The organism is Actinoplanes sp. NPDC049802, from assembly GCF_040656595.1.
GTDB lineage: Bacteria > Actinomycetota > Actinomycetes > Mycobacteriales > Micromonosporaceae > Actinoplanes.
Window position 1 is genome coordinate 112801 of record NZ_JBFAMR010000008.1, and the last position, 55644, is coordinate 168444.

At 69.6% G+C, this 55644-nt stretch carries 60 protein-coding genes (2 of these 60 cut by a window edge); 39 read left to right on the plus strand and 21 right to left on the minus strand.

Annotated features, from left to right (window positions below; all coding sequences use genetic code 11):
• The 24 genes from AB0I88_RS08415 to AB0I88_RS08530 form a co-directional block, all read left to right on the plus strand.
• Positions 1-568 carry the end of a chemotaxis protein CheA gene (locus tag AB0I88_RS08415; protein ID WP_361020154.1) on the plus strand. 1817 nt of this gene lie to the left of the window's left edge, so only the last 568 of its 2385 coding nucleotides appear in the window; its start codon lies off the left edge, out of view; the stop codon is at positions 566-568.
• A 1-nt stretch (position 569) separates the two neighbouring features.
• Positions 570-1007, plus strand: coding sequence for a chemotaxis protein CheW (locus tag AB0I88_RS08420; RefSeq protein WP_093619555.1), 438 nt, complete (start codon positions 570-572; stop codon positions 1005-1007).
• Positions 1007-1879, plus strand: coding sequence for a hypothetical protein (locus tag AB0I88_RS08425; protein ID WP_361020156.1), 873 nt, complete (start codon positions 1007-1009; stop codon positions 1877-1879). The genes AB0I88_RS08420 and AB0I88_RS08425 overlap by 1 nt, the downstream gene beginning before the upstream one ends.
• A gap of 13 nt (positions 1880-1892) precedes the next feature.
• A complete protein-coding gene (locus tag AB0I88_RS08430) occupies positions 1893-3050 on the plus strand; it encodes a chemotaxis response regulator protein-glutamate methylesterase (RefSeq protein ID WP_361020158.1) in 1158 nt (385 codons plus the stop codon).
• Positions 3047-3892 (plus strand): CheR family methyltransferase, encoded by an 846-nt coding sequence (locus AB0I88_RS08435; RefSeq protein WP_361020160.1) that lies wholly within the window; start codon positions 3047-3049, stop codon positions 3890-3892. Before AB0I88_RS08430 ends, AB0I88_RS08435 begins: the two co-directional genes overlap by 4 nt.
• 5 nt (positions 3893-3897) lie before the next feature.
• Positions 3898-4284 carry a response regulator gene (locus tag AB0I88_RS08440; RefSeq protein ID WP_173476755.1) on the plus strand — a complete coding sequence of 129 codons (387 nt, stop codon included), beginning with the start codon at positions 3898-3900 and terminating at the stop codon, positions 4282-4284.
• A complete protein-coding gene (locus AB0I88_RS08445; protein ID WP_361020162.1) occupies positions 4281-4766 on the plus strand; it encodes a chemotaxis protein CheX in 486 nt (161 codons plus the stop codon). The genes AB0I88_RS08440 and AB0I88_RS08445 overlap by 4 nt, the downstream gene beginning before the upstream one ends.
• Positions 4763-5125 carry a response regulator gene (locus tag AB0I88_RS08450; RefSeq protein WP_361020164.1) on the plus strand — a complete coding sequence of 121 codons (363 nt, stop codon included), beginning with the start codon at positions 4763-4765 and terminating at the stop codon, positions 5123-5125. Before AB0I88_RS08445 ends, AB0I88_RS08450 begins: the two co-directional genes overlap by 4 nt.
• 7 nt (positions 5126-5132) lie before the next feature.
• Positions 5133-5621 carry a hypothetical protein gene (locus AB0I88_RS08455; RefSeq protein ID WP_361020166.1) on the plus strand — a complete coding sequence of 163 codons (489 nt, stop codon included), beginning with the start codon at positions 5133-5135 and terminating at the stop codon, positions 5619-5621.
• A gap of 144 nt (positions 5622-5765) precedes the next feature.
• Positions 5766-6236 carry a flagellar hook capping FlgD N-terminal domain-containing protein gene (locus tag AB0I88_RS08460; RefSeq protein WP_361020168.1) on the plus strand — a complete coding sequence of 157 codons (471 nt, stop codon included), beginning with the start codon at positions 5766-5768 and terminating at the stop codon, positions 6234-6236.
• Between the two features lie 30 nt (positions 6237-6266).
• Positions 6267-7574 carry a flagellar hook protein FlgE gene (locus tag AB0I88_RS08465; protein ID WP_361020170.1) on the plus strand — a complete coding sequence of 436 codons (1308 nt, stop codon included), beginning with the start codon at positions 6267-6269 and terminating at the stop codon, positions 7572-7574.
• A 190-nt stretch (positions 7575-7764) separates the two neighbouring features.
• Positions 7765-8052: a flagellar FlbD family protein gene (locus AB0I88_RS08470; RefSeq protein WP_361020172.1), complete on the plus strand. Its 288-nt coding sequence runs from the start codon at positions 7765-7767 to the stop codon at positions 8050-8052.
• On the plus strand, positions 8052-8843 hold the full coding sequence (locus tag AB0I88_RS08475) for a flagellar motor protein (protein WP_361020174.1): 792 nt from the start codon (positions 8052-8054) through the stop codon (positions 8841-8843). Before AB0I88_RS08470 ends, AB0I88_RS08475 begins: the two co-directional genes overlap by 1 nt.
• A gap of 5 nt (positions 8844-8848) precedes the next feature.
• Entirely contained in the window at positions 8849-9925 is a 1077-nt protein-coding gene (locus tag AB0I88_RS08480) for a flagellar motor protein MotB (protein WP_361020176.1), read from the plus strand.
• A gap of 16 nt (positions 9926-9941) precedes the next feature.
• Positions 9942-10394: a flagellar basal body-associated FliL family protein gene (locus AB0I88_RS08485; protein WP_361020178.1), complete on the plus strand. Its 453-nt coding sequence runs from the start codon at positions 9942-9944 to the stop codon at positions 10392-10394.
• A gap of 108 nt (positions 10395-10502) precedes the next feature.
• Positions 10503-11453: a flagellar motor switch protein FliM gene (locus AB0I88_RS08490; protein WP_361020180.1), complete on the plus strand. Its 951-nt coding sequence runs from the start codon at positions 10503-10505 to the stop codon at positions 11451-11453.
• Positions 11450-12211 (plus strand): flagellar motor switch protein FliN, encoded by a 762-nt coding sequence (gene fliN, locus AB0I88_RS08495; protein WP_361020182.1) that lies wholly within the window; start codon positions 11450-11452, stop codon positions 12209-12211. Before AB0I88_RS08490 ends, fliN begins: the two co-directional genes overlap by 4 nt.
• 11 nt (positions 12212-12222) lie before the next feature.
• Positions 12223-12645, plus strand: a complete 423-nt coding sequence (locus AB0I88_RS08500; protein ID WP_361020184.1) for a flagellar biosynthetic protein FliO — start codon at positions 12223-12225, stop codon at positions 12643-12645.
• Positions 12642-13403 carry a flagellar type III secretion system pore protein FliP gene (gene fliP / locus AB0I88_RS08505; RefSeq protein WP_361020186.1) on the plus strand — a complete coding sequence of 254 codons (762 nt, stop codon included), beginning with the start codon at positions 12642-12644 and terminating at the stop codon, positions 13401-13403. Before AB0I88_RS08500 ends, fliP begins: the two co-directional genes overlap by 4 nt.
• A gap of 4 nt (positions 13404-13407) precedes the next feature.
• Positions 13408-14172: a flagellar biosynthetic protein FliR gene (locus AB0I88_RS08510; RefSeq protein ID WP_361020188.1), complete on the plus strand. Its 765-nt coding sequence runs from the start codon at positions 13408-13410 to the stop codon at positions 14170-14172.
• A 33-nt stretch (positions 14173-14205) separates the two neighbouring features.
• Positions 14206-15297 (plus strand): EscU/YscU/HrcU family type III secretion system export apparatus switch protein, encoded by a 1092-nt coding sequence (locus AB0I88_RS08515; protein WP_361020190.1) that lies wholly within the window; start codon positions 14206-14208, stop codon positions 15295-15297.
• A gap of 169 nt (positions 15298-15466) precedes the next feature.
• Positions 15467-17512 (plus strand): flagellar biosynthesis protein FlhA, encoded by a 2046-nt coding sequence (locus AB0I88_RS08520; protein ID WP_361020192.1) that lies wholly within the window; start codon positions 15467-15469, stop codon positions 17510-17512.
• Positions 17502-18989: a hypothetical protein gene (locus AB0I88_RS08525; protein ID WP_361020194.1), complete on the plus strand. Its 1488-nt coding sequence runs from the start codon at positions 17502-17504 to the stop codon at positions 18987-18989. Before AB0I88_RS08520 ends, AB0I88_RS08525 begins: the two co-directional genes overlap by 11 nt.
• Positions 18990-19001: 12 nt before the next feature.
• Positions 19002-19226 (plus strand): hypothetical protein, encoded by a 225-nt coding sequence (locus AB0I88_RS08530; protein ID WP_361020196.1) that lies wholly within the window; start codon positions 19002-19004, stop codon positions 19224-19226.
• Positions 19227-19268: 42 nt separating this feature from the next.
• On the opposite strand, the gene AB0I88_RS08535 is transcribed toward AB0I88_RS08530, so the two are convergent.
• From AB0I88_RS08535 to AB0I88_RS08600, 14 genes are all read right to left on the minus strand, one after another.
• Positions 19269-21047, minus strand: a complete 1779-nt coding sequence (locus tag AB0I88_RS08535) for a flagellar hook-length control protein FliK (RefSeq protein ID WP_361020198.1) — start codon at positions 21045-21047, stop codon at positions 19269-19271.
• 532 nt (positions 21048-21579) lie between these two features.
• Positions 21580-22563: a transglycosylase SLT domain-containing protein gene (locus AB0I88_RS08540; RefSeq protein ID WP_361020200.1), complete on the minus strand. Its 984-nt coding sequence runs from the start codon at positions 22561-22563 to the stop codon at positions 21580-21582.
• Positions 22560-23018: a cell envelope biogenesis protein TolA gene (locus AB0I88_RS08545; RefSeq protein ID WP_361020202.1), complete on the minus strand. Its 459-nt coding sequence runs from the start codon at positions 23016-23018 to the stop codon at positions 22560-22562. Before AB0I88_RS08545 ends, AB0I88_RS08540 begins: the two co-directional genes overlap by 4 nt.
• A 2434-nt stretch (positions 23019-25452) precedes the next feature.
• Positions 25453-26760 carry a FliI/YscN family ATPase gene (locus AB0I88_RS08550; protein ID WP_361020204.1) on the minus strand — a complete coding sequence of 436 codons (1308 nt, stop codon included), beginning with the start codon at positions 26758-26760 and terminating at the stop codon, positions 25453-25455.
• A 30-nt stretch (positions 26761-26790) separates the two neighbouring features.
• On the minus strand, positions 26791-27462 hold the full coding sequence (locus AB0I88_RS08555) for a FliH/SctL family protein (RefSeq protein WP_361020206.1): 672 nt from the start codon (positions 27460-27462) through the stop codon (positions 26791-26793).
• Entirely contained in the window at positions 27446-28471 is a 1026-nt protein-coding gene (gene fliG / locus AB0I88_RS08560; protein WP_361020208.1) for a flagellar motor switch protein FliG, read from the minus strand. Before fliG ends, AB0I88_RS08555 begins: the two co-directional genes overlap by 17 nt.
• A 16-nt stretch (positions 28472-28487) precedes the next feature.
• Positions 28488-30098 (minus strand): flagellar basal-body MS-ring/collar protein FliF, encoded by a 1611-nt coding sequence (gene fliF / locus AB0I88_RS08565; RefSeq protein WP_361020210.1) that lies wholly within the window; start codon positions 30096-30098, stop codon positions 28488-28490.
• Between the two features lies 1 nt (position 30099).
• Entirely contained in the window at positions 30100-30444 is a 345-nt protein-coding gene (fliE, locus tag AB0I88_RS08570) for a flagellar hook-basal body complex protein FliE (protein ID WP_361020212.1), read from the minus strand.
• A gap of 6 nt (positions 30445-30450) precedes the next feature.
• Positions 30451-30843: a flagellar basal body rod C-terminal domain-containing protein gene (locus AB0I88_RS08575; protein ID WP_361020214.1), complete on the minus strand. Its 393-nt coding sequence runs from the start codon at positions 30841-30843 to the stop codon at positions 30451-30453.
• A 2-nt stretch (positions 30844-30845) separates the two neighbouring features.
• On the minus strand, positions 30846-31193 hold the full coding sequence (locus AB0I88_RS08580) for a flagellar basal body protein (RefSeq protein ID WP_361020216.1): 348 nt from the start codon (positions 31191-31193) through the stop codon (positions 30846-30848).
• Positions 31194-31376: 183 nt separating this feature from the next.
• Complete coding sequence (locus tag AB0I88_RS08585; RefSeq protein ID WP_361020218.1) at positions 31377-31709, minus strand: hypothetical protein; 333 nt, start codon at positions 31707-31709, stop codon at positions 31377-31379.
• Positions 31706-32080 carry a flagellar export chaperone FliS gene (gene fliS / locus AB0I88_RS08590; RefSeq protein WP_361020220.1) on the minus strand — a complete coding sequence of 125 codons (375 nt, stop codon included), beginning with the start codon at positions 32078-32080 and terminating at the stop codon, positions 31706-31708. Before fliS ends, AB0I88_RS08585 begins: the two co-directional genes overlap by 4 nt.
• Before the next feature lie 47 nt (positions 32081-32127).
• On the minus strand, positions 32128-33561 hold the full coding sequence (fliD, locus tag AB0I88_RS08595; protein WP_361020222.1) for a flagellar filament capping protein FliD: 1434 nt from the start codon (positions 33559-33561) through the stop codon (positions 32128-32130).
• A 140-nt stretch (positions 33562-33701) separates the two neighbouring features.
• Positions 33702-34904, minus strand: a complete 1203-nt coding sequence (locus AB0I88_RS08600; RefSeq protein ID WP_361020224.1) for a flagellin — start codon at positions 34902-34904, stop codon at positions 33702-33704.
• Positions 34905-35150: 246 nt separating this feature from the next.
• Between AB0I88_RS08600 and AB0I88_RS08605 the strand changes: the two genes are divergently transcribed.
• The 7 genes from AB0I88_RS08605 to AB0I88_RS08635 all read left to right on the plus strand — a co-directional run bounded on the left by AB0I88_RS08605 (position 35151) and on the right by AB0I88_RS08635 (position 40586).
• Entirely contained in the window at positions 35151-35636 is a 486-nt protein-coding gene (locus tag AB0I88_RS08605) for a flagellar protein FlgN (protein ID WP_361020226.1), read from the plus strand.
• On the plus strand, positions 35636-37096 hold the full coding sequence (gene flgK / locus AB0I88_RS08610) for a flagellar hook-associated protein FlgK (protein ID WP_361020228.1): 1461 nt from the start codon (positions 35636-35638) through the stop codon (positions 37094-37096). The genes AB0I88_RS08605 and flgK overlap by 1 nt, the downstream gene beginning before the upstream one ends.
• Positions 37097-37116: 20 nt before the next feature.
• Positions 37117-38049, plus strand: coding sequence for a flagellin (locus AB0I88_RS08615; protein ID WP_361020230.1), 933 nt, complete (start codon positions 37117-37119; stop codon positions 38047-38049).
• A gap of 41 nt (positions 38050-38090) precedes the next feature.
• A complete protein-coding gene (locus AB0I88_RS08620) occupies positions 38091-38489 on the plus strand; it encodes a flagellar assembly protein FliW (protein ID WP_361020232.1) in 399 nt (132 codons plus the stop codon).
• An 84-nt stretch (positions 38490-38573) separates the two neighbouring features.
• On the plus strand, positions 38574-38807 hold the full coding sequence (gene csrA / locus AB0I88_RS08625) for a carbon storage regulator CsrA (RefSeq protein WP_361020234.1): 234 nt from the start codon (positions 38574-38576) through the stop codon (positions 38805-38807).
• Between the two features lie 143 nt (positions 38808-38950).
• Entirely contained in the window at positions 38951-39700 is a 750-nt protein-coding gene (locus AB0I88_RS08630; protein WP_361020236.1) for a hydrolase, read from the plus strand.
• A gap of 82 nt (positions 39701-39782) precedes the next feature.
• The gene (locus tag AB0I88_RS08635; protein ID WP_361020238.1) at positions 39783-40586 is read left to right on the plus strand and encodes an SRPBCC family protein; all 804 of its coding nucleotides are present in this window, start codon (positions 39783-39785) and stop codon (positions 40584-40586) included.
• 66 nt (positions 40587-40652) lie between these two features.
• Here the strand turns inward: AB0I88_RS08635 and AB0I88_RS08640 are convergent, their stop codons facing one another.
• Both AB0I88_RS08640 and AB0I88_RS08645 read right to left on the minus strand, forming a co-directional pair.
• Positions 40653-42464, minus strand: a complete 1812-nt coding sequence (locus AB0I88_RS08640) for a PAS domain-containing sensor histidine kinase (protein ID WP_361020240.1) — start codon at positions 42462-42464, stop codon at positions 40653-40655.
• A 43-nt stretch (positions 42465-42507) separates the two neighbouring features.
• Positions 42508-42720 carry a hypothetical protein gene (locus tag AB0I88_RS08645; protein WP_361020242.1) on the minus strand — a complete coding sequence of 71 codons (213 nt, stop codon included), beginning with the start codon at positions 42718-42720 and terminating at the stop codon, positions 42508-42510.
• Between the two features lie 268 nt (positions 42721-42988).
• Here AB0I88_RS08645 and AB0I88_RS08650 point away from each other — a divergent pair, with 268 nt between their 5' ends.
• Positions 42989-44230 carry a S8 family peptidase gene (locus AB0I88_RS08650; protein WP_361020244.1) on the plus strand — a complete coding sequence of 414 codons (1242 nt, stop codon included), beginning with the start codon at positions 42989-42991 and terminating at the stop codon, positions 44228-44230.
• A gap of 122 nt (positions 44231-44352) precedes the next feature.
• A complete protein-coding gene (locus AB0I88_RS08655; RefSeq protein ID WP_361020246.1) occupies positions 44353-44745 on the plus strand; it encodes a response regulator in 393 nt (130 codons plus the stop codon).
• A 232-nt stretch (positions 44746-44977) separates the two neighbouring features.
• Here AB0I88_RS08655 and AB0I88_RS08660 read toward each other — a convergent pair whose 3' ends face one another.
• Together AB0I88_RS08660 and AB0I88_RS08665 are read right to left on the minus strand one after the other, a co-directional pair.
• Positions 44978-45733: a class I SAM-dependent methyltransferase gene (locus tag AB0I88_RS08660; RefSeq protein ID WP_361020248.1), complete on the minus strand. Its 756-nt coding sequence runs from the start codon at positions 45731-45733 to the stop codon at positions 44978-44980.
• Positions 45733-46488 (minus strand): SDR family oxidoreductase, encoded by a 756-nt coding sequence (locus AB0I88_RS08665; protein WP_361020321.1) that lies wholly within the window; start codon positions 46486-46488, stop codon positions 45733-45735. Before AB0I88_RS08665 ends, AB0I88_RS08660 begins: the two co-directional genes overlap by 1 nt.
• A gap of 151 nt (positions 46489-46639) precedes the next feature.
• On the opposite strand from AB0I88_RS08665, the gene mshA reads away from it, so the two are divergent.
• Entirely contained in the window at positions 46640-47941 is a 1302-nt protein-coding gene (gene mshA / locus AB0I88_RS08670) for a D-inositol-3-phosphate glycosyltransferase (RefSeq protein WP_361020250.1), read from the plus strand.
• Positions 47935-48417, plus strand: coding sequence for a YbjN domain-containing protein (locus AB0I88_RS08675; RefSeq protein ID WP_361020252.1), 483 nt, complete (start codon positions 47935-47937; stop codon positions 48415-48417). The genes mshA and AB0I88_RS08675 overlap by 7 nt, the downstream gene beginning before the upstream one ends.
• A gap of 530 nt (positions 48418-48947) precedes the next feature.
• Here the strand turns inward: AB0I88_RS08675 and AB0I88_RS08680 are convergent.
• Positions 48948-50186, minus strand: coding sequence for an MFS transporter (locus tag AB0I88_RS08680; protein ID WP_361020254.1), 1239 nt, complete (start codon positions 50184-50186; stop codon positions 48948-48950).
• Positions 50187-50322: 136 nt separating this feature from the next.
• On the opposite strand from AB0I88_RS08680, the gene AB0I88_RS08685 reads away from it, so the two are divergent.
• The gene (locus AB0I88_RS08685) at positions 50323-51072 is read left to right on the plus strand and encodes a phosphoglyceromutase (protein WP_361020256.1); all 750 of its coding nucleotides are present in this window, start codon (positions 50323-50325) and stop codon (positions 51070-51072) included.
• A gap of 293 nt (positions 51073-51365) precedes the next feature.
• Here the strand turns inward: AB0I88_RS08685 and phoU are convergent, their stop codons facing one another.
• Positions 51366-52004 (minus strand): phosphate signaling complex protein PhoU, encoded by a 639-nt coding sequence (gene phoU, locus AB0I88_RS08690; protein ID WP_361020258.1) that lies wholly within the window; start codon positions 52002-52004, stop codon positions 51366-51368.
• Between the two features lie 183 nt (positions 52005-52187).
• On the opposite strand from phoU, the gene AB0I88_RS08695 reads away from it, so the two are divergent.
• Positions 52188-53468, plus strand: a complete 1281-nt coding sequence (locus AB0I88_RS08695) for an ATP-binding protein (protein WP_361020260.1) — start codon at positions 52188-52190, stop codon at positions 53466-53468.
• Between the two features lie 74 nt (positions 53469-53542).
• Positions 53543-54226, plus strand: coding sequence for a response regulator transcription factor (locus tag AB0I88_RS08700; RefSeq protein ID WP_361020262.1), 684 nt, complete (start codon positions 53543-53545; stop codon positions 54224-54226).
• A 58-nt stretch (positions 54227-54284) separates the two neighbouring features.
• On the opposite strand, the gene AB0I88_RS08705 is transcribed toward AB0I88_RS08700, so the two are convergent.
• On the minus strand, positions 54285-55148 hold the full coding sequence (locus tag AB0I88_RS08705; protein ID WP_361020264.1) for a hypothetical protein: 864 nt from the start codon (positions 55146-55148) through the stop codon (positions 54285-54287).
• Positions 55149-55233: 85 nt separating this feature from the next.
• Between AB0I88_RS08705 and AB0I88_RS08710 the strand changes: the two genes are divergently transcribed.
• Positions 55234-55644: the 5' portion of a sugar phosphate isomerase/epimerase gene (locus AB0I88_RS08710; RefSeq protein WP_361020266.1), read on the plus strand. It continues 402 nt past the right edge of the window; the window shows 411 of its 813 coding nt (coding positions 1-411); it begins with the start codon at positions 55234-55236; its stop codon lies off the right edge, out of view.

The window sequence follows — 55644 nt, forward strand, 5'->3', positions numbered from 1 at the left end:
GACCATCCTGGGCGACGGCAAGGTGGGCCTCATCCTGGACGTCTCGTCGCTGGCCCGGCGCTCGCACCTGGCCGTGGACCAGGAGCGGGAGAGCGTCGCGGAGAAGCGCGGTCAGGGCGGCGGCGGCACCGAGCGCCTGCTGGTCACCGCGGTCGGCGAACGTCGCGTGGCGATCCCGCTGGACACCGTCACCCGGCTCGAGGAGTTCCCCCGGGACCGGATCGAGCACGCCGGGTCGCGGGAGGTGGTGCAGTACCGCGGGCAGATCCTGCCGCTGGTGCGCCTGTCCCACCTGCTCGGCGCGTACGGCGAGGAGCTGGAGGGCGACACCGTGTCGGTGGTCGTCTACAGCGAGGGCGGAAAGAGCGTGGCACTGGTCGTGGACCGCATCGTGGACATCGCCGAGAACTCGACCACCGCACGCCGCGACGCGGAGGAGGACGGCCTGGTCGGCACCGCGGTGATCCAGCAGCGGGTCACCGAGCTGCTCGACGTGCGCCGGGCCATCCTCGCCGCGGATCCGAACTTCTACAGCGATTCCATGGACGACATGATGGTGGAGGTCTGACATGGCGAGTCGTCAGTTCGCGACCTTCGAGGTGGACGGCCAGCTCTTCGGGGTCGAGGTGCACACCGTGCAGGAGGTGCTCTCGTACAACGAGTACACCCCGGTGCCGCTCGCCCCGCCGGCCGTCGGTGGACTCTTCAACCTGCGCGGCCAGGTGATCGCCGCGGTGGACCTGCGGGTACAGCTCGGGCTGGCCCGCCAGGCCCTGCAGGGCCCGGTCATGAACGTCATCCTGCGCGGTGACGGCGAACCGGTGTCCCTGCTGGTGGACAAGATCGGCGAGGTGGTGGATCTCGACGACGAGACGTTCGAGCCGCCACCGGACACGCTGAGCGGTCCCACCCGGGAGCTCGTGGTCGGCACATTCAAGCTGGACGGGCGGTTGATGCTGGCTCTCGACGTCAATCAGGCCGTCGACACATACCGCGCCACCAACTGATGTACAGCCTGGTCAGCGCCCCCGTCCTGGGCTTCGACCTGACCCGCCTGGAAGGCGGGGCGGCCGCGGCCGAGGTTCTGCTGCGCGCCCTGCGGCTGCAGGCCGGAGACCTCCCCGTGCTCGCCGGACGGCTGCCCGACGAGAACATCCGGGGCCCGCTCTGGGTGGAGGTGGAGAGTGCCGCCCGTCGCATGCCGTCGCTCAAGGCGATGTCGAAGGACGACCCGGCCGGGAACCTCGCACTGGTCGAGCGCGCGCCGATCGGTACGGTCGACGCCCTGCTGACCTGCCTGCGCTACGACGTGATGTCGTGGACCTGGGAGGGCACCGGCCGGGCGGCCCGGCAGAGCGAGGACGCGGCCGCCGCGACCGCGCTGCTGTGCGACGCCGCGGTCGCCAGTTACCTCCGTGAGGTGCTGGACGACGGCACCCGCCGTGGGCTCGGCGCCGGGTGGGTGTCCGCCGTCAGGAAGCTGCCGGCCGGCCCACCGATCGACTTGGGCCCGCACCACTACACGGTGTCCGCCCTGCTGGACCGTTTGCACACCCTGCGGCCCGAGGACCGGCAACGGGTCTCGACCTCGGCCGACGACGCCCGGCGCAACACCGCCGGATGGTCGCCCGCCGTGCATTCGGCGTCGTGGGCGGCGTACCTCTCGGATCGGGTCCGGACCGCGGCCGCGGCGCAGATGCTGCTGGTGCAGGCGGTGGACACGGCCGGGATTCCGCTGGCCGAACGGGCCGGTGGGGTCTGGAACATGCTCAGCGGCGCCGTTCAGGCGCTCGTGGTCCGCGATCTGCTGGACACCGCAACGGCACACCGGCTGCTCGCACCGGTGGTGGCGGCGCTCGGTCCGGCCTGGCTCGGTTGAAGGGAGTGGCCGAATGATCTCGGTTCTCGTCGTCGACGATTCCGTGGTGGTCCGTCGGCTGATCGTCGACGCTCTCGGCGAAGCACCGGGCATCCAGGTCGTCGGTACGGCCGCGAACGGTCTGCTCGCCCAGACGAAGATCGATCAGCTCAAGCCCGATGTGATCACCATGGACATCGAGATGCCGCAGATGGACGGCATCGAGGCGGTCCGCGAGCTGCGCAAGCGGCACAACACGCCGGTGATCATGTTCAGTACGCTCTCCGCGGCGGGCGCGACCGCGACTCTGGAGGCGCTGTCCGCCGGAGCGACCGACTACGTCACCAAGCCCAGCAACGTCGGCTCGGTCGCGGAGTCCATCGCGGCCGTCCGTGAGCAGCTGGTTCCCAAGATCCAGGTCCTCGGTGGGCGCCGGCGCCCACCGGCCGGCCCACCGGCGCGCGGTCCGGCCCCGGCCGCGACGCGGCCCGGCGTCGCCCCGATGCGGCCCGGTGGCCCACCGGGGGCTCCGGGACGCCCGGGCGTTCCCGGCCCGGCGCCGGTTCGCCCCGCGGTCAAGCGGGTCCTCGGCGGAAAGATCGACATTTTGGCGATCGGCTCCTCGACCGGCGGGCCGGACGCGCTCACCAAGGTCCTGCTGGGGCTGCCGGCCGACCTGCCGGTCCCGATCGTGATCACTCAGCACATGCCGCCGGTCTTCACCAAGATGTTCGCCGAGCGCCTGGATCGGAGCACCGCGCTCAAGGTGGTGGAGGCGGGCGAGGGCATGGAGCTCGCGCCCGGCACGGTCTACATCGCTCCCGGCGACCGGCACCTGGTCTTCCATCGCCGCGGAACGGCCACGCTGACCCAGCTCAGCGGAGCGCCGCAGGAGAACTCGTGCCGCCCGGCCGTGGACGTGATGTTCCGGTCCGTGGCAGCGCTGTACGGCGGTTCCGCTTTCGCGGCCGTGCTCACTGGAATGGGACAAGACGGACGGAGTGGTGCGAAAGTGCTACGAGACTCGGGTGCCGAGGTGCTGGCGCAGGACGAGGCCAGCTCGGTGGTCTGGGGTATGCCCGGCGCCGTGGTCGGCGCGGGACTGGCGGACGAGGTGCTGCCCCTGGACCGGATCGCGGGCGCACTGCTCAACCGGGCGCGGACCGGCCGTCCTGCGGCGGTGGCCCGATGAGCCTTTCCCAAGCGGAGTTCTCCTACGTCTCCAACCTGGTGCGCAAGGAGGCGTCCATCGTCCTGGCGCCGGGCAAGGAGTACCTGGTCGAGGCCCGGCTCATCCCGGTGGCCCGGGTGGTCGGCGCGGCGAACGTCAACGAGTTCATCGGTGACCTCCTGAAACGCCCGAACCCGACGCACCAGCGGAAGATCATCGACGCGCTGACCACCAACGAGACGTCCTTCTTCCGGGACCGGGAGCCGTTCGCGGCGCTCACCGACGTGGTGCTGCCGGAGCTGATCAAATCCCGGTCGGCGGTGCGCAAACTCCGGTTCTGGTCAGCGGCGAGCTCCAGCGGGCAGGAGGCGTACAGCCTGGCCATCACGCTCCAGGAGACGCTGCCGACCGGCTGGACCTACGAGATCTTCGGCACCGACATCTCCACCGCCATGGTCGAGCGGGCCACCAAGGCCGAGTACAGCCAGGTCGAGGTGAACCGCGGCCTGGCGGCCACCCAGTTGGTGCAGTACTTCGAGCGGGCCGGAGCGCACTGGCGGATCATCCCGGCGCTGCGCAAGAACGTCTCGTTCAAACACATGAGCCTCACTGCCCCGTTCCCGCCGATGCAGCCCTTCGACGTCATCTTCCTGCGCAACGTCCTCATCTACTTCGACGTGGCCACGAAGCGTCAGGTGCTGCAGAACGCCGCGAAGGTCCTTCGTCCGGACGGGTTGCTCTTCCTCGGTGCGGCCGAGACCACGATCGGGATCGACGACAACTACGAGCGGGTGGCCGCCGGCCGCACCTCTGCCTACCGGACTCGCACTGCGGCGCCCGTCGGCGCCGCGAGAAGGGGATGACGCCGATGCGCGCCATGGTGATCGACGACTCACGCGCGATGCGCATGATCCTCAAGCGCATCGTCACGAAGCTCAACTTCGAGGCGGTGGAGGCGGGGGACGGCAAGGAGGCGATGGACCTTCTGGCTGACATGACCGAGGTGCCGGAGCTGGCCCTCATCGACTGGAACATGCCCAACATGAACGGGCTCGAGTTCGTCACCAAGGTCCGGGCCGATCCGCGGCTGCGAGAGATGACTCTCGTGATGGTCACCACCGAGAGCGAACAGAGCCAGATCGTCCGCGCGCTCGCGGCGGGCGCTCACGAGTACGTGATCAAGCCCTTCACCGAGGGCGCCATGATCGAAAAGCTGGCCCTGCTGGGCCTCGTCCCGACCGGAGCGAACTCATGAGCATCGAAGTCGAGGTCGATGAGAGCGACCTCGCCGAGATGGTGGAGCAGGTATGGGAGTCATACCTGGATCCCGAGGGCGTCAGTCCACTGATCCCCACGTACGACGAGAACCAGCCGTCCGAGGTGCACTCCTCGGTCTCGATCACCGGGTCCTGGACCGGGCACGTCGTCTACGCGTCCTCCCGCGCCGCCGCCCAGCGCGCCGCGGCCGCCTTCCTCGCCATGGAGATCGAGGAGGTGAGCGAGGACGACATCTCCGACACGCTCGGCGAACTGGCCAACATCGTCGGTGGCAACGTCAAGGCGATGCTGCCGCCGGGCTCTCAGTTGTCCCTTCCACAGGTGGTGCTCGCGCCCGAGTCCTCGGCGAGGTACCCGAACGCCGAACGCATCAGCGGTGTGTACGGGTTGTGGGAAGGCGAACCGGTGTCCATTTCGATGTGGCAGAGCAGCACCGACAACAAGGAGGAGGGTGCATGAAGATCCTCATCGCCGATGACAGCCGGGTGATGCGGCAGATCGTCGTCCGGACCCTGCGTCAGGCCGGGTTCGGCGACCACGCTCTCATCGAGGCCGCGGACGGCAAAGAGGCGTACGACATGGCCACCGCGGAGAAGCCGGACCTGGTGATCTCCGATTGGAACATGCCGCACATGACCGGTATCGAGGTGCTGCGCCAGCTTCGTGCCGCCGGCAACAACGTCAAGTTCGGCTTCGTGACCTCGGAGTGCACTCCGGAGATGAAGTCCGCCGCAGAAGGCGCCGGAGCGGCGTTCTTCATCGTCAAACCCTTCACCGCTGAGCGATTCGATGAAGTGTTCGCTCCTATTTTGGGATGATTAAGACATGTCAGACGTCTCGGTTCTTCCCGGCTCTCTAGCCGTACGCAACCTGTTCGAGGATCTTCTCGGGCGAGAGGTGATTGTCAGCCCCGGCGACCCGATCAGCGCGCCCGAGGTGCCGCTCACCACCACCGCGATCTTCACCGACAACAGTCAGAAGATCTACGCGGTGCTGGGCATGACGCTCAGCCTCGCCGCCAACGCGGGCGCCGCGCTCGGTCTGGTGCCGGCCGGCGCGGCCGAGGACAGCATCGACGAGAAACAGCTCTACCCCAACCTCGCGGAGAACGTCTTCGAGCTGTGCAACGTGTTCACCAGCCTCCTCAACAAGGAGGGCGCGCCGCACGTGAAGCTCTACCAGGTGATCTATCCGAATCAGGATCTGCCGGCCGACGCACGCGCGGTCCTGCTCGCCCTGGGGCGGCGCCTCGACCTCTCGGTCGAGGTCAACCGGTACGGAAAGGGCAAGCTCAGCCTGTCGCTCGCTCCCTGACCCGGCGGATCCGTCGAGCGCGGACAAAACTGAAGATTCTCCTGTTGCGGGCCCGCCAGCCGGTGGGCCCGCAAATTCGTTCCTAAGAAACTCTGGGGCCGGGCCGAAGCATTAGGTGAGCCTGCTACGGGACAGGAGAAGTCGATGACAACCTCACCGATGTCCGGAGCTACCGGCGCCGATGCCGCCAACGCTTTGGCCGCGGCCAGAGCAGCCGATGCCGCCAAGGCTCTGGCCGCGGCGAAAGCGGCCGAGGCGAAGAAGAAGTCGCTCGGCGACAAGGACACCTTCATGAAGCTCCTCGTCGCCCAGTTGAAATATCAGGACCCCACGAAACCCGCCGATTCGACCGCGTTCCTGGCGCAGACCGCCCAGTTCACACAGGTGGAGAAGCTCGAGTCCATGATCGGCATGCTGCAGTCACAGCGCATGATCGGCGCCAGTTCGCTGGTCGGCAAGACGGTCACGTACATGGACGACACCGGGGTGACGCGGACCGGCGTGATCAGCGCAGCGAAGCTCAACGGAGACAGCGAACCGACGCTGAGGGTCGGGAACAAGGATGTGCAGCTGTCCAAGGTCACGGAAATAACGACCGACGCCCCAACAGCCTGAACCCATCCGTCGACACTAAGGACATTCTTAATGCTGCGTTCCCTTTACTCCGGCATCAGTGGGCTGAACGCCCACCAGCGGATGATCGACGTCACCGGTAACAACATCGCTAACGTGAACACCACCGGTTACAAGTCGTCGCAGGTTCAGTTCAACGACACGCTGAGCCAGATGATGGGTGCGGCCGGCGCGCCGCAGGACGGCATGGCCGGCACCAACCCGGCGCAGATCGGCCTCGGTGTCCGGATCGCCGGCATCACCGCCAACTTCGCCCAGGGCTCGGCGCAGACGACCGGCAAGTCCGGCGACATGATGATCCAGGGTGACGGGTTCTTCATCACCCGCAGCGGCAACGAGATGCTCTACACCCGGGCCGGCTCGTTCTTCTTCGACGCCAACGGTGTGCTCGCCACCGCCACCGGCGAGCCGGTGCAGGGCTGGACCGCGGACGACACGGGCTTCGTCAACTCGGCGGCCAAGCCCAGCGACATCCGGATGCCGCTGGGCGGCACCATTCCGCCGGAGAAGACCACGACGGTCACACTCAAGGGCAACCTGAGCAGCGACGTCACCCCGGACGCGAACCAGCCGAAGAACACCGGTAACGAGGACCTCACCGCCCTCCCCCTTCCACTTCCGGGTTACATCAACACAATTCCGGTCAAGGTCTTCGACGACCAGGGCGCCACGCACACGGTGACCGCGAGGTTCACTCGTCTCGCGAATCTGAACACCGCCACCCCACCGACCTCCGACTGGCGGGTGGAGCTGATCGCCGAGGACAACACGACGGTCCTCGGCACGGTGGCCTCGCTCGACTTCTCGAGCGGCAAGCCGGTCGTCGACCCAGCGGCGACTCCGCTCGTCCCATTGACCTCGATCGACATCGCTGGGTACAAGCTCGATCTCACCGACCTCACGTCGTACTCGGGTGTCAGCGACGCCCGGGTGTTCGACACCGACGGTCAGACGGCCGGCGCGCTGACCTCTCTCTCCTACACCGTGTCCGACAGCGGTGAGATCATCGGCGTCTACAGCAACGGTCTGAAGCAAACTCTGGGCCAGGTCGCCATGGCGACCTTCAAGAACGTCGCGGGTCTCGAGAAGGTGGGCAACTCACACTTCCGGACCACGGTCAACTCCGGGTACGCCCAGGTCGGCGAACCCGGTAGCGCGGGCATGGGCCAGGTCATCTCCGGCGCGCTGGAGATGTCCAACGTCGACCTCGCGCAGGAGTTCACCAACCTGGTCGTCGCCCAGCGCGGCTTCCAGGCGAACTCCCGCATCATCACCACCTCCGACGAGATCCTCCAGGAGCTCGTCAGCATGAAGCGCTGACACGTAGCGGCACCAGCGGCCGGGACGGGCACTCACGCCCGTTCCGGCTGTTGTCGTGAGCACTCGGCCGGGCCAAGTCGCACCCGGATGGCGACCACCTCGATCTCATCGGCAACCGCCGGCCGGCCGAAATACCAAGTGACGGGCCACGGAAGGCCCCACCAGCCAAGACGTACCAAGGACGGATGTCGTGATCCTCGTAACCCGCATCAATGGTGCCGTGTTCGCACTGAACCCGGACCTGGTCGAGCGCGTCGACTGCACGCCCGACACGGTCGTCACCCTGGTGGACGGCACCAAGTACATCATCTCCGAGTCCGTGCCCGAATTCATCGACTCGGTGCGCCACTACCGCGCCTCGCTGATCGCCCAGGCGAGCCGTATCGAGCCCGAGCCCACGGCCATGACCAGCGCTTCGTCTTCTTCCGATGACGAGCTCGACGCCAAGGTGCTCCCGCTGCACCGGAAGGAACGCTGATGGACCTGTCAACCATCATCGGGGTGATCGCCGGCCTGGCGATCGTCTTCACCGTCCAGATTCTGGAGGGCGGTTCGCCGGCCTCCATCATCCTGATCCCGTCGATGCTGCTGGTCTTCGGCGGCGGTTTCGCGGCCGCCATGGCCGGTGGTGTCATGAAGGACACGAGCGGCTTCGTCGGCCAGCTCAAGAAGGCCTTCACCACCAAGGTCACCCCGCCCACCCAGCTGCTGGACAGTGTCGTGAAGCTCGCGGAGCGGGCCCGCCGCGAGGGCCTGCTGGCGCTCGAGGACGCGGTCAAGACCGTGGAGCATCCCTTCCTCAAGCGGGGCCTGCAACTCGCGATCGACGGCACCGACCCGGACGAGCTGCACGACATCCTGCACGCCGAGGTGTCCGCCAAGAAGAAGGCCGACAAGGCCGGCAAGAAGTTCTTCGAGAACATGGGTGGCTACGCCCCGACGATCGGCATCATCGGCACGGTCATGGGTCTGGTTCACGTGCTGGAGAACCTGGACAAGCCGGAGACGCTCGGCCACTCGATCGCCGCCGCCTTCGTCGCGACCCTCTGGGGCGTGCTCAGCGCGAACATCATCTGGCTTCCGATGGCGGCTCGCCTGGACCGGCTGAGCAACCTGGAGGCCGAGGAGATGGAGCTGGTCATCGACGGTGTTCTGGCCATCCAGGCCGGCTCGAACCCGCGTCTGGTCGCGCAGAAGCTGCGCAGTCTGCTTCCGCCGGACGAGATGAAGAAGGCCGAAGCGGCGGCCTCGAGCAAGAAGGCGGCCTGATCTAGATGAGTTCCGGTGGCGGGGGCGCCAAGCGTAAGCAGAAGCACGAGGAACACGAGGAGCACGTCAACCATGAGCGTTGGCTCGTGTCGTACGCCGACATGCTCACGCTGCTGTTCGTACTGTTCGTGGTGCTCTTCTCGATGAGTGACGTGAACACCAAGAAGTTCGCCCAGCTGGCCGCCGGCCTCTCCGCGGGATTCGGTGCACAGAGCGCCGCGTTCACCGGGCAGTCGGCGCCGCTGGACGGCGCTTCCAACAACGCGCAGGTGGTGCAGATCGACCCGGGAGCCAACCCCGGCGACGGCGGCTCCGGCACCCAGGGCCTGAACCAGAAGCAGAAGGAAGCGGTCGAGCGGGCGATCCTGGCCGAGGGCCGCAAGAAGGCCTCGGCCAACGCGGAGAAGGCGGCCAAGGAGGCCGAGGATCTGAAGGCCATCGAACGGAAGATCGCCGACGCGCTGGCCGCGCAGAAGCTGCTGGACAGCGTCAAGTTCACGATCGACCAGCGCGGTCTGGTGGTCACCATCGTGACCAACGACGTGGTCTTCGCGGGCAACCGGGCGGACCTCCAGGAGGGCGGCCGGAAGATCCTGCAAGCGATCGCTCCGACGCTGGCGAAGCTGCCCAACAGCATCGAGGTCGACGGCCACACCAACCAGCTCAAGGCGAGGACCACGTTCTACCCGAGCGGGTGGGAGCTGTCCGCGGCTCGCGCCTCGACGACGGTCCGGTACTTCACCGAGCACGACATCCCGAAGAAGCGGCTCAGCGCGGTCGGGTTCTCCGACACCAAGCCGCTGATCGACCCGAAGGACCCGCGCTCGATCACCATGAACCGCCGGGTCGACGTGGTCATCCTGACCCAGCTCACGGCCGAGCAGGCGGCGCTGCTGCCCTCCGCGGCCGGCGCCGACGGCAAGCTGCACGCCGGCCAGACCACGGCCCAGTACGAGGCCGAGCAGAAAGCCGCGACTGAGAAGGCCGCGACTGAGAAGGCCGCGACCGAGAAGGCCGCGACCGAGAAGGCCGCGACCGAGAAGGCCGGCACCGGCGCCACCACGACCACTACGCACGACTGAACTGAGGGGAGTTCCGATGGCGGACGAGAAGGAAACGGCCGAAGCGCCGAAGAAGTCGAAGAAGATGCTGATGATCGTCATCGCCGTCGCGCTGGTCGTGCTGGGCGGCGGCGGAGCGGGCGCGTTCTTCATGCTCCGCGGCGACTCGGCCGAGGCCGCCGCGCCGAAGAAGGGCATCATCACACCGGCGGAGAACACCGTCACGGTGAACCTGGCCGACGGGCACTACCTCAAGCTGGGCTTCGCCCTCCAGCAGACCGAGGACTCCGGCACGGAGGCGGTCGACCTGAGCGAGGCGTACGAGCTGGCGATCGACGAGTACACCGGCCGTACGGTCGCCGAGCTCTCCACCGAGGAAGGCCGCAACAAGATCAAGGAAGAGCTGGTGGCCAAGCTCGTCGCGGCCTACACCGAGGACAAGACGAAGATGGTCATGGACATCTACTACACGTCCTTCGTCACCCAGTAGGGCACGGCGCCGGGCGGGTCTCTCACGGGGACCCGCCCATCAGCGTGAGAAGTGGATGAAAACGCCGCCGCGGCTCAGCGGATCGGTAAGTGAGCCGATGAGGACGACGTGACCACCGCTCAGCGTTCCCCCGGCAGGATGTCGCGTCGTGGCCATGGCGGAGGCCCGGCGCCCTACGACTTCCGACGTCCCATCAAGCTCTCCCGAGAGCATGTCCGCACTCTGCAGATCGCGTTCGAGACGTTCTCACGCAGCTGTGGAACCCTGCTGACCACCCGGCTCCGGGCGGTCAGCAACGTCTCGTTGATCTCCATCGAGCAGCTGAACTACGACGAGTACGTCGCGGCGCTCGCGAATCCGACGATCATCGCGGTGGTCACCCTCGACCCGCTGCCCGGCACGGTCCTGCTGGAGATGGCCCAGTCGGCGGTGATGACCGCGATCGACCACATGCTCGGCGGCCCCGGCGGGAATCAGCCGGAGCGGCCGCTGACCGAGGTGGAGATGCCGCTGCTGCGCGGCCTCATCGAGCGGATGCTGGGCGAGCTGCGCTACGGCTTCGAGACGCTTGTCGATCTCTCGCCGAAACTCAAGGAGATCGAGTACAACGCGCAGTTCCTGCGGGCCCATGCGCCCGGGGACGCCGTGGTGGTCGCCTCGTTCGAGATGAAGATCGGTGCCGAGGAGTGCATCTCCACCCTGTGCCTGCCGTTCAACACCATCCTGCCGGTGCTCTCGCGTACCGAGACGATCGTGTTGAGCGCGGCCGAGCGGCAGGCGCGCGACACGGCCCTGCGCAACCTCACCGCCGGACTTTCCGCCGCTCCGATTGACGTAGCCGTGCGATTCCAGCCCATTCGGATGCGTACCGATGACATCGTGGATCTACGCCCCGGTGACGTCGTCCCGCTCGGACATCAGACCAGCCGGCCGCTCGAGGTGACCGTCAACGACATCGTCTTCGCTCATGCAGTTCCCGGTAACCAAGGCGCCCGGCTCGCATGTCTCGTCGTGCCGTCGCCCAACGAGAACTCGTCCAAGGAGTCTGGCCGCCCATGACAGCGCCCACCATGACCGCGCCGCAGCTGGCGCTAGCCCGGAACGCCGCCGAAGCCGCGCTGGCCGTCCTGCCGACCAGCCGGGCCCTGACGGCGGCGGACCCGGTGGTGCCGAACGCCGCCACGGTGATCGAGGGTCAGGCCATCACGGCGAGGTTCACCGGCGCGGCCTCCGGCGAGGTGGTCGTGGTGGTCGGCCAGGATCTCGCGGACGCGCTGCGGGAGAGCCCGCTCGGCGAGCTGGATCTCACGGCCGCGGTCCGGCCGGCGCTGGAGGCCGCCGCCCGGGTCTTCGGTCCGGTGGTGCTCGACCCGGGTCAGCTGATGGAGCCGGAGGTGGCGCTCAGCGCGCTGGCCGCCAAGGAAGGCGCGGTCGCGGTTCCGCTGCGGGACGAGGCCGACATCCGGGCGGTGATCGCCCTGGCGCTGAGCCAGTGGCCGAATGACGACCCGTCCGCGGTCGACGTCGCCCAGCGTGCGGCCCCCGGCCGGATGGCGGGCGGCGGCCGGGGCGGCCTGGACATGCTGCACGACGTGGAGATGGAGGTCTCGGCCGAGCTGGGCCGGACCAGGATGAGCGTGCGGGAGCTGCTCTCGCTGACCCCGGGCGCCATCGTCGAGCTGGACCGGGCCGCCGGCAGCCCGGCTGATCTGCTGGTCAACGGCCGGCTGATCGCCCGCGGTGAGGTCGTCGTGGTGGACGAGAACTTCGGCATCCGGATCACCGAGATCGTCGCCCCGGGCACCGAGCGCGTGTAGGGGTAACGGCCGTGCTCTCGCTCACGCTCCGAGTCTTCCTGGCCCTGCTGATCGTCCTGATGCTGATGTGGCTGCTGGCGAAAGCGGTGCGCCGGCCGTACGCGGGGCGCCGGGCGGGTCCGCTGGCGGTGCTCAACCGCCAGCAGTTGAGCCGCGGCTCGGCCGTGGCGGTGGTCCGGGTGGCCGACCGGGCACTGGTCCTCGGGATCACCGACCAGCAGGTCAGTCTGCTCGGCGAGGCGGACATCGACGCTTTCGAGACGGAGCCGGAGGAGCACCGCGACACCCTCGAGGTGGACACCGGCGGGTTGACCGCCAAGCTGCCCGGCCGCCACCCGTTCGGTCTCGGCGGGCGGCTGGACGGATCGCTGCTGTCGCCGCGGACCTGGAGCTCCACCATCGACCTGCTGCGTGAGCGGACGACGCGGCGATGATTCGGCGAGCGATTCCGTTGCTGCTGGTGGCGGCCACCCTGGTCCTGCTGCCCGAGGCGGCCTGGGCCGCGCCGGCGCCGCCGACGCCACCCAGCATCGACATCCAGATCAACGGTACGAATCCCGACGGCAGCCGCCCGGCTGCCTCGCTGGTGATCGTGCTCGGTCTGACGTTGCTGTCGGTGGCCCCCGCGCTTCTGCTGCTGTGCACGTGTTTCACCAAGATCTTCATGGTCCTCGGCATCACCCGCAACGCGCTCGGCCTGACCAGCATGCCGCCCAACCAGGTGCTCGCCGGGCTGGCCCTGTTCCTGAGCATGTTCATCATGGGCCCGACCCTCTCGGGCGTGAACGATCAGGGCGTACAGCCCTTCCTCAAGGGCGAGAAGACGCAGTCTCAGGCGTTCCGCGACGGCGTGCAGCCGCTGCGCGAGTTCATGTACGAGGTGACCCGCGAGGACGAGCTGGCCCTGCTGATCAAGGTCTCCGGTGAGGAGCGGCCGGCTGACATGGACGCCGTGCCGCTGACCACGCTGGTGCCGGCGTTCATCCTGTCCGAGCTGCGGGCCGCGTTCATCATCGGGTTCGTCATCTTCATCCCGTTCCTGATCATCGATCTGGTGGTGTCGGCGTCCCTGATGAGCCTGGGCATGATGATGCTGCCTCCGGTGACGGTCGCCCTGCCGTTCAAACTGTTGCTGTTCGTGCTGGTCAACGGGTGGGGCTTGATCATCACGGCACTGGTGGGCTCGTACTAGCGCGATGAGCTACGAGCTGGCCATCGCGGAGTTCCTGGCGATCATGCTGGGAGCGGTACGGACCGGCGCGTGGATGATCATCTGTCCTCCGTTCAACTCCCGGCTCATCCCGGGGCCGGTGAAGGCGCTGCTCTCGGTCGGTCTCGCCCTGCCGATGGCGCCGTACCTGCGGGACACCGTCCCTACCCTTACGACCAGGGACCTGATCGCGAGCGCCGCGCTGCAGGTCTTCATCGGCGCGGGGCTCGGCTTCCTCACGGCGCTGCTGTTCGCGGCCCTTCAGGCGGCCGGTGACCTGCTCGACCTGTTCGGCGGTTTCACGCTCGCGATGGCGTACGACCCGTGGTCGCTCAGTCAGAGCTCGATCTTCGGCCGGTTCTACAACCTGGTGGCGCTGACCCTGTTGTTCGCCAGCGACGGCCACCAGCTGATCCTGCGCGGTTTCCTGCAGAGTTTCCGGACCCTGCCGCTGAACACCACCTTCTCGATGGAGACGTTCAGCCGGCTGCTGGTCAAGGGCATCGGCGAGATGTTCGTGGCGGCCCTCCAGATCGCCGGGCCGCTGATCGCCGTGCTGTTCCTGGCCGACGTGGCGCTCGGCCTGCTGAACCGGGTGGCGCCCGCGCTCAACGCGTTCCAGCTCGGCTTCCCCATCAAGATCTTCCTGGTGGTGTCCCTCTCCGGTCTCGCCTTCGCGATGCTGCCGGCGGTGCTGGACTCGCTGGTGGAGCGCGCGGTCACCGTGGTGGTCCGGCTCAGCGGCGGCTGACCCGGGCCGAATGGTCGGTTGAGGAGGTGAGGCATGTCCGGCGAGAAGACCGAGGAACCGACACAACAACGGCTCAAGAAGGCCAAGCAAGAGGGTCAGATCGGTCGTAGCCAGGACCTCGGCGCCTGGGTCGGCATGCTCGCCGCGAGCATCATGCTGCCCCGCACGCTGGGCCAGGCCATGGAACATGCCCAGGAGCTGGCGGGCAAGATCCCGGACACGATCGCGAACCCGGATCCCGGCAAGGCGCTCGCCGTCTTCAAGGAAGCCCTGTTCGGCGCGGCGTGGGCGGTGCTGCCGCTGGCGCTGACGATGATGGCGGTCGGCATCGTGGCGGCCGGGGCGCAGGGCGGCATCCGGGTCGCCACCAAGCTGTTCATCCCGAAGTTCAACCGCCTCAACCCGTTCAGCGGCATCAAGCGGATGTTCGGCCCGCAGGCTCTGTGGGAGGGCGTCAAGGCGCTGGTGAAGACCGGCGTGCTGGCCGGTGTCCTCTACCTCACGATGAAGGACATCGTCCCGGTGCTGATGACGGCCGGGCGGCTGCCGCTCGCGTCGCTGCTCGGGATCATCAACGACGCCGCCATCCAGTTGATCCGGGCGGCCGCGGTGGCCGGCATCGTGATGGCCGCCGCCGACTACTTCGTGGTCCGCCGCCGGACGCAGAAGCAGCTGCGGATGAGCAAGGAGGAGGTCAAGCAGGAGTACAAGAACACCGAGGGTGACCCGCACATCAAGGCGCAGATCCGGGCCAAGCAGCAGGCCATGGCACGGAACCGGATGATGGCCGACGTGCCGACCGCGGACGTGGTGGTGGTCAACCCGGTGCACATCGCGGTGGCGCTGCGGTACGAGCCGGACAAGGGCGCGCCCCGGGTGGTGGCCAAGGGCAAGGGTCCGCTCGCTCAGAAGATCCGTGACCTCGCCACGGAGAACCGGATCCCGATGGTGCAGGACGTGCCGCTGGCCCGGGCGCTGAACTCCGACTGCGAGATCGGCCAGGAGATTCCGGCGGAGTTCTACGCCGCGGTGGCCAAGGTGCTGGCGTTCGTGATGAGTCTGAAGGCGCGTGGTGCGGCGGCCGGCCTGCATCGCAACCCGAACCCGACCCCAGCAATGGCATAACCGTCAAATCCGGAATTTACTCACATCGCGGTGCAAGAACAGGGAAGATCGGTGCGTGGCGGTGCCACAGCGGCCTCAGTGACGGCGACCCAACGCCGAACAGACCATTGCCAGGACGGCGGCGGCGGGGCCCGGATGGCCATCGGACTGCCCACGCTCGGAAGGTGCCGTGAAGACGAAGCAGCTTGGCAGGTTCGCCGTACCCGTGGGGGTCGTCGGCATCATCATCATGATGGTCGTCCCCCTGCCGACCTTCCTGCTGGACCTGTTGATCGCCGTGAACATCACGGCTGCCCTCCTGGTCCTGCTGATCTCCATGTTCGTGCAGAAGCCGCTCGACTTCGCCGTCTTCCCGGCGTTGCTGCTGGTCATGACACTATTCCGGCTGGCCCTCAACATCAGCGCGACACGCCTGGTGCTCCGCGACGGTGATGCCGGGAAAGTGATCCACGCGTTCGGCAGCTTCGTCGTCGGCGGCAACCTGGTCATCGGTCTGGTGATCTTCTCGATCCTGGTGATCGTCCAGATGATCGTGGTCACCAAGGGCGCCGAACGGGTCGCCGAGGTCGGCGCCCGGTTCACCCTCGACGCGATGCCCGGCAAACAGATGGCGATCGACGCCGACCTCAACGCCGGCCTGATCGACGACACCGAGGCGAGGCGGCGCCGCGCCGAGGTGGCCGCCGAAGCCGACTTCTACGGCGCCATGGACGGTGGTTCGAAATTCGTCAAGGGCGACGCCATCGCGGCCATCATCATCACGGTGATCAACCTGGTCGGCGGATTCACGATCGGCGTCGTCCAGGTCGGGATGGCGCCGGCCGACGCGATCAACCACTACAGCATGCTGAGCATCGGCGACGGTCTCGTCTCGCAGATCCCGGCGCTGCTGCTCTCCGTCGCCACCGGTCTGATCGTGACCCGCTCGGCCACCTCCGGCGACATGGGCCAGAGCGTCACCACCCAGCTCAGCCAGAACAAACTCGCCATGCGCATCGGCGGTGGCGCGGCGATCGCCCTCTGCATCATCCCCGGCCTGCCCAAGCTGCCGTTCCTGATGGTCGGCACGGCCGTCCTGCTCCTCGCACAGCGGGTCAAGGACCCGGCGCCGGAAGCCGTCGAGACGACCGCCGCCGAAGCCGTCGACCTGCCCGCCCCGGACTCCCCGGAACAGCTGCTCGGCGAGATGCGGATCGACCCGCTCGAGCTGGCGCTCGCCCCGGACCTGGTCGACCTGGTCGATGCCGGCAGCGGAGACCTGCTCGACCGGGTACGCGCCCTGCGCCGCAAGATGGCCATGGAACTGGGTGTGATCATGCCGCCCGTCCGTACCCGGGACGACCTGGATCTGCCGCTCTCCTCGTACGCGATCCGGATCTCCGGTGTCGACGCCGGCTCCGGCCAGGCCCCACCCGGCACCGTCCTCGCCATCGGCGAGGGCCTCCAGGCGCTCCCCGGCCGGGCCGGGGTCGAGCCGGTCTTCGGCCTGGCCGGCAAGTGGGTCCCCGCCGAACTGCACTACCAGGCCGAGATCTCCGGCGCGACCGTGGTGGACCGGGCGTCGGTGATCATCACCCATCTCGCCGAGATCGTCCGGACCAACGCCAGCCGCCTGCTCGGCCGGGAGGACGTCCGCGCGCTCAGCGAGATGGTCAAACGCACCCACCCGGTCGTGGTGGAGGAGCTGACCCCGGCCCTGCTCAGCCTCGGACAGATCCAGAAGGTGCTCCAGGCGCTGCTCGACGAGGGCGTGCCGATTCGCGACCTGGTCCGGATCTTCGAGGCGCTCTCGCTGCGGGCCAAGGTCTCCGTCGACCACGACGGCCTGGTCGAGGCGGCGCGCGGCGCCCTCGGCCCGGCCATCGCCGCCCAGTACGCGACCGCCGGCCGGCTCACCGTGATCACGCTCGACCCGATGCTCGAGCAGGGACTGCTCGAGTCGCTGCGGCCCAGCGACACCGGCTCCTTCATGGCGATCGACGGCATGCGCGCCGAGGCGATCGTCAGTGAGGCGGGCCGGCTCTCCGAGGCCGCCGAGCAGCAGGGCCTGAACCCGGTCCTGGCCTGCTCACCGCAGCTGCGGCTGCCACTGATGCGACTGCTGCGGGCCGGCTCTCGCCGGGTCCAGGTGCTGTCGTACAGCGAAATCTCTGGTTCCACCGCACAGATCGAGACGATAGGGGTGGTGAACGGTGCCTACGCGGGTGCTGCTTGAGGGACCGGCCATCGAGCCACTGCTGGCTCAGGTACGTGACGAGTACGGCTCGGGCGTCCGGATCATCTCCGCCGACAAGGTACGAAGTGGTGGCATCGGGGGCTTCTTCGCGAAGCAGCACTACGAGCTCTCCGTCGAGGTACCGGATCCAAGCGAGGAAAGTGACGACATGGCGCAACAGACCGTCGCCGGTAAAGGCACACACAACTTCGAGCGCCTGCTCGAACAGGCCGAAGCCCAGGACCGGGTGACCACCGACCGGCCGGTCACCACCACCGACCGGCGCACCCGGCAGGAGAGCCGGGACGCCGGCATCGGGGACACCGGCGCGGCCTTCGCCGAGCTGATGGCCGGACTGGACGTGGCCAACCACCTCGGCGAGGGTCACCAGCCCGGAGGGCACCCGCCGATCCGCAACCGGCCCGTGGAGAGCCGCGAGGAGAGCCCCACGGTGCGGCCCTTCCGCCCGGCCGCCGCCACCGGGTCGGCGGTCAACTCCGGCCAGCGGCCCCTGCCCGCGGCGCTGCCGACCGTACCGGCCTTTCCGGAACGGCCGGGCGCCAAGGAACGTGAGACGCCCGAACCCCGGGAGACCATGACCCCGATCCGGGCCGCCACCGTCTCCCCGCGGGCCGTCACCCCGGCACGGCCGGCCTTCGGGACACCGCCGCCGGTCCGGTCCGCCGCGGAGGTGTACGGGCTGGACGAGTCGGTGCCGGTCTCCCCGGCACCCGCGGCCGCCGCCCCCGCCACGGCACCGCCGACGCGGTCCGGCGACCTCGACCCGGTGCAGCGCAACCTCATGACGGTCGGGATGCCCGAGGCGATGGCTCGCAAGATCACCGGTGGGGACACGTACGCCGGTGTGCTCAGCGTGCTGGCCGCCCGCCCTGCCGCGCCCGGCATCCCGGACGGCCCCGGTGAGATCCTCGTCCTGGCCGGCGAGGTGCACACCGCGGTGCCGATCGGCAAACAGATCCTGGAGCAGTTGCACGTCGACCAGACGCACCTGCTGCTGGCCGCCCCCTCCACCGCCGGCACCGGCCTGCACTCGTCCCGGCTGATCTCCAGCCGTGCCGCCGCCGAGTCCCGGGCCGAGAAGCTCCAGAGCTCCGAACACCCGTGGGTCGTGGTGATCGACGCGCCGGTCGGCGGAACCGACCCGTTCTGGGTCAACGACATGTGCGACGCCCTCGGGGCCACCGCGCTCTGGGCCGTCGTCGACGCCACCCGCAAGACCGCGGACAGCGCCCGCCACCTGCGCAACCTCGGCGACGTCGAGGCGCTCATGGTGCACAGCGTGGAACTCACCGCGGACCCGGCGTCGGTGCTCGGGCTGGACGTGCCGATCTTCTCGCTGGACGGCAAACCGGCCACCCCGCACGCCTGGGCGGCGATGCTCTGCGCCCGGATCGCGGCCGAGGTCATGCCGTCCGCGGTGGTCCAGCGCCGGGTCACCCGATCCGGCCGCCGCTGACCCCACCAACCCATGATCAAGCCGTCGGTTCTGCTGTTCGCGCTGCTGATGAGCGCGCCGGCCTGGTATCGCCTGCTGCTCGACGAGGTCGAGCTGGCACAGGTGCTGATCCGGTTCCTCATCGCGGTGCCGATCGCCGCCGTGCTCCTGGCCGGGCTCCGGTTCGTCCTCGCCGGATACCGCAAGGCCGAGGAGTCGTCGACCACCCTGGTGACACCCGAGCCGTACAAGGAGTGAGCGGGGAGGCGGACGGATTCCGCCTCCCCGCTCACCGTGTCCTCAGGCGTGGATGTCGATCCGGCCCGACCCCGGGTCCACCCTGCGGGTGGCGGCCGGCGCCGGATCAGCGGGCACGTCCGGAGTGCGCTGACCGGTGCCGCCACGCCGGCTCAGGGCCTCGGCGAACTGCTGCCGGGCCTGCTGCTGGGCGCTGCCCTGCCGCAGATCCAGCGAGCAGTTGCCGAAACCGGCGTCGGACAGCTCCCGGCGCAGATCGTCGAGCGACGACCGCAGCGCCTCGGTGCCCGCCTCGGTGGCGCCGGCCAGCTGCACCGTGATGTCGCCGTTGCGGATCTCCGCCACCACCTGCACCGGTCCCAGGTCGGCCGGATGCAGGTTCACGGTCAGCCGGTGTACGCCGTCGGCGTCCAGCCGGAGCGGGGCGAGACGGCCGGCCAACTGTGCCGCGGGCGGCGCCGGGGTCGCCGGGGCCGGCGGCGGCGCGGCCGGGGCCTCGGCGGCCGGGGCGGCCGGCGCGGCGGCCTGCGGCCCGGTCATTCCCGGAACCGTGGCGGCGGCCGGCACACCCGGTGCGGCCGGTGCGGTGGCCTCGACGGGACCGTCCGCGGGCACGAAGGCGGCACCGGCCGTCTCCGGTGCGGCTTCCGTGGCCCGGTCGTTCGATCCGGCGCCGCCGCCCTGGCCGGACGGCGCGCCGCCCTGGCCCGTGGAGGCCCGGCCGCCACCGGGGTTCGGTGCGGTGTCGCCACCGATCCCCGCCGGAGCGGCCTCGGCGGTGGCGTTCTCGGCCGGCTCGGCGGGCTGAAGGCTCTCCGGGCGCAGCGTGGCGGTGGCCTCCACCGGGGCGGGAACCGGGGACTGCGCGGGTGCGGTCGAGGGCGCACCGGTGGGCCCGGCCACGGTGGTTCCGGTGGCCGCCGTGTTCGGGCCGGTGATCGTGCCGGGAACTGCCGGAGCGATGCCCGGGGTGGCGGTCGCGCCGGTCTGCGTCGTCGTCTGGTCCACGGCCGTCGGGGCGGCCCCGACCGGTGCGGTGCTCGCCGGTGCCGCGCTTGTCTGCGCCGTGCCCGCGTGCGCCGTGCCCGCGTGCGCCGTGCCCGCCTGCGTGGTGTCCGCCTGTGCCGTGTCTGCCTGCGTGGTGTCCGCCCGTGCCGTGCCCTGGGCGGCGGGCCCCCGCATCTGCGCCGGGGTGACGTCCGTTCCCGATTGCGGGGCAGCGACGGTCAGCGGCGCGGGGGCCGCCTCGGCCGTGCCGGCTTCGGCGGTCTCGACCGGGACCGCGGTCGGCGGGCCGATCATCGCGCCGGTGGCGAGCACCGTGACGGGGACGCCCTCCGCGCCGGTGGCTTGCTGTTCCGAATCGGTCGGCTTCTCAGCCGCGGTCGGCTCGGACGAGGTGGCCGCGGACACGGTTCCCTCGGCGGCGAAATCCGTCGAGAGGGCAGCAGACTGCTCACCAGCGGTCGATGGTCCAGCCGCGCGGCTCGTCATCCGTGGCTGGGCTACTGCCGACGAGGCATCGATCTGATCATTGTCGGTCTGCCGGGTAGCTGTCCGGTCACTTTCGTCCCGCGACCCGGCGGCGCGCTCGGTGGCCCGGTACGAATCGGCCCGCTCGGTCACCGGCCGTTCGGTTGCGGCTCTGTCCAAGGCAGCCCGCCCGGCGGCGGCACGGTCCAGGCCAGCACGGTCCAAGCCGGCGCGCCCGGCGGCGGCACGGTCCAAAGCGGCGCGCCCGGCGGCGGCACGGTTCAAAGCGGCCCGCTCGGTGGCGGCCCGTTCGGCGCCGACCCGCGAGTTCGCCGCCCGGTCCGTCATGGCCCGATCGGCTGCGGCCCGGCCCGAGACAGCCCGTCCAGCCGCCGTACGTTCCGAGGCGGCCCGGTCAGCGGCGGCCCGGTCAGCGGCTTTTCGCCCCACAGCCCGATCGGCGACCGCCCGTTCACCCGCCGCCCGATCGGCGACCGCCCGCTCACCCGCCGCCCGATCGGCGACCGCCCGTTCACCCGCCGCCCTGTCGCGCGCAGCCCGCTCACCTGCCGCCCGCTCGCTCGCAGACCGCTCAGCCGCCGCCCGGGAGGCGGCGCCGGTATGCGCCGTCCGCCCGCGTCCGTCCTTCTCCGCGGGCTGGTCGAGTTCGGCCGAGAGCGCCGACCCGAAGTCGGCTCCACCGTCCTCACGCCGCCCATCCGCGCGCCGCTGCGTCTCCGCGCCCGGCCGTCGTTCCGGTCCCGTCACTGAACTCGGCATGTTCATGTCGCCACCTCCGCTTCGCTCCGGCGCCGTCATGAGTCGGCAAAGCTCGCTCATGCGGTCGCCGCTGCTCCTGGGTAACTGCTCCGGACAGACCTCAGCCGCCGAGCGCGGCCAGGGCCTTCTGCACCTTCGGGACGTACGCCTGGGTCTCGGAGAACGGCGGGATGCCGTCGTACTTGTGCACCGCACCGCCGCCCGCGTTGTAGGCGGCCAGGGCCAGCGGCACCGACTTGAACTCGCGCAGGTGCTTGGCGAGCAGCTTGGCGGCGCCGTTCACGGCCTGGGCCGGATCGAAGGCGTCGTGCACGCCGAGGCCGCGGGCGGTGGCCGGCATCAGCTGCATGAGGCCCTGGGCGCCGGCCTTGCTGACCGCACGCGGGTTGTAACCTGACTCGATCTTGGCGACCGCGGCCAGCAGCTTCGGCGAGACCCCGTGCCGGGCGCCGGCCTGCTCGAACAGGCCGGCGTACGGCACCCCGCCCAGCCCGTTCCCGGTCCGTAGTCCGGCCGGCCGCAGCGCCGCCATGTCCTGAACGGCGGCGGTGGGCACGGTGTCCAGCACCCGGCGGATCTGCGACGGCTTCTCGTACACCATCTGGATCTTGACGTGGTCGCCCGGCTTGGGCGCCGCGATCATCCTGTTGTCGCCGAGATAGATGGCGACGTGGTCGACCGGGGAGTTGAAAGCGAGGATGTCGCCCGGCCGGGCGTCGGCCAGACCGGCCACCGGGCGGCCGGCGCGGGCCTGCTGCCAGGAGTTGCGCGGCAGTTCGACGCCCAGGTCCCGGTAGATGCGCTGCACCAGGGCGGAGCAGTCCATTCCCTTGCCCGGGTCGGTGCCGCCGAAGACGTACGGGGTGCCCAGATACTTCTTGGCCGCCGCCAGGACGTCGTCGCCGTCGGGCCCGCCTACCGTGCCGGCTCCCCGGCCGGCGCCGGTCGCGCTGGCCAGCGCCGACGCGAACCTCGCCCCGGACGTCCCACCGGCGGTCACGGCGGCCGGCGCCGGGTTGAGGCCCAGCCGGTCCTGAAGTTCCGAGATACGGGAGAGGACCCCGCTGACACCCAGCATCGTCATACTTCGCTCCGGTTCCGGGCGGCGACGTCTCCGGCGGAGATCCGCGCTCTGGCGGTCACCGCGAGTTCGTCGATGGCGGCCTGATCGGTTCGCAGATCGTGGGCTTTGACGGTGGCGGCGTGGCGCTCGGCCATCATCTCCACGGCCCGGCGCCGCTTGGCGGCGTCGGCGAGGACGGCCGTCTTCTCCCGCTCGACCTCCTCGGCGTCGGTCACCATCCGCTGCGCCCCGAACACTCCCGCGGCGAGCGACTGCCGCGCGACCAGGGCCGCCACCATGGCCCGAGCCGAACCCTCGTTCGGGGCGTCCGCGCCGACCAGGTCCAGCTTGCGCCGCTTGACCAAAGCTTCGGCTGCACGGATCTCGGCTTGTGACTGAATCACCGCGCCTCGCGCGGCGTCCTCCTGTGCCTTGCGGGCGCGCAGCACAGGAGCCAGTCGGAACAGGCGATTCAACGTTGCCTCCTAGCGGGCGAGTCGGCCCTCACATAGCCGCTTCGGTCCGCCCGGCGATCCGCTGAGCCCTGCACCCGCTTCGCTCCTGACCTGCAAAAGTCGGTTTCCTCACCCCAACCCAAAGATCAACTTCAAACCCTTCTCCGGTACGACAGAGCCGCGACCCCCTGCCCCTCCAGCCCGTGCCGCGCCCACCGGGCTGAGCCTGATCGGGCGGCTGGCGCCGCACGATCCGGCCCGGGCGGCTGGCGCCGCACGGGCCACCGGGTCCGGCTTTCTCGCGGCGCGGCTGCCGGGTCGCGGCCGTAGCGCGCCGTCGGGTGAGAGATCGTCTTCGGTCGGCTCCCAGGGCTGATGCTGATGGCCAATTGTTCTCCGTGCCCTTCCCGCCCCGCCCGTGCCGGCCGGCGCGCACGTAGGGCTTTGCGTGGTCGTTCACGGGTGTCATAGCGGTGGTCCGGGCACACGATCGGTGCGCTGGGCGTGCCCACCTGGCCGGCGCGGGCGGGGCGAGGGCGAGCGTTTTTGCCATCTATGTCAGGGCTGACCCTGCCAGCTTATCAATGAAGGCTCGCTACCAGCGTAAATCCGGTCCGGCCCCGCTTCGCCAGGCCTCACGACGCGGGTGCCGGGTAGCGGGGACCGGACCTGGATCAGGGATTCGATGACCGGCGACGGCGACGGCGACGGCGACCGTGACCGTGTCGGTGACCGCGTCGGTGACCGGTGAAGACTCGTCCGCTGCGGCGGTTGCGGATGTAGACGGCATTGCGGGAACGGTGCGCTCGTCCCTGAGCAAGACCGGCGAAACGACCCGGCCGGCCGGTGATGACTCCCCGGCGACCGCCGCTGACGCTGCCCCGTGAACTCCAGCGTGTGGCACCGGCCGGCCGTCACACGCCATCACCATCACGTTCCCCGGCTGGCCGCGCACGCAGAAACGGATTCCCGTCCGGGGACACGGGACACGGATCACGGGCCATCGGTGTTCCGCAGACGTGACACCCGCAACGGGTGTCATCACACCCACCACGGGTGTCGTGTTCTCCGAGCACACATCGCCCTGCACACCGGCCCTCCGACCACCGGCGGTGACGCCGTCCCGTGGACTCCAGCGTGTGGCATCGGCCGGCCGCCACTCGCAACCACCGCCACGTTCCCCGGCTGGCAGCGCACGCAGGAACGAAATCCCGTCCGGGGAGGCGGGACACGGATCACGGGCCATCGGTGTTCGGCAGACGTGACACCTGCAACGGGTGTCGTCACACCCACTACGGGTGTCACGTTCTCCGAGCACACATCGCCCTGCACACCGGCCTTCCCCTCCGGCCCCCGGTGGTGACGCCGTCCCGTGGACTCCAGCGTGTGGCATCGGCCGGCCGTCACACGCCATCACCGCCACGTTCCCCGGCTGGCCGCGCACGCAGGAACGAAATCCCCGTTCGGGGAGACGGGACGCGGATCACGGGCCATCGGTGTTCCGCAGACGTGACACCTGCAACGGGTGTCGTCACACCCACTACGGGTGTCACGTTCTCCGAACACACATCGCCCTGCACACCGGCCTTCCCCTCCGGCCACCGGCGGTGACGCCGTCCCGTGGACTCCAGCGTGTGGCATCGGCCGGCCGCCACACGCAACCACCGCCACGTTCACCGGCTGGCCGCGCACGCAGGAACGAGTCTTCGTCCGGGGAGGCGGGACGCGGATCACGGGCTATCGGTGTTCCGTAGACGTGACACCCGCAACGGGTGTCGTCACACCCACTACGGGTGTCACGTTCTCCGAGCACACATCGCCCTGCACACCGGCTCCGCCCACCGGACGCCAGGGCGCCGGGGCGGCAGGACGCCGGGGTGGCAGGGCACCGGGGCGACAGGGCGGCAGGGCGCCGGGGCGCCGGGGCGGCAGGGGCGTGCCGTCGGTGCGCTGGGGGCGCCCGCCCGGTGGGCAGAGGGGGCCGAGCGATTCGGCACGCGCGTAGGGTCCTGCGTGGTTGCTCACGAGTGTCACAGCAGTGCTCGGGGCGCACCGTCGGTGCGCTGTGCGCGCCTGCCCGCCCGGGCGGGCAGGCGATTTGGCCAGCAGAGGCAGAGTTGACCCCGCTGGCCGAATCGCTCGTCGCCGCCTCGTCCGCGCCGGCCGACGCATGCAGGTCTCGGGAGGGCACGGGGAAGCAGATGATCTTCTATGTCGGGGCTGTTTCGAAGCGCTTGAGGCGGCGCTGAGTGCCGGCGCGGCAAGATCAAGCCGCGTAACGAGGGTGATCTTGGCGTGGCGGCAGGTTGGGTGACGAAGTGTCCGCCGGGCCTGCCTGGCCACCGGTCTCAGCCCGGCGGGCGCGGCACAGGCTGGGGTGGGCAGCGAGCCCGCGCCGCACGGACGGAACGGCCCGGATTCGGCGGGACCGGGTCACGCGTACCTGAAAAGGGGTTCAGATCGTCGCGATCAGGGCGCGCAGGGCCGCCCAGGCGGAGTCGGCGGTGGTTCGGTCGTCGAGGTCCTGGCGCAGGAAGGCGCTGATCTGCGGCCAGGCCGCGTTGGCACGGTCGGCGTCGTGGTTGGTGCCGGGCACGTAGGCGCCGATCTCGACGAGTTCGCGGACTTCGCGGTGGGCGGCCATCAGGCGGCGTAGTTCGATGGCGTCGGACCGCTGCTCCCGGGTGGTGATCTTGTTGGCGACCCGGGAGACGGAGTCGAGGGCCTGGACCGCCGGGAAGTGGCCGGCGGTGGCGAGCTTGCGGTCGAGCACGATGTGCCCGTCGAGGATCGAGCGGGCCGCGTCGGCGATCGGCTCGTTGTGGTCGTCGCCTTCGACGAGCACGGTGTAGAGGCCGGTGATGCTGCCGCGGGCGCCGGGCCCGGCGCGTTCCAGCAGGGAGGCGAGCATCGCGAAGACGGACGGCGGATATCCGCGGGTGGCAGGCGGCTCGCCGACGGACAGGCCGACCTCACGTTGCGCCATCGCCGCACGGGTCACGCTGTCCATCATGAGCAGCACGTCGGCGCCTTCGTCCCGGTGGTACTCGGCGATCCGGGTGGCCACCGCACCGGCCCGCAACCGGACCAGGGGCGGGGTGTCCGAGGTGGCGACCACCAGCACCGAGCGGGCGAGGCCTTCGGGGCCGAGGTCGTGTTCGATGAACTCGCGCACCTCCCGGCCGCGTTCACCGACGAGGGCGACGACGTTGAGTTCGGCCGCGGTGCCCCGGGTGATCTGGCTCATCAGGGTGGACTTGCCGACTCCGGAGCCGGCGAAGATGCCGATGCGCTGGCCTCTGCCGCACGGGACGAGGGTGTCGAGCACCCGTACGCCGAGCGACATCTGTGTTCCGACGAGTTGCCGTTCCATCGCCGAGGGTGGTGCCGCGTCGATCGGGACGAGCCGGCCGCGGAGCGGTGGCCCGCCGTCCATCGGCCGGCCGAGACCGTCGAGGATCCGGCCCCGCAGGTCGGGCCCGACGGAGATGCGCAGTGGCCCGCCGGTGTTGACGGCGGGGGTGCCGGCGCCGATGCCGGCGATCGGGCCGAGGGGCATGCAGGAGAGCCGGTCGCCGTCGAGGGCGGCGACCTCGGCCAGGACGGTGTCCGGACCGGTGCCGATCCGCAGCAGGTCACCGACGTTGGCTTCGAGCCCGCCGACCGTGACCCGTAATCCGACGGCGCCGGTGACCCGGCCGCTGACCAGTGGCCGCGCCGCTTCGACGGCGGCGCGCAGCCGGTGCTGGAAGACATCGGTCATGGCGTTCCCCCTCGGGAGTCGAAGGCCCGGTCAGAGGCGTAGCGCCTCGCGGGCCCGTTCGACGGCGGCCGCGATGGTGGCGTCGACGGTCGCGGTGCCGGTCTCGGCGATCGCGTCGCCCGGTTGGAGGGACGCGTCGGGGCGCAGCACGATCGTCCGGCCGTTGTAGTCGTAGTCGGTGCCGGCGGACTCGCCGACGAGCGTCCGGTAGTCGTCCGGGTGCAGGCTGACCCGCACCGGACCGTGTTCGGGGGTGGCCGTCATGGCCCGGCGCAGTGCGTCGGCGCCGCGTTCCGGGTCGTCCCGCAGGGTCCGGCCGATGATCGCCTCGGCGAGTTCCCAGGCGCCGGCCAGCACGACCTCCTGCAGTTCGGTGAAGGTCGGCATGAGCTGGTTCTCGAGTTCGGTGACGGCCCGGCCGAGGGCGTTCACCGCGTGCGCCAGCGCGGTCGCGCGCCGCTGCTCGTACGCCTCCTCGGCGGTGACGGCGCGGGCCGCGGCAGCCTCCGTGGCCACCGCGGCGTCGCGTTTGCCTTGCGCCCACCCTTCGGCGTATCCCGTGGTCCGGGCCTGTTGCTTGGCCCTTTCCACGGCCTCGTTGTCGACCGGCTGCTCGGCGCGCAGGTCGACCGCGAACCGTGCGGCGGTGGCGTTGTCGGCCACCGCCCCACGGATGACCGGGCGGTCAGGCGATGAGCTCATCGGCCTCGCCGCCACGCTGGATCTCGATCTGGCCGGAGTCCTCCAGGCTGCGGATCACACCGACGATCTTGGCCTGGGCTTCCTCGACCATCTTGACCTTCACCGGGCCGAGCAGGTCCATCTCCTCCAGCAGGTTCTCCCGGCCGCGCTCGGAGAGGTTCTTGGTGACCTTGTCCCGGACGCCCTCGGGCACGCCCTTGAGGGCGGTGGCCAGGTCGGCCGGCTCCACCTGGCGCAGAATGAGCTGCACCGCGCGGTCCTCGAGGTTCACGATGTCCTCGAACATGAACATCCGGCGGCGGATCTCCTCGGCCAGCTCCGGGTTGCGGGCTTCCAGGGCTTCCAGGATGAGCCGCTCGGTGGTGCGGTCGGCGCGGTTGATGATGTCGACCAGCGGCTGGAGGCCGCCGACCGTGGAGAGCTCGTCCGGCTGGAGCACGCTGGACAGCTTGCGCTGCAGGGCGTGTTCCACCTGGCGGATGATGTCCGGCGAGGTCCGGTCCATGATCGCGATTCGGTGCGCGACCTCGGTCTGCACTTCCAGCGGCAACCCGGCCAGGATCGACGACGCCAGTCCGGACGGGATGTGGGCCAGCACCAGCGCGATGGTCTGCGGATGCTCGTACTGGACGTAGGAGAGCAGCTGCCGGGGGTCGGCGTTGCTGAGGAAGTTGAACGGGATGTCGTTCATCGACGCTTCGAGCCGTTCGAGGATGAGCGCCGCCCGGTCCTTGCCGAGCGACGCCTCCAACAGCTCTCGTGCATAGTCCATGCCACCCGACCCGGCGTATCGGGTGGTAGCCATGGCGTAGAACTCGTCCATCACGTCGTCGACCTGGTGGGGGTCGAGTTTGCCCAGCCGAGCCACCTCGGCGGACACCATCTCGACCTCCTTGTCGGTCATGTTCGCCATGACCTGGGCCGCCTGCTCCTTGCCGAACTGGACGAGCATGATCGCGGCCTTGCGTACTCCGGTCATGTTGAGCGTGGTGAGCGCCGGTGTCGTCAACGGAAACTCCTGTGGTTCAGCGGTTGCTCGTGTCGGCGGAGATCCAGCTGCGGATCAGTGAAGCCGTCTCCTCGGGCTTCTCCCGGACCAGGTCCTCGATCTCCCGGTGCCGTTCCTCCCGCGCCTCGTCGGTGCGGTCCGCCATCTCCGGCAGTTGCAGCTGGTGCTGGACGGCGACGTCCAGTTCGGCCGCCCGCTGGGCCTCGAGCGCGGCCTGCATCTCCTCCAGGTGCCGGCGCTCCTCCTCGGTGAGCTGCTGCTGACGCTTCCGGGCGCGCCGGTTGGCCCGCCAGGCCAGGAGGATCAGCATGAGCACCACGAACAGCAGCGCGGCGGTCTGGATCAGCTTGGTCTGCTTGGCCGACTTCTCGGCTTCGGCGGCGGCGGCGAGCTCGTCCTGGACCGCGTCGGCCTGGCTGGTGTCGAACGGCATCGAGGCGACGGCGATGGTGTCACCCCGGGTCGGGTCGATGCCAGCCGCGGCGCTGAGCATCTGCTGCACCTCGTTCGGGTCGACCTGTCCGGCGACCGTGCTGTCCAGCAGAACCGAGACACTGAGCCGTTCGATGCTGCCCGGCGCGTTGCGGCGTACCTCTTCGACCTCGTCGAAGCGGCGGTTGCGCACCTCGTTCTTGCTCTGGTACTGGCCGTTGCCGGCGTTGTTGGGGACCTGGATGTTGTCCGGGCCGAGCACACCGCCGGTCCCGCTGCCGGTGCCGGTGTAGGTCTCGGTGTTGACGCTCTCCGACTCGGCCGGCAGGGCGGGGTCGGCGCTGTACTTCTTGCTGCGTGTCTCGGCCTGGTCGAAGTCCAGGACCGGCGTGGTGGTGACGACCGAGTGGCCGGGGCCGACCAGGTTGTCGAGCATCCGCTGCAGGGAGCCGTTCAGACGGTTCTGGAACGCGACGGTCTGCTGCTCGGCGCCACTGTCCGCGCCGGCCGCGCCGATGATGTTGCCGCCACCGGTGGAGAGCATCCGCCCGTCCGAGCCGGCCACGGTGACCTGGGTGGGGTCGAGACCCTCGACGCTCGACGCCACGAGATGCACGATCGACTGCACCTGCTGGGTGTCGAGCGGGTTGCTGGCCTTCGAGGCGACCAGCACCGACGCGGTCGGTTTGGTCTGGTCCTCGGTGAAGACGTCCTCCTTCGGCATGACGAGGTGCACGGTGGCCGCCTCGACGCCGTCGATCGACTTGATGGTCTTGGCGAGCTCACCCTCCAGCGCCCGCTGATAGTTGGCGTGCTGCATGAAGTCGCTGGTGGTGATGCCCTGCTGGTCGAGCAGCGAGTAGCCGGTGCCCTCGTCGTTGGGCAGACCTTCGCCGGACAGTTGCAGGCGCAGGGCGTTCACCTGGTCGCGCGGCACCAGGATGGTCTGACCGTCGTTGGCCAGCTCGTACTGGGTGCCGGACTTCTGCAGCGACTCGACGATCGCGCTCGCGTCCTTGGTCGACAGGTTGTTGAACAGGATCTGGTACGACGGCTTGGCCGCCCAGGTGGCGAAGAAGTAGCCACCGACGATCAGGGCGAGAACCGCGAAGATCGTGACAGCCTTCTGTCCGGGTGTGAAGGACTTGAAGGTGTCCGTGACGCGGCGAACCGGAGCGGGAAGGCGATCGGTCATATCAGGCCTGCATCCTCATGATCTCCTGGAAGGCCTCGACGGCCTTGTTACGGACGGCCATGGTCAGCTGCAGTCCGAGGGATGCCTCGGTGGCGGCCATCGTGTACTGCGCCGGGTCCTGGAGGCGGCCGTCGGCCACCTGCACGGCGAGGTCGGCGGCTTTGGTCTGGGACGCCTGGAGGTTCTCGATGCCCTTGGCGAGCATGCCGGCGAAGTCGGCGTTCGGCCCCTGGGCGGCGGCGGTCGTCTCGGCCTTCTCGGTGAAGCCGGCGATGCCGCTGAGGCCGAGACCGCTGACGCCGCCGACGGGTGAGAAGCCGCCGATGGGATTGATCGGTGAGGTCACGTTTCATCACTTCCCGAGGTTGATCGCGGCGGCGTACGACTCACGTGCGCGGTCGACGACCGCGAGGTTGGCCTGGTAGGAACGCTGGGCCATCATGAGCTGCGCCATCTGGTCGCCCATGTCGATGTCCGGCCGGCGGACGTAGCCCTCGGCGTCGGCGAGCGGGCTCTCCGGCTCGTAGGCCAGGATCCCCTCGGCGTTGCCGTACCGGATGCCGGCGACCTCGGCCCCGTTGCCGTCCTGCGCGGCGCGGGCCGCGACGTACCGGGCCTGGAAGGCGTTCTCGGACGTACGCGTGGTGGTGTTGATGTTGGCGAGGTTGTCCGCCACCGCGTCGAGCCACTTGCGGTAGACCGTGACTCCGCTGCCGGCGATGCCGATCGCGTTGAAGGTGCTCATCGTCAGGCCCCCTTGATGGCTTCGCGCAGCGAGTTGTACTTGCCGTCAAGCGCCCGGATCGCGAGGTTGTAGCGCATCGTGGTGTCGATGTGCTGCAGCGTCTCGTGATCGAGGTTGACGTTGTTGCCGTTGAGCCGGGTCGGCTCCAGCGACGTCAGCACACTCGGGGTCACCCCGGCGGGCGAAGCGCCGCGGGCGACGGCGCTCTGCAGCGCCTCCTCGAACTTGACCTTACGGGCCCGGTAGCCGGGGGTCTCGATGTTGGCGATGTTGTTGGCGATGGCCTGCTGGCGCGCGGCCAGGCCACCGATGGCCACCCGCAGCGCGGACGAAGAGCGGTCGTCGAACAAGGTGTCTCCCTAGTCGATCCGTTCAGTCGCCGATCCTTGGCTTTCCTCGTTGAGCGATCCGTGCTCGTACCCTGCACTTCGGCGACCTCGCCGATCCGCTGAGTCCCAACCGGTTGCCGCGAGGTTGCACACGAAAAGGTCCCGGACCCCCGTGCGGGGACCGGGACCGTCTCGGAAAGCGGATCACATGGCGCAATCGAGATATACAGGGCGTTTTACCGCCTCACCGGTCTCGATCCGGGAGGTCATCGCCATCTGCTGACGGTTCGCGGTGAGCCGCCGGGCGATCTCCTCGGCCGCGGCCAGCTGCCGGGTGAGGATCTCGTCGGCTCGTGGCCGCAGCTCCAGCGGCAGGGCGCCCAGCTCGGTCGGCGGCCGCCACACGTTCGACGGCGGTGTCTCGGCGATCCGCCGCTCGTCGAGCAGCATCGCCTCCACCGCCGCGACGTCCAGCTCCAGGTCGTCGAGCGCCGCCGTCCAGGCCTCGCGCCAGTCCGGCGCCACCACGGTGTTCATGTCGACGCCGTCGCGGCCTCGCGCCACGCGTCACGCAGCGGCTCCAGCAGGGACCGGCAACTCGCCACCCGGTCGGCGTCCTGCTTGATGTTCGCCCCGATCAGCTCGGTGAGCACGAAACCGTACAGGCCTGCCAGGCCGGGCGCGCCGTCCCAGGTCTCCATGTCGAGCGTGGTGCGCAGCTCCAGGACGATCTCCTGAGCGTGCGAGATCCGCTCGTTCGCCAGCTGACGGTCGCCGTGGCGGATCGCCTCCTCGCCGTGCATGAGATCGAGGATCAGCCGGTCGTACAGCATGATCAGCAGCTTCGCCGGCGAAGCGGTGTTGATCGAGTCCTGGAGGTAGCGGTCGCGAAGGTTGGGTGCGCTCATGGAAGTCCCTCGGTCGGTGGCGGTCGGCTGAAGTGCGGTACGGGTCGTCAGCTCAGACCCGACAGCTGTCCGGAGAGCCAGCTCGACTGGTTCTGCATGTTGCCGAGCGCGGTCTCCAGGGCGGCGTACTGGCGCTGAAGCGCGGCCTTGCGGGCGATCAGCCGCACATCCCAGTTGTCGATCTGCTCGGTGAGTGAGGAGATCTCGCTCTTCCGGCCGGTGACCACGCCGGTCACCGTCTTCATCTGCTTGTCCGCGAGACTCCTGAACTGGCTGCCGAAGGCCATGGCAGCCTCCTGCGTCTTGCCCGGGTCATCGGCGTACGACTTGTTGAACTCGTTGGCGTTGAAGGTGAGCAGACCGTCCCGGTCCAACCCGATGCCGAACTGGCTGAGCGACCCGAACTCGACCGTGGCGGTGTCCTTCTCGCCGTCGTTGTCCGCGTCCGTGGGCAGCGTCTTGGTGTATGTCAGACCGTTGCTGACCATGCTCAGCACGGCCTGGTTCATCTGCCGGATGGTGAAGTCGCCGGTCAGCGGAGACCCCTTCCTGGTCTCCGGGTCGTACGCCGTCTGCGTCTTGATCTCGGCGAGGGCGGCGTTGGCCGCGTCCACCAGGGCCTGGAACTTGGCGGAGATCGCGGCGGTGTCCGCGGTGGCGTCGACCGTGACCCCCGGCTCCTCCTTGGTGACCGAGAGGGTCACACCGGGCATGAGCGCGCTGAACGTGTTGGTGCTGCTGGTGACCTTGTACTCGGACGTGCTCAGCGGGTTCACCGTGAGCACCGCGTCCTTGGCGGACGCCGTCTTCGGGTCGGTGCCGTTCTTGCCGTAGCCCTCCAGTCCGCTGATCTGGAAACCGTTGGCGGCGCCGGTCTTCATCCCGGTGAACTGCAGGACGCCCTCGTCACCGGTGGTGGAGACGGTGTAGGCGCGGATGCCGAGGTTCACGCCATCGGCGTTGACCGCCGAGTTGACCGCCGACGTGAGCTTCGCGGCGGTTCGCGGCTCCTCGATGGTCACGACCACCGGGTTGCCGACCGGCGTGAACTCGTCGACGCCGTCGTTGTCCGCGTCCGGGCTCCACGTGCCCGGCTGGATCGTGACGGACGCCGGGAAGGCCTGCTCCGCCTTGGTGTCACTGATTTCGAGCACCGAGGACTGGGCCCGGGCGACCGAGCTGACGTCGAACTTGAGGCTGCCGGCCATGCCGCTGACGCCGCCGACCGCCGTGGCGGTGACGTTCGCCGAGCTGGACGTCGCCTTCAGGGACCGCCACGAGGGGAGTGAGGACATCGACTCGGCGGCCGACCGCACCGCCTTGATCTTCGCGTTGACGGACAGGTAGGACGCGATCGCGGTCTCCGCGGTCTCGACCTTGGTCTTGAGTTTGGTTTGCGGGGCCGCCTCGACCTTCATCAGCTGAGTGATCATCGAGGAGGTGCTGAGGCCGGAGACGAGGCCGTCAACAGAACTGGTCACGGAAACCTGCTTTCGTACCGAGGACGATTGCGGAGTGGGGGTAGCCGGCTGGGCTTGCCGGCTACCCCCACCTGTTCGGTCGTTCGCGGATGAGATTCAGTTGTGGCCGGTGGCCGTCCGGTTGCCGGCCGGTGTCAGCGTCAGCGGAGCAGCGACAGCACGTTCTGCGAGGCCTGGTTGGCCTGCGAGAGCATGGAGGTGCCGGCCTGGGTGAGGATCTGGCTGCGGGTGAACTGCACCATCTCCTGCGCCATGTCGGTGTCACGGATCCGGGACTCGGAGGCGGAGAGGTTCTCGACCGCCACGTTGAGGTTGTTGATGGTGTGCTCGAAGCGGTTCTGGTGAGCACCCAGCCGGGCCCGGGTGTCGGAGACCGACTGGATGGCGACGTCGAGCGCCTTCATCGCCTCGTTCGCGCCGGACTCGACGGTCGGCGTGGCCCGCCGGGTCAGGTCCAGGTTGTTGAGACCCAGTGTCTGGGAGTCGACCTTCTTGATGCCGACGGTCAGGGTCTCGCCCGCGTTGGCGCCGATCTGGAACGCGCCCGGGGTCGTCGGCGTGGTGACGGCCGTCGAGCCGCCGCCCGCGAGGCCCAGCGCGGTGGACGCGATGTCGAACTCGTCCGCGCCGGACGCCGCGAAGACGATCGTGCCGGTCGAGTCGACCTCAGCGGTCACCTGGATCTCGTCACCGGTGTGCCCGGCCGCCTTCAGCGCCGTTGCCAGGGCTTCCTGCACCTTGGCCGCGGCCGCCTGCGCGCTGAGACGGTTCCCGTCGGCGTCGTCGAGCGAGACGGGAGTGATCGTGACCGGGCTGTTCGGGACAGCGGTTCCGTTGATGCTGGTGAGGGTGAGGTCCGCGGTCGCGGGCACGGAGGTGATCGCCGTGCCGCTGGACACCAGGCGGTTCGTGTTGCCGAACGAGCCGTCGAGCAGCTTCGACTTACCGAACGAGGTGGTCTCGCCGATCCGGTCGATCTCGGCGGCGAGCTGCTGGAACTCGCCGTTCGCGGCCTGCTTCGCCTCGTCGTCGAGAGACGCGTTGTTGGCCTGGACCGACAGGTCGCGCATACGCTGCAGCATGCCGGTGACCTCGTTGAGGGCACCCTCAGCGGTCTGCACGACGCTGATCGCGTCCTGCGCGTTGCGGACGGCGACCTTGAGGCCACCGGTCTGCGCCCGCAGGCCCTCGGAGATCGAGAGCCCGGCCGCGTCGTCCGACGCCCGGTTGATGCGGTAACCGCTGGAGAGCTTCTCCAGCGACTTCGACATCTGGTTGTCGGTCACCGACAGGTTCCGGTAGGCGTTCTGCGCGGCGATGTTCTGATTGATGCGAAGACCCATTGGTGAATTCCTCCTTGACTGGGGTCTGTGCCGGCCCGTCCATGAGCCGTGGTGTTACGTCACATCCCTTCGGCGGATCGCCGAGAGGCCATGAGGATTCTCCGAAAAATTTTCCGGCTTTTCGGGCGAACCGGAGAAGTGCCGATCGGGGGAAACCGCTCAGCGGCACGGGTGATGTGCCGACCTGTCCGAATGAGCGGGTCCGTCGAGGGGGCGAGCCCGACCAGCCAAACGACGGAGGACCGGGTGAGCCTGACCGACCTGGCCAGTGTCCTCTGGCGCTCACGTGAGCTGCTGGAGATGCTGTTGTTCAAGCTTGAGGAGGAGCAGTTGCTCCTCGCGTCCAACCGGTCCCGATGGCTCAGCCACGCCACCCGTGAGGTGGAGGTCGTGCTCGACCAGATCCGGCAGACCGAGGTGATCCGGGCGGCCTACGCGCAGGAGGTCGCCGTGGAGCTCGGCCTGTCGCCGGACGCATCGCTCGGCGAGCTCGCCGACGCGGCGCCCGACCCCTGGTCGGACCTGCTGCACCAGCACCGCAAGGCATTCCTGCTGCTGACGTCGGAGATCAGGGCCCTGGCCGACGTCAACCGTGACCTGCTCACGGCCGGGCAGCGCGCCGCTCGCGAAACCATGCTCGCGTTCGCCGAGACTGTGGAAACGTACGGGCCGCAGGGCCAGACCGTCAGCGGCGCCGTGCGGCGCCCCACCCTGGTTGATGAGGCGATCTGATGGGCAGCACTTTCAGCGGACTCAACACGGCGCTCACCTCGCTGTACGCGCAGCGCCGCGGTTTGGACGTCACCGGCCAGAACATTGCGAACGCGAACACCGAGGGATACACCCGGCAACGTGTGGTGATGCACGCGCAGAACGCCAATCTGGTGCCGGGCGTCTACGCCACCACGGACGCGATCGGCGGTGGCGTCACCGTCTCCTCGGTCGAGCGGCTCCGCAACACGGCCCTGGACCAGCGCAGCTACACCGAGCACGCGAACTCGGCGTTCCACAACGAGCGGGCCGGGGTGTACAACCTGGTCGAGGACGTCTTCGGCGAGCCGAGCGACACCGCGTTGCAGGCCCGCCTCCAGGACATGTGGGACGGCTGGAACGACGTCGGCGCCAATCCCACGATGAAGGCGCCGAAGTCGGCGCTGCTGGAACAGGCGACCACCGTCGCGGCCTCGCTCAACGACGCGGCGGCCGCGCTGAACAGCCAGTACACCTCGACCCGCGGTGGACTGGACACCTACGTCGGCGACGTGAACGCGGCGGCCCGTTCGATCGCCAAGCTGAACCAGGAGATCGTGGTCGCCCACGAGGCCGGCCTCCAGGCCAACGAGCTGATGGACCAGCGCGGCCGGCAGATCCTGAAGCTCTCCGAGATGGTCGGCGCCACCGCGACCGACCTGCCGAACGGCGCGATCAGCGTCTACATCGGAAGCGCCCAGCTGGTCAGCGAGTACAACGTCCGCGAGATCGAGATCAAGCAGCCGGCCGCGACCCGGCTCGAGGATCTGCCGCTGCTCGACGTGACCCTCCAATGGTCGGACAACGACGGCGTGGTCCACGCCGGCGGCACGATGGGCGCCCAACTGGAGACGCTGGGCAAGAACGGCATCCTGAAGACGATCTCGAACCGGCTCGACACCATCGCCACCTACCTGGCCCGGGACGTCAACAGCCTGCACGAGAGCGCGTACGGGCTGGACGGCAGCAGCGGCCTGCAGTTCTTCGTCGACGGCAGCGCCGTCCCGCAGACGGACTCGACCATCAACGCGTCGAACATCGCCGTCAACAAGGACCTGCTCGACGACGTGGACAAGGTCGCGGTCTCGTCCGGAAACCCGACCGCGCCGCAGAGCAGCGGGGCCCGGATCCTGGACGGCGACCTGGCGTTCGCACTCTCCGAACTGGACGACGCACAGGACGGGGCGGACGCCGAGTACCGGGCGCTGATCGGCGAGCTCGGGGTGTCGGCGCAGTCGGCGATCCGCCGCCGGGACATCCAGAACGCGGTGACCGATCAGGTCGACGCCTCCCGGGACGCCGAGTCCGGGGTCAACCTCGACGAGGAGATGACCAACCTGCTGACCTACCAGCGGGGGTACGAGGCCGCGTCCCGGGTGCTGACCACCATCGATTCGATGCTCGACCAGTTGATCAACCGTACCGGCCTGGTCGGCAGGTAAGGGTAAGGAGGACGGCGGTCATGAGCAGCAGCCCACGTGTCACCGAGAGCAGTGTCCGTACCCGGACGATAGCCAGCCTGCAGCGAAACCTGAGCCGGACGCAGTCCGCGCAGGACCAGATCTCCAGCGGCAAACAGTTGCGGCGCCCGTCGGATTCGCCGACGGGCACGGTCACCGCGTTGCAGTTGCGCGGCGAGGTGCGCGCGAACAAGAAGTACTCGGCCAACGCCGACGACGCGATCGGCCGGCTCGGTACGGTGCAGGACAGCCTTCGAAGCGTGTCCGACAGTCTGCAGCGGGTGCGGACCCTGACCCTGGAGGCGGCGAACGCCGGCGGCGGCAGCACGCCGCAGGCCAACCGGGCCCGGGCCGAACAGGTCGAAGAGATCAAAGGCCTGCTGGTCCAGTACGCGAACACCAAGTACCTGGACCGGCCGGTGTTCGGCGGGTCCACTCCGGACAGCACGGCCTACACCACCGCGGGCGAATACGCCGGCGAGAACGCCGGCCAGACGTTGCGTGCCATCGGGCCGAACGCCAAGATCCGGGTCGACGTGCGGGGGCCGGAGGTCTTCGGCCCCGAAGAGGTGACCGTCAACGGCAGCACCGTTCCTAACGAGGCCCAGTTGTTCCGGGTTCTCGACTCCCTCGCCGCGGCCATGCGTGACGGCAATGCCGAGGGCATCAACGCTGGGCTCTCAAATCTCGATAAAGCTACTGAAATCCTGAACTCAACCCTTTCGGACGTAGGTGCCCGATACAATCGGGTTGAACAGATGAAGCAGTCCGCTGAGGATCGCTTGATGTCTGTGTCGTCGCAGCTGTCCGATATCGAGGATGTCGACCTGCCCAAGGCGATCATGGAATTGCAGCTCCAGCAGACCTCGTATCAGGCCGCCCTGGCCGCCACGGCCAAGGTGATCCAGCCCTCGCTCATCGATTTCCTGAGGTGACCATGACTACTCGCACCGCATCCCGTCCGATTGAGGCCACCATGACCGACCCGTCGCTGGGGCTGCCGACCATCACGATGGCGGTGCCCATGCCGGGTTTCCCGGCGCACCGGGAGTTCTGTCTGGTGCGCCTCAACGACGATGGCCTGCTCTACGCGTTCACGTCCATCGAGGACCCGGAGCTCCGATTCCTGGTGGCGCCGCCGGAGCCGTTCTTCCCGGACTACGCGCCGGAGATCGAGAACGGAGTGTTCGCCGCCCTGAACACGAAGGACCCGGACCGGCTCCTGCTCCTCACGGTCATCACCGCGAGCGAGAACGAGACGACGGCGAACCTGCTGGCCCCGATCGTGGTGGACCGCGACAGCATGCGGGCCATGCAGGTGGTCCTCTCCGGCTCCGGCTACCCGGTCCGGGCGATCATGAATCGGCACTTCTGAACCTCGAAGGCGCAGGCGCGGTCGCGTTCCCTCGCGGCCGCGCCTTTGTCATGCTGTCCGTTCCATGGACGGAGGAGGGCACCGATGCTTGTGCTGACCCGGAGGGCCGGGGAGAGCGTGATGATCGGCGACGACATCGTCATCACGGTCCTCGAGGCCCGCGGCGACGTCATCCGGCTGGGCATCCAGGCACCCCGGGACGTGCAGGTGCACCGTGAGGAGGTCTACCGCGAGCTTCAGGAGGCGAACCGGGCGGCCGCCTCACCCACCGAGGACGCGGTCCACGCGCTCGCCAAGATGTTCGAGAAGAACGAGTGAGATCACGGAGGGCGCCCGGAAAGGGCGCCCTTCGCCGTTTCAGCGGCACCTGACCTGCACCGGCCACTGACCCCGGAGACAACATCCGGCCCGCATGCTCATCCTCGGCGGGAGAGGCCCGCCCGGACAGCCGGGGAGCGAGCGTGGGCGCAGAGCGCGAATCAGTCATCGGAGGCGGTGCGGTCGGCACGGCCTGCGCCCTGGACCTGGCGGTGGACGCGCACGTGCACACCGGGTTCGCGGCCGGCCGGGACGCGGTGGGCGTGGTGGTCTCGGCGGCCGACCGTGCCGGTCTCACCGCGCTCACCTTCGCCGACCAGGCCGGCCCGGACACCACCTGGCTCCCGGCGTACGCCGACGCGGTGCGCCGCGCCCGGCACCGCACCGAGATGACCTTGCGGGTCGCCGCCGAGGTGGAGGTGGTGCGCCCGGACGGCTGGCTGGGCCTGCCGGCCGACCTGGCCCCGCTGGACGCGCTGTCGGTGGCGGTCTCGGCCCTGCCGGTCGGCAGCGAACTGCTCGGCCCGCGGGAGATCCGGGCCCGGCTGGACGCGGGCGTGCTGACCCGCGACCAGGTGGCCGGCCTGCTGGTGGCGGCGACCGTGAAGGGCCTGGAGCGGGCCTCCCGGTACGTTCCGGCGCAGCTGGCCCGCCCGCTGGCGCTGCTGGGTCAGGCCGGCGTCGACGATTCCGCGGTGACGCCCGCGCTGATCGCCGAGCTGGCGTCGGCGTGCCGGACCACCGGCGCCCTGGTGGAGGTCAGCGAGGCCTGGCGCAGCCCGTCTCCGCGGGTGGTGCAGATGCTGCTGGATGCGGCGGTCCTCGTCGTCCCCGCGAGTGACGCCCGATACGCGGTCGAGGTCGGCCGGTGGCAGTACTTGCGCAGGGTCTGATCCAAAGCAGCGAAATAGAACACGACTCGCACTCGTCTCCGTACTCTCTGTGATGCCAGCACTTCAGCATGGGAGAGTCGCGATGAGCATGGTTCAGCAGGCTATCGAGGTGAGCGCACCGGTTCACACGGTGTATGAGCAGCTCGCGGCGTTCGAGAACTACCCGCGCTTCATGACCGGCGTGCGGCAGGTGACCTCGACCGGCGTCGACCAAACCCATTGGATCATGGACGTCGACGGGAAACGACGTGAGTTCGACGCCCAGATCATCGAACGGTCCCCGGACGAGCGGGTCTCCTGGTCCACCATGGAAGGCCCGTTGCTCGCCGAGACCATCACGCTGCGCCCCATGGGGGAGACCAAGACGCAGATCGTCGCCCAGTTGGAGGCCGACATCGCCTTCCTCATGCCCAGCGACCGGCACGGGCAGGAGTCGCTGAACCGGCGGCTCAAGGCCGACCTCACCACCTTCAAGGGCCTGGTCGAGAGCGGCGTGCTCGGCGGCCGCCCGATCCCGCACGGCGCCTCCTCCAAACGGATGACCGGCAGCTCCCACACGCTGCTGCCCGGCGTCAGCGCCGACCCGGCCTCGCCGGCCTCGGTCGCCGCCCGGATCCGCAACCGGAACGCCGCCACGCCCACCGCGAAGCCCGGCGCCGGCTGGGACACCGGGGCCGCGGACATGGGCAACGCCGACCCGACCGGCACCGGCCTCACCGACAACCCCCTGCACAACGCGGCGACCTCGGCGGACATCGACAGCCCGTCGGGCCTTCGCACGCCGCGCGAGAGCGAGGGCGGCGCCGGATCCGCCCGGATGGGTGGCCGCACCGGGCACTCGGACGTGTGGGGCAACGGCATGATCAACGAAGAGGAACGCGGTTGAGGAATCGGAGACCTGAGCGGCCCGGAGACGCTGAGCGTCTCCGGGCCTCTTCCTTTCCCGGTACGCCTAGAGCGCCGGCGCCGCCTCCAGAGTGACGAGCAGGCGGGCGCCACGGGGCTGGGCGTGCTCGTAGCGGACCGACCCGCCGTTCGCCTCGACCAGGTGCCGGACGATGAACAGCCCCAGCCCGGCACCCCGGATGAACCGGCCGAACAGGTTGGGCACCAGGTCCTCCGGGATGCCCGCGCCACTGTCCTGCACGCTCAGGCGTACGGTCCCGCCGGGCTCCGGCTCGGCCCGGATGTGGATCGGCGGCGCCCCGTGGGTGAGCGCGTTCTTCAGCAGGTTCTCCACGACGACGGTGAGGTGCCCACGATCGGCGAGCGCGGCCAGGTCCTCGTCGATGGCGATCTCCACGTCGCCGCCGGAGCCGGCCACCGTCGTGCTGACCGCCTCGACCACCTCGAGCAGCGGCACCGGCACCCGGCGGGCGGTGACCGCGCCGGTGTCCAGCCGGAACAGCAGTTGCAGGTCGTTCATCATCTTGATGAGCCGCCGGGTGTTCTTGTCGATCTTGGTGGCCAGCTCCAGCCGGATGTCGTCCGGCAGGTCCGCCCAGTCGGCGCAGAGCAGTTCGGCGAGGCTCGCGATGGAGCTGATCGGCTGCGCCACGTCGTGGGTCAGCATCGAGGTGAGGTCGTTCTTGAAAGCCAGGGCCGCGGCCAGTTCGGCGTTGCCGCGTTCCAGGTCGGCGGCGTGCCGGGTGAGCTTCTCCTCGGCCTGTTTGCGCTCGGCGATGTCGACGTAGGTGGCCACGTAGCCCCGGGTGGCGCCGGCCGCGTCGGGGATGGCCGCCATGGTGGCGAGCACCGGGACGTCGGTCCCGTCGGCGCGGGGGAGCAGCCAGTCGCCGCCGGCGCCGGGCGGCGGCAGCGGCGGCGGCGACTCGGGGACGGTGTCGTGTCCGGTGAGTTCCCGCCAGCGCCGGTTCACGTCGATCACCCGGTAGTTGGCGTCGAGCACCATGACGGCCTCGTTCATCGACTGGAGCAGCGTCTGCGCGAAGTCCTGCCGTTCGCGCGGGTCGTCCACCGGATCACGGCGCTGCCGGCCGGTGTCGCCGAGGGTGCGCACCAGGTAGGCGAGCAGGGCCGGCAGCGCCAGCGCCGCGAGGATCACGACGATGCTCACCGCGGCGGCGGCGCGGCCCGTGCCGGCGCCCGCCACGAAGACGCTGACCAGCGCCGCGACGACGGGCACGGCGATCAGGACGGGGGCCGTCCGGCGTACGGCGGCGCGCGTCCCGGAGTCCGCCGGGGTGGGCGGCGGCCCGGTCTCGGGGCGGGCCAGGATGGCGCCGACGGCCAGCACGAGCAGGGACACGGCCAGATGGGCCGGCATCGTGCCGGGTAGGCCGGCCGGTTCGACCAGCCGGGGGACCAGGGCGACCAGCGCGATGATCGCGGCACCCAGCAGCAGCGGGTCGGCGACCCGGAAGGCGGTCCCACCGGTACGGCGGGGCACGCGCAGATCGAGGCAGGCGAGCGCCAGCCCGGTGAGCGCGGTGGCGACGCCAGCGGCCGGATCCCCGCCCAGGGTGGCGGCTCCCACCCCGGCGGCGGCCAGCGCGAGCAGCACGGCGGCCCCGGCACGGAAACGGCCCGCCCCCGGAACGGGAACGGGCGTCACCTGAAGCACGAGAGCGATCCCGGCCGGGATCAGGGCAACCGCGGGAGTGCCGCTCAGGCCCTCCGGCGGGGCGCCCGCGCCGAACGTGTGCAGAGCGCCGGAGACGGCGACCGCCGCCCCGGCACATGCGGCTGTCAGCTGGGACAGCCGGCCCACGCCGTGCGCCGCGATATGCACAAATACCCCCAAGACGTGAGGGAAAGAGCATAACGCGGGCTACCCCGGCGAGCGGTTACTTGCCCGCCCACTCGAAGCCGTCCTCGACGCGGATCGTGCTGGCGACCCGGTTGATATCGGCACGATGCCGGTTGGCGTGGTGCCCGCAGAACGCCAGATCCCCACCGCTGGTCAGGACGAACTCCAGCTTGGCAGCCGCACCGCAGCGATCGCAGCGCTCGGTCAGCTCGCCGACGGTGTCGATCGCGGGCGACAGCAGAGTGGTCATATCGCTCTCCTTGCTTCGGTAGCGGTGCATGGTGGCGGTGCAGCGGTCCTGACAGCGAGAAGTTCGGCCCACCGAGCGGTCGGCTTAGAGGTTCGCGGTGTGACACGGCCGATCGCGGCGCCACTGATCCCCGCAACCCGGGCGCAACCCGGAGGAACCCGGGGACGCACTCTCCCCCCGCCAATCTTTCCCTCAGCTGCTTTCGGCATTCCCCCCGGGCCGGAACTTCACCGACCTGTGCTGACGACCGAGAGGAAACCCACACCATATGTTCGGTAACGACGCCCGTCCGGCCGTCCGACTGACCGTTGCCGCGAGCGCCGCCACCGCGATCCTCTGGGGCATGACCGGACCGGCCGCCGCCGCGCCGGCCACGCCCACGGTGGGAACCATCTCCGGGGCCGGCGTGGAAGGCGCCATCCCGGACAGCTACATCGTCATCCTGAAAGCCGGCGCCCGGGCAGCCGCCCGTGCCGCCGCCGCGCACGACCTGGCCCGCGAGTACGGCGGCCGCGTCGAGGGCGACTACCTCACCTCGGTCCGCGGCTTCCACCTGCGGGCCACCGCCGGCCAGGCCCGCCGCCTGGCCGCCGACCCGTCCGTCGAGTTCGTCGAGCAGGACGCCGAGATCAGCACCGCGGGCGGCGCCGCCGCACCGCTCACCCAGACCGGCAAGACCACCTGGGGTCTGGACCGGATCGACCAGCGCGCGCTGCCGCTGTCGAAGAGCTACACCCACAGGTCGGCGGCGAACGTCACCGCCTACGTGATCGACACCGGCGTCCGTGTCTCGCACAAGGAGTTCGGCGGCCGGGCCCGCGACGGCTGGGACTTCGTCAACGGCGACAAGACCGCCGACGACTGCAACGGCCACGGTACGCACGTCGCCGGCACGGTCGGTGGCGCCACCTACGGCGTGGCCAAGGACGTCGGGCTGGTCGCCCTCAAGGTGCTCGACTGCGACGGCTCCGGCTCGTACACCGACTTCATCGAGGCCGTCGACTGGGTCACCGAGAACGCCCAGCTCCCGGCGGTGGCGAACATGAGCCTCGGCGGACCGCTGAGCAGGGCGCTGGACACGGCCGTCAAGCGCTCCATCGACCGCGGCGTCACCTACGCGATTGCCGGTGGCAACGAGAACAAGAACGCCTGCAAGCTTTCGCCGGCCGCCACCCCGGAGGCGATCACGGTCGGCGCGGTGGACAGCGCCGACGCCCGTGCCTCGTTCTCCAACTTCGGCTCCTGCCTGGACATCTTCGCCCCGGGCGTGAACATCCAGTCGGCCGGTGAGGCGTCCGACACCGCCAGAGCGACGATGAGCGGCACCTCGATGGCGTCGCCGCACGTGGCCGGCGCGGCCGCCCTGGTCCTGGGCGCCCACCCGGCGTGGACGGCCGGCCAGGTCCGCGACGACCTGGTCGCGAACGCCGGATCCGGCCTGGTCCACGGCCCGGGCAAGGGCTCGCCGAACCGCCTGCTCCACACCGGCTACCTGAACACCGCCGCCTGACCTGGGGCAACGACCGAAGATCCGCCGCGCGACGCCCCGGTGCGTCGCGCGGCGCTCGTTTTCGCAGACACCGGGCCCCGGGGCGGATAGCGTGAGAACGACCCCAGCCCGAGGAGGCTCCGATGTCCGAGGCGCCGGTCGCCGAGAGGCCGACAGTCCTGGTCGTCGACGACGAGGAGGATCTGCGCGACATCATGCGGCGCATGCTGGAACGGCGCGGCTCCTACGCGACGCTGGCGGCCGGTGACCCGGACGAGGCCATCGCGATCTGCCGGGAGCATCCCAGCGAGATCGACGTGCTGATCACCGACCTGACCCTGCCCGGAGCCTCCGGCGGCGAGCTGGCCAAGACCATCCGTGACCTGCGCCCCGGCATCGGCGTGGTCTTCGTCTCCGGGCTGCCCAAGGACATCGCGGTCGGCAAGGGAGAGATCGACGAGGCGGACGTGCTGGTGAAGAAGCCGTTCACCGCCGACCCGCTGCTCGAGGCAGTCCGCGAGGCCCTGAAGAAGTGAACCTTCCGTGTGGCTTTCGGGTGCGTAGCGCACCCGAAGTCCCCACGCTGGGTGTGTGGCTTTCGGGTGCGTAGCGTGCCCGAAGTCCCCACGCCGGGTGTGTGGCTTTCGGGTGCGTAGCGTGCCCGAAGTCCCCACGCCGGGTGTGTGGCTTTCGGGTGCGTAGCGTGCCCGAAGTCCTCACGCTGGGTGTGTGGCTTTCGGGTGCGTAGCGCACCCGAAGTCCCCACGCTCAGGCGGGCCAGGGCAGGGTCAGCTCGCCGAGCCGCCAGCGGGCCGGGCCGTCGAGCACCGGCCGGCCCTCGGCCCGCAGCCGCCGGACCGTGGCCAGCCAGCGCTGTCGCGGCCCGAACGGCGTGGCCTCGGTCTCCCAGGCCCGGCTCAGCCCGCGCAACAGCTCGTGCACCGGATGGCCGGGCACGTTGTGGTGGATCAGCGCCTTCGGCAGCCGCTCCGCGAAGACCGCCGGATGCTCCAGCGCCGCCAGCCGGGCCGAGAAGGTCAGCGTCCGCGGCGTACCGTCCTCGACGACCGTCCAGGTGGCGACCCGGCCCAGCTCGTCGCAGGTGCCCTCGACCAGCAGCGCGCCGGTCGCGGTCATCGCCCGCCAGGCGGCCGCCACCTCGTCCTCGGTGTACTGCCGCAGCACGTTGAACGCGCGCACCACCACCGGGGCGAGCCCGGCCAGCTCGAACCCGCCGTGCCGGAACTCCAGCCCCGGCGGGTCGGCGAAGGGTTGCGCGTCGCTCACCCGTACCGGATCGATCTCCAGACCGACCACCGTGACGTCCGCACGGACCGCGACCGCCAGCCTGCCCCGCAGTTCCACCGCGGTCACCGGTGAGGCGCCATAGCCCAGGTCGACGACCAGCGGCTCCGCCGCTTCGGTCAAGAGCCCACCGCACCGGTACGCGATGAAGTTGTCGACGCGCCGTAACCGGTTGGGATTGGTGGTCCCCCGGGTGATCGTGCCGACCGGTCTGGGCATTACGGCTCCCGGTGCACCTTGTGCTGGGCGGCCTGGGCGATCGGACGCACCACGAGGCGGTCGACGTTGACGTGCTGCGGACGGGTGGCGGCCCAGGCGATGCAGTCGGCGACGTCGTCGGCGATCAGCGGCTCCTTGACCCCGGAGTAGACCGAGTCGGCCCGGTCCTGGTCGCCGCCGAAGCGGTTGAGCGCGAACTCGTCGGTGCGAACCATGCCCGGGTCGATCTCGATCACCCGGACCGGTCTTCCGCACAGTTCCAGCCGCAGGGTCCCGACCAGGGCGGTCTCGGCGTGCTTGGCCGCCACGTAACCGCCACCGCCCTCGTAGGGGGTGAAGGCCGCCGTGGACCCGACCGTCACGATCGTGCCGCGGCCGCTCGCCTCGAGGGCGGGGAGCAGCGCCTTGGTGATCCGCAGTGTGCCGAGGACGTTCACGTCGTACATCCACTGCCAGTCGTCGACGGATCCGGAGGCGACCGGATCCACCCCGCGGGCGCCGCCGGCGTTGTTGACCAGCAGGGTGACCGGCCCGCCGAGGGCGGCCACCGCCGTGGCCAGCGCTTGCACCGATGCGTCCGAGGTGACGTCGCACTCGACCGCTGTCGCGTTCGGGCCGATCTCCTTGACCAGGGCGGCCAGCCGGTCGGCGCGACGTGCCGCCGCGACGACGTGATATCCCTCACCGGCCAGCCGGCGGGCCGTCGCCGCGCCGATCCCGCTCGACGCCCCCGTGACCACCGCGATGTTCTGCATGTCCTGATTCTGGTCCATGACCCGGAACAGGCCGCGCGCTCCATGACCTGGATCACCCCGGGTCGTCTGTGTGGTGGTTCGGCCACCGCCGATGGGGAAGATGGAACGTTGGCGCAACAAGTTTGCGAATTCGTAACGGATGGGAGTCAGCGTGGCCCAGCCTCGAGCCGGTGGTGGATGGCCCGCCCTCCACCGGATCGCCACCCTCTCCGTGCACACCTCACCCCTGGAGCAACCGGGCACGGGGGACGCGGGTGGCATGAACGTCTACATCGTCGAGATCGCCAAGCGTCTCGCCGAACGTGATGTCGAGGTGGAGATCTTCACCCGTGCCACCGCCCGTGACCTGCCACCGGTCGTCGAGATGTCACCCGGTGTGCACGTCCGTCACATCAACGCGGGCCCGTTCGAAGGGCTGTCCAAGGAGGAGCTGCCGTCGCAGCTCTGCGCCTTCACCCACGGCGTGCTGCGGGCCGAGGCGGCGCACCCACCGGGCCACTACGACCTGGTCCACTCCCACTACTGGCTCTCCGGCCAGGTCGGCTGGCTGGCCCGGGAGCGCTGGGGCGTGCCGCACGTGCACACCGCGCACACCCTCGCCAAGGTCAAGAACAGGTTCATCGCGGCCGGCGACCGGCCCGAGCCGAAGGCCCGGGTGATCGGTGAGGAGCAGGTCATCGCCGAGTCCGACCGCCTGGTGGCGAACACCGACTTCGAGGCCCAGGATCTGATCACCCACTACGGCGCCGAGCCCGCCCGGGTGGACGTCGTGCAGCCCGGCGTCGATCTGCGGCGGTTCCGGCCCGGCGCCTCGGACCGCGCCCGGTTCGGTCTGCCGGAGAACGGCCGGATCGTCGCGTTCGTCGGCCGGATCCAGCCGCTCAAGGCGCCGGACGTGCTGATCGCCGCGCTCGCCGAGATGCGTGCCGCCGGTTCCCGGGACGTGACCGTGGTGATCTGCGGCGGCCCCAGCGGCAGCGGTCTGGACCGGCCCACCGCGCTGATGGAGCTGGCCGCCTCCCTCGGCGTGGCCGACTCGGTGGTGTTCCTGCCTCCGCAGACCGGCGCCGATCTGGCCGCCCTCTACCGGGCCGCGGACCTGGTGGCCGTGCCGTCGTACAACGAGTCCTTCGGGCTGGTCGCCCTGGAGGCGCAGGCCTGCGGCACCCCGGTGGTGGCCGCCGCGGTCGGCGGTCTGGTCACCGCGGTACGCGACGGGGTCAGCGGCGTGCTGATCGACGGGCACGACCCGGCCGACTGGGCGACGGTGCTGGACCGGCTGCTCGACGCGCCCCGCCGCCGGCGCCGGCTGTCCCTCGGGGCCGTGGCGCACGCGGCCCAGTTCTCCTGGGACCGGACCGCCGAGACGCTGCTGCGGGTCTACCGTGACGCGGTGACCGAGCATCGGGCGCTGATCAGAGCGCGACTCGAGGAGGCGTCCTGCGCATGGTGACCGAACTGATCGAGCGTGTCCTGACCGATCGTGAGCTGGACTGGGAGTCCACCGGCGAGCGTTCCTATGTGGTCTCGCTGCCGGGCACGCACAAGCTGAAGACCGCCTGCAACCTGATCGTCGGCGAGCACTCGCTGCGGATCGAGGCGTTCGTGATGCGCCGCCCCGACGAGTGCCACGAGCAGCTCTGGGCCTGGCTGCTGCGCCGCAACGCCCGGATGTACGGCGTCGCCTTCTCGATCGACGGGGCCGGCGACGTCTACCTGACCGGCCGGGTCTCGCTGAAGGGCCTCGACGAGGACGAGCTGGACCGGCTGCTCGGCTCGGTGCTGACCTACGCCGACGAGTCCTTCGACACGATGCTGGAGATCGGGTTCAGCTCCTCCATCCGTCGCGAATGGGATTGGCGGGTCAAACGCGGCGAATCCACTGCCAACCTGCGCGCCTTCGAGCACCTGGTGGAACGGGACGGTTGAGCCTTTTGATCATCAAGGGCGTGCTATACAGGCTTCCCGAGTCCAATGTGGCCGCTGTCATCGGAATCGCGATCGATTCGTACGCATCGCAAGGCGTGAACCCCTCATCGGAAGGGTAAAGCTCGTGATTTTCTCCAACGCGAGAACCCGTACGAGTGATTGGCGGATCATCCGATCGGTTGGTTGTTGGTGAATGTGACGGTCGGAACAGAGGTCGACACGAAATCGGGTTGTCGAGCTTGACTGCCCCAACTAGCGTGGTCGATGGACGCCGAGCCGTTAGTTCGGGGAACGGGTCGATCAGCAATGATCGCCGCGGATCGGCGTTTGGGGACGGGTGGCATGAGCCGTTGGGGGACGGCGCGACCCGAGACCGGCGGTTAGTGCGGACGGCGCCTATGGGGATGGGTGTCGTCCGCCGCCGCCGGTGCTTTGTTTCCGGTGGATCACATTCTTCACACATGTTCCACCGAATGGTGCTGCGAATTTCCTGAGAACGATATGGGTGAAGCGTCCCCGATCCGGTTTCCTCACACGCTGATCGTGTCGGCCGACTGCCGCGCCCGCAGTTGAGCCGCCCGCCGTGCCCGCCCCGGCGCCGACAGCCACTGTCCCACCGACACCAGCGCGCACAGCCCGAAACAGCCGCCCCACAGCACCGCGCCGCCCGCCGTCTGCAGGATCAGGCCGCCGGCGATCGGGGCCAGCGCCAGCCCGGCCTGCCAGGAGAGCGAGTTCAGCCCCTGGTAACGGCCGCGAAGATGGGCCGGCGAGAGGGCCGCGACGGTGGCCGCGTTACTCGGTGACTGGATCATCTCGCCCAGCGTCCACACCACCACGGTCAACGCGTAGACGACGGCCGTCCCGGCCAGCCCGACCAGGCCGAACCCGGCGCCGATGAGAAGCGTGCCGACGGCCAGCACCCGGGCGTCGTCCCGGCCCTCGATGAGCCGCGGGACGAACAGTTGACCGAGCACGATGAGCACCCCGTTCACCGCGACGACCAGCCCGTACGTCGTGGCGGACAACCCGTCGGCGAGCATCGCGATCGGCAGGGTCGACTGGTGCTGGAAGATCACCAGCACCACACAGAAGTTGAGGCACACGAAGCCCAGGAAGGTCCGGTCCCGCAGTGCCGTGCCGAGCCCGCCGGGCGGCCCCGCCATCGGGCCGGCCGGCGCGACCCGGGCCGGCCGGGTCTCGGCCAGGAAGATCAAACTGATCAGGGCGGTCGCCAGGGTGGTGGCCGAGTCCACGACGAACAGCAGCAGATAGTCCGCCTGCGTGGCCAGCCCGGCGCAGACCGCGGAGAGCGCGAAGCCCAGGTTGACCGCCCAGTAGTTCAGCGAGAAGGCGCGGACCCGATCCTCCTCCGGAACGATGTCGATCATCATGGCGCTGAACGCGGGCCGCACCCCCTCCGCGAACAGTCCCAAGGCGAACGCCGTCACCAGGATCTGGGCGAACGAGTGGGCGAACCCGAGCGCGAGCATCAGGGCGGACGCGCCGAACTGGGTGACGAGCATGGTGGGCCGGCGTCCCCAGCGGTCGGCCAGCACACCGCCGGTCATCGTGCCGATCGCGCCGCCCACGCCGTACAGGCCGAGGACCAGGCCGGCCTGGCTCTGGCTGAAGCCACGCTCCGCGGTCAGGTAGATGCTCAGGAAGAGCACCACGAACGCGCCGAGCCGGTTGATCAGGGTCCCCGTCCACAGGAACCAGAACTGCCGCGGCAACCCGCCCGCGGCCTGTCGCAACCAACCCTGCACGAGAGCCCCTCCGTAAGCTGTGATCAGGATTCATTTCCTTACACACGGTGGCTCGGCGCAACCGAGTTTCGGTGTGGTGGGGGACACGTGCCGGGTGGCCCGTACACGAGTGCCCGCCACAAGGCAAGATGTGTTCATGACTGGAACCCTGGTGCTGCTGCGACACGGCAACAGCGAGTGGAACGCCAAGAACCTCTTCACCGGCTGGGTCGACGTGGACCTCGACGCCAAGGGGGAGGCCGAGGCACAGCGCGGCGGCGAGCTTCTCAAGGAGCAGGGGGTGCTGCCCGATGTGGTGCACACCAGCCTTCTTCGTCGCGCGATCCGGACCAGCGAGATCGCCCTGCACATCACCGACCGGCACTGGATCCCGGTCAAGCGCCACTGGCGGCTCAACGAGCGCCACTACGGCGCCCTGCAGGGCAAGGACAAGAAGCAGACCCTTGAGACGTACGGCGAGGAGCAGTTCATGCTCTGGCGCCGGTCGTACGACGTGCCCCCGCCCCCGATCGAGCCCGGCTCGGAGTTCGCCCAGGACGGCGACGCCCGGTACGCCGACCTCGCCCCGGAGATCCTGCCGAAGGCGGAGTGCCTGAAGGACGTGCTGGTGCGGGCGCTGCCCTACTGGTACGACGCGATCGTCCCGGACCTGCGCGCCGGCAAGACGGTCCTGGTCGCGGCGCACGGCAACTCGCTGCGCGCGATCGTGAAGCACCTTGACGACATCTCCGACGAGGCGATCGCCGGCCTGAACATCCCGACCGGCATCCCGCTGCGCTACGACCTGGACGAGAACCTCCGCCCGATCACCAAGGGCGGCACCTACCTCGACCCGGTCGCCGCGAAGGAGGCCGCCGAGGCGGTCGCCAACCAGGGCAAGAAGTAACAACCGACAACAAAGGGCCGGGACACCCCCGTGGCGTCCCGGCCCTAAGCATGTCCACCCCACCCCGCCCCAGCCGCCGCAATGTTCGGGCGCCCCGTGCCGTCCCGGCCACTGAACTGTCCAGCAAACCCCTCAATTTGCGCGAGGACGCAGCCACGGAGCAACCCGCAAAACGCCGCCGGTGACGAGGCAGTCGATTTCCCGACGCCGCGGGGTTTGCGGCGGCGGGAAATCGCCTGACTCGTCACCGGGTCCCAGGCGTTTTGCCGCGGAGCGAAGCGAAGCCAGCCAGCTCAGCTTTCGCCGGTTACCAGGTAGATGAGGTGCTCGCCGATGTTGACGGCGTGGTCGGCGTACCGCTCGTAGAAGCGGCCCAGCAGGGCGCCGTCGATCGCGGTCTCCGCACCGTAGGGCCAGTCGTCGGCCAGCATGATCTTGAACAGGGCGCGTTCGAGGTCGTCGATCGCGTCGTCGTCCTTCTCGAGCTGGGCGGCGCCCTCGGCGTTCGGCTTGGCGATCAGGGCGGTGATCTTCTCGGCCATCTGGTCGGCGACCTCGGCCATGCCCTTGAAGGTGGGCCGCAGCTCGGCCGGCACGGCGGGCGACGGGTGCCGCCGGGCCGCGGTCTTCGCCACGTGTTCGGCCAGGTCGCCCATCCGCTCCAGGTCGGCGCCGATGTGCAGGGCGGTGATGACCCGCCGGAGGTCGGACGCGACCGGCGCCTGCCGGGCGATGGTGTCCGCCACCTTCAGCTCGACCTGCTCGTAGATGGCGTCGACCTCGGCGTCCCGGTCCATCACGGCCTGGGCGGCCTGCAGGTCGGCGGTCAGCAGAGCCGTGGTGGCCTTGCGCAGCGCGGCGCGGACCGACTCCGCCATCGTCACCAGCAGGCGGCTCACCTCGACGAGATCGGCCTGGTACTCCTCGCGCATTTCTCAAGTCCTCTTTCGGTGGGTCGACGGCCGGTGTTCGCTGCTCACGCTAGGTCGGCGGGACTGCCTCAACATGAACACCGGTGAACGACGCCGGGCTTGGTGGTGAACATTCTTCGACGTGCGCCCGATTTGCCGTAATGGCCCTGTGGCTCAGGTAAACAATGACCCTACGATCGCAGCGTGGAGTGGGAATACGCCGTCGGCCTGGTTTCAGCCGCGCTCGCCGTCGGTGTGGGAGCGGGACTGGCCCTCGCCCGGTTTCGCCGGCCGGGTGGATCGGCCCGGCCCGGCGCACCGGAGGGGAGAGCCGACATCGAACCGGACGACGATCGCCCGGCGGGCAAGCACGGCCTGAAGGGCCTCGGCCGCAAGAGCCTCGACTCGCTGCGGGTCGGTGTCGTGGTGCTCGACGCGGAGGACCATCCGGTCCTGGTCAACCCCGCGGCGCGGGCCATGGGGCTACTTCGGTCCGGCGGCGCGCCAGGCACCATCGCGGCTCATCCGATCCTGCGGACGCTGGCCGGACAGGTGCGGCGCACCGGCGTACGCCGGGAGGTTGAACTTGATCTTCCGAGGGGCCGTGCCGGGGGCGGGCACGCTCCGCTCGGCCTGCACCTGCGGGCCGTCGCGCTGAATTCGACGCACGTGGCGGTCGAGGCCGCCGACGTGACCGAGTCGCACCGCCTGGCCCGGGTGCGGCGGGACTTCGTGGCCAACGTCAGCCACGAGCTCAAGACGCCGATCGGGGCGCTTCAGCTGCTGGCCGAGGCGCTGCTCGACGCCACCCAGCTGCCGGAGGCTGCGCCCGAGGCGCAGTCCGAGGACCTGATGGCGGCACGCCGGTTCGCCGAGCGCATCCACCACGAGTCGGCGCGGATGGGCCGGCTGGTGAACGAGCTGCTCGAACTCACCCGGCTCCAGGGCGCCGAGCCGCTGCCCGACCCCGAGCCGGTCTCGCTGGACTGGGTGATCGCCGAGGTGATCGACCGGACCCGCACCACGTCCTCGGCCAAGGGCATCGAGATCGCCTACGACGGGCCCAAGGGCGTCATGGCGTACGGTAACGACAGCCAGATCGCCACCGCGGTCACCAACCTGGTGGAGAACGCGATCGCGTACTCGGGCGAGGACACCAAGGTCTCGCTCACGCTGCGTCACCGCGACGACTGGCTCGAGATCGACGTCGCGGATCAGGGCATCGGGATAGCCCCGCAGGACGTCGAGCGGGTCTTCGAACGGTTCTACCGCGCCGACCAGGCGCGATCCAGGTCCACCGGCGGGACCGGTCTGGGTCTGGCCATCGTCAAGCACATCGCCACCAACCACGGGGGCCGCGTCGACGTGACCAGTTCACTCGGCGACGGCTCTACGTTCACCTTGCGCCTACCCGCGCGACCCCCCGAATCCCCCTCGTCGTCACCGACGGCGATTGAGATCGAGTCCGGTGTGGCCGGGCGCTGAGTCTTCCAGGCGGCTCCGCCGCGAGACCCACAGAACCGCGCTGATACCGGCCACCGACGACGGAAGGAACTTCATTGGCCCGCGTGCTCGTGGTCGAGGACGAGGAGTCGTTCTCCGACGCCCTGTCGTACATGCTGCGTAAGGAGGGATTCGAGGTCTCGGTCGCCGCGACCGGAACCTCCGCTCTCACGCAGTTCGACCGGACCGGGGCCGACATCGTGCTCCTCGACCTCATGCTGCCGGAGATGTCCGGCACCGAGGTCTGCCGCCAACTGCGGCAACGCTCGGCTGTCCCGATCATCATGGTCACCGCCCGGGACAGCGAGATCGACAAGGTGGTCGGCCTGGAGATCGGTGCGGACGACTACGTCACCAAGCCGTATTCTCCGCGGGAACTGGTCGCCCGCATCCGTGCGGTGTTGCGCCGTCAGGGCGCCGAGGCCGCCGAGGTGAGCACTCCGACGCTCGCCGCCGGCCCGGTCCGGATGGACGTGGAACGGCACGTGGTGACCGTCGACGGCTCCGGCGTGCAGCTGCCGCTGAAGGAGTTCGAGCTGCTGGAGCTGCTGCTGCGCAACGCCGGCCGGGTGCTCACCCGGGGTCAGCTGATCGACCGTGTCTGGGGCGCCGACTACGTGGGCGACACCAAGACGCTGGACGTGCACGTGAAGCGGCTCCGTTCCAAGGTGGAGCCGGAGCCGTCCACGCCGCGCTACATCGTCACCGTGCGGGGGCTGGGCTACAAGTTCGAGCCCTGATTCACCCGTACGCATGCCGCAACTTGCCCCATGACAGGCTGGCGAGAGACAATGGGATTCATCGGGCGGCCGGCCGTGAGCGGTCGCCCGACCCCCCTGAAAGAGGTGGCGAGGCGGGCTGACGGCCGCCTCGCCGCTTAGGGGCTCCCGCCTCGGCGGTGGCCGGGTGCACCGCGATCAGGCCGGTCCTGATCCGGGCCGTGCAGAGGGCGGCCAGCTTCTCGTAGGCCGCCGCTCCGATCAGCTCGGTCAGCTCGGGGGCGTAGGTGACGTACATCGGCTCGGTCCCGACGTGGGCCTCCGGCGACGAGGTGCACCACCAAGCGAGGTCGTGCCCGCCCGCACCCCACCCGCGCCGGTCGAATTCCGTCAAAGTGGACTGCAGCAGTTTCGTCCCGTCCGGCCGGGTGATCCAGTCCTGCTCCCGGCGGACCGGCAGTTGCCAGCAGACGTCCGGCTTGTAGGCGAGCGGATGCACCCCGTCCCGCAGGGCCTGGGCGTGCAGGGCACAGCCGCCACCGCCGGCGAAATCCGCCTCGTTCAGGAAGACGCACGGCCCGTCGTCGGACCGCGTCGCCGTACGCCTGGCGGGTTTCGTTCCGTCGACGGTGTCCACCTCGGTGTAATTCTTGAACCCGCGCCGGTGGTGCTGCCAGGTCTCCGGGGTGAGTTTCGCGGCCGCCGCCTTCACCCGGTTCTCGTCGTCGGCGTCGGTGAAGAACGCGCCGTGCGAGCAGCAGCCGTCCTCGGCGCGGCCGGGCAGGATGCCCCGGCAGGCGGAGCCGAAAACGCAGGTCCACCGGGAGAGCAGCCAGGTCAGGTCGGCTCGGACCAGATGTTGTTCGTCGGCGGGGTCGAGGAATTCGATCCATTCCCGAGGGAAGTCGAGCGGTACTTCCCGGGTGGGCGGCGTGCGGCTCATCCGGCTCAGGGTACGCCCACCGGCGGATCATGACCGTTTAGAGCGGATATATCCGAGCCTGTTGCGCGCCGCTACGCTGAAGAGCGTGACTTCCCGCGTACCCGTGCTTCTCTCCAGCTCCTCGGTCTTCCCGGAGCCGACGGCGGCGGCGTTCGAGATGGCGGCCACGGTCGGCTACGACGGTCTCGAGGTCATGGTGTGGACCGATGCCGTCAGCCAGGACGCCGGCGCCCTCAAGGGGCTCGCCGACCACTACGGGGTGCCGGTCCTCTCGGTCCACGCGCCCTGCCTGCTGGTCACCCAGCGGGTGTGGAGCTCCGACCCGTGGGAGCGGCTGACCCGGGCCGCTCAGCTCGCCGAGACGCTCGGCGCGCCGACCGTCGTGGTGCACCCGCCGTTCCGCTGGCAGGGCGACTACGCCCGCAACTTCGCCGAGGGCCTGGCCAAGATCCGTGACCGCCACTCCGACCTGACCTTCGCGGTGGAGAACATGTTC

Excerpts from the sequence above, each read along its gene's own strand:
- AB0I88_RS08420 (WP_093619555.1), top strand. The coding sequence starts at position 570 with ATGGCGAGTCGTCAGTTCGCGACCTTCGAGGTGGACGGCCAGCTCTTC.
- AB0I88_RS08425 (WP_361020156.1), top strand. The coding sequence starts at position 1,007 with ATGTACAGCCTGGTCAGCGCCCCCGTCCTGGGCTTCGACCTGACCCGC.
- AB0I88_RS08430 (WP_361020158.1), top strand. The coding sequence starts at position 1,893 with ATGATCTCGGTTCTCGTCGTCGACGATTCCGTGGTGGTCCGTCGGCTG.
- AB0I88_RS08435 (WP_361020160.1), top strand. The coding sequence starts at position 3,047 with ATGAGCCTTTCCCAAGCGGAGTTCTCCTACGTCTCCAACCTGGTGCGC.
- AB0I88_RS08440 (WP_173476755.1), top strand. The coding sequence starts at position 3,898 with ATGCGCGCCATGGTGATCGACGACTCACGCGCGATGCGCATGATCCTC.
- AB0I88_RS08445 (WP_361020162.1), top strand. The coding sequence starts at position 4,281 with ATGAGCATCGAAGTCGAGGTCGATGAGAGCGACCTCGCCGAGATGGTG.
- AB0I88_RS08450 (WP_361020164.1), top strand. The coding sequence starts at position 4,763 with ATGAAGATCCTCATCGCCGATGACAGCCGGGTGATGCGGCAGATCGTC.
- AB0I88_RS08455 (WP_361020166.1), top strand. The coding sequence starts at position 5,133 with ATGTCAGACGTCTCGGTTCTTCCCGGCTCTCTAGCCGTACGCAACCTG.
- AB0I88_RS08460 (WP_361020168.1), top strand. The coding sequence starts at position 5,766 with ATGACAACCTCACCGATGTCCGGAGCTACCGGCGCCGATGCCGCCAAC.
- AB0I88_RS08465 (WP_361020170.1), top strand. The coding sequence starts at position 6,267 with ATGCTGCGTTCCCTTTACTCCGGCATCAGTGGGCTGAACGCCCACCAG.
- AB0I88_RS08475 (WP_361020174.1), top strand. The coding sequence starts at position 8,052 with ATGGACCTGTCAACCATCATCGGGGTGATCGCCGGCCTGGCGATCGTC.
- AB0I88_RS08480 (WP_361020176.1), top strand. The coding sequence starts at position 8,849 with ATGAGTTCCGGTGGCGGGGGCGCCAAGCGTAAGCAGAAGCACGAGGAA.
- AB0I88_RS08485 (WP_361020178.1), top strand. The coding sequence starts at position 9,942 with ATGGCGGACGAGAAGGAAACGGCCGAAGCGCCGAAGAAGTCGAAGAAG.
- fliN (WP_361020182.1), top strand. The coding sequence starts at position 11,450 with ATGACAGCGCCCACCATGACCGCGCCGCAGCTGGCGCTAGCCCGGAAC.
- fliP (WP_361020186.1), top strand. The coding sequence starts at position 12,642 with ATGATTCGGCGAGCGATTCCGTTGCTGCTGGTGGCGGCCACCCTGGTC.
- AB0I88_RS08510 (WP_361020188.1), top strand. The coding sequence starts at position 13,408 with ATGAGCTACGAGCTGGCCATCGCGGAGTTCCTGGCGATCATGCTGGGA.
- AB0I88_RS08515 (WP_361020190.1), top strand. The coding sequence starts at position 14,206 with ATGTCCGGCGAGAAGACCGAGGAACCGACACAACAACGGCTCAAGAAG.
- AB0I88_RS08530 (WP_361020196.1), top strand. The coding sequence starts at position 19,002 with ATGATCAAGCCGTCGGTTCTGCTGTTCGCGCTGCTGATGAGCGCGCCG.
- AB0I88_RS08535 (WP_361020198.1), bottom strand. The coding sequence starts at position 21,047 with ATGACGGACCGGGCGGCGAACTCGCGGGTCGGCGCCGAACGGGCCGCC.
- AB0I88_RS08540 (WP_361020200.1), bottom strand. The coding sequence starts at position 22,563 with ATGACGATGCTGGGTGTCAGCGGGGTCCTCTCCCGTATCTCGGAACTT.
- AB0I88_RS08550 (WP_361020204.1), bottom strand. The coding sequence starts at position 26,760 with ATGACCGATGTCTTCCAGCACCGGCTGCGCGCCGCCGTCGAAGCGGCG.
- AB0I88_RS08555 (WP_361020206.1), bottom strand. The coding sequence starts at position 27,462 with ATGAGCTCATCGCCTGACCGCCCGGTCATCCGTGGGGCGGTGGCCGAC.
- fliF (WP_361020210.1), bottom strand. The coding sequence starts at position 30,098 with ATGACCGATCGCCTTCCCGCTCCGGTTCGCCGCGTCACGGACACCTTC.
- AB0I88_RS08575 (WP_361020214.1), bottom strand. The coding sequence starts at position 30,843 with ATGAGCACCTTCAACGCGATCGGCATCGCCGGCAGCGGAGTCACGGTC.
- AB0I88_RS08585 (WP_361020218.1), bottom strand. The coding sequence starts at position 31,709 with ATGAACACCGTGGTGGCGCCGGACTGGCGCGAGGCCTGGACGGCGGCG.
- fliS (WP_361020220.1), bottom strand. The coding sequence starts at position 32,080 with ATGAGCGCACCCAACCTTCGCGACCGCTACCTCCAGGACTCGATCAAC.
- AB0I88_RS08600 (WP_361020224.1), bottom strand. The coding sequence starts at position 34,904 with ATGGGTCTTCGCATCAATCAGAACATCGCCGCGCAGAACGCCTACCGG.
- flgK (WP_361020228.1), top strand. The coding sequence starts at position 35,636 with ATGGGCAGCACTTTCAGCGGACTCAACACGGCGCTCACCTCGCTGTAC.
- AB0I88_RS08615 (WP_361020230.1), top strand. The coding sequence starts at position 37,117 with ATGAGCAGCAGCCCACGTGTCACCGAGAGCAGTGTCCGTACCCGGACG.
- AB0I88_RS08620 (WP_361020232.1), top strand. The coding sequence starts at position 38,091 with ATGACCGACCCGTCGCTGGGGCTGCCGACCATCACGATGGCGGTGCCC.
- csrA (WP_361020234.1), top strand. The coding sequence starts at position 38,574 with ATGCTTGTGCTGACCCGGAGGGCCGGGGAGAGCGTGATGATCGGCGAC.
- AB0I88_RS08635 (WP_361020238.1), top strand. The coding sequence starts at position 39,783 with ATGAGCATGGTTCAGCAGGCTATCGAGGTGAGCGCACCGGTTCACACG.
- AB0I88_RS08645 (WP_361020242.1), bottom strand. The coding sequence starts at position 42,720 with ATGACCACTCTGCTGTCGCCCGCGATCGACACCGTCGGCGAGCTGACC.
- AB0I88_RS08650 (WP_361020244.1), top strand. The coding sequence starts at position 42,989 with ATGTTCGGTAACGACGCCCGTCCGGCCGTCCGACTGACCGTTGCCGCG.
- AB0I88_RS08655 (WP_361020246.1), top strand. The coding sequence starts at position 44,353 with ATGTCCGAGGCGCCGGTCGCCGAGAGGCCGACAGTCCTGGTCGTCGAC.
- AB0I88_RS08660 (WP_361020248.1), bottom strand. The coding sequence starts at position 45,733 with ATGCCCAGACCGGTCGGCACGATCACCCGGGGGACCACCAATCCCAAC.
- AB0I88_RS08665 (WP_361020321.1), bottom strand. The coding sequence starts at position 46,488 with ATGCAGAACATCGCGGTGGTCACGGGGGCGTCGAGCGGGATCGGCGCG.
- AB0I88_RS08675 (WP_361020252.1), top strand. The coding sequence starts at position 47,935 with ATGGTGACCGAACTGATCGAGCGTGTCCTGACCGATCGTGAGCTGGAC.
- AB0I88_RS08685 (WP_361020256.1), top strand. The coding sequence starts at position 50,323 with ATGACTGGAACCCTGGTGCTGCTGCGACACGGCAACAGCGAGTGGAAC.
- phoU (WP_361020258.1), bottom strand. The coding sequence starts at position 52,004 with ATGCGCGAGGAGTACCAGGCCGATCTCGTCGAGGTGAGCCGCCTGCTG.
- AB0I88_RS08705 (WP_361020264.1), bottom strand. The coding sequence starts at position 55,148 with ATGAGCCGCACGCCGCCCACCCGGGAAGTACCGCTCGACTTCCCTCGG.